Annotated in this window: 37 protein-coding genes, 1 tRNA gene, 1 other RNA gene and 1 riboswitch (1 of these 40 cut by a window edge); of the genes, 25 read left to right on the forward strand and 14 right to left on the reverse strand. The window is 69.9% G+C overall.

Annotated elements, in window-relative coordinates; translation table 11 throughout:
• Both coaE and AAEX60_RS10525 read left to right on the forward strand, forming a co-directional pair.
• Positions 1 to 2328: the 3' portion of a dephospho-CoA kinase gene (coaE, locus tag AAEX60_RS10520; protein ID WP_342103324.1), read on the forward strand. The gene continues 39 nt to the left of window position 1, outside the view; 2328 of the gene's 2367 nt are visible here — the last part of the coding sequence; its start codon lies off the left edge, out of view; the stop codon is at positions 2326 to 2328.
• A 30-nt stretch (positions 2329 to 2358) separates the two neighbouring features.
• Positions 2359 to 3438 (forward strand): AbrB family transcriptional regulator, encoded by a 1080-nt coding sequence (locus AAEX60_RS10525; protein ID WP_342103325.1) that lies wholly within the window; start codon positions 2359 to 2361, stop codon positions 3436 to 3438.
• Positions 3439 to 3491: 53 nt separating this feature from the next.
• Here AAEX60_RS10525 and AAEX60_RS10530 read toward each other — a convergent pair whose 3' ends face one another.
• The 6 genes from AAEX60_RS10530 to AAEX60_RS10555 all read right to left on the reverse strand — a co-directional run bounded on the left by AAEX60_RS10530 (position 3492) and on the right by AAEX60_RS10555 (position 10092).
• Entirely contained in the window at positions 3492 to 4325 is an 834-nt protein-coding gene (locus AAEX60_RS10530; RefSeq protein ID WP_342103327.1) for a Cof-type HAD-IIB family hydrolase, read from the reverse strand.
• An 85-nt stretch (positions 4326 to 4410) separates the two neighbouring features.
• Positions 4411 to 4656 carry a hypothetical protein gene (locus AAEX60_RS10535; protein ID WP_342103329.1) on the reverse strand — a complete coding sequence of 82 codons (246 nt, stop codon included), beginning with the start codon at positions 4654 to 4656 and terminating at the stop codon, positions 4411 to 4413.
• A gap of 82 nt (positions 4657 to 4738) precedes the next feature.
• Positions 4739 to 5359 (reverse strand): recombination mediator RecR, encoded by a 621-nt coding sequence (gene recR, locus AAEX60_RS10540; protein ID WP_342103330.1) that lies wholly within the window; start codon positions 5357 to 5359, stop codon positions 4739 to 4741.
• Positions 5360 to 5570: 211 nt separating this feature from the next.
• Entirely contained in the window at positions 5571 to 5888 is a 318-nt protein-coding gene (locus AAEX60_RS10545; RefSeq protein ID WP_342103331.1) for a YbaB/EbfC family nucleoid-associated protein, read from the reverse strand.
• 52 nt (positions 5889 to 5940) lie between these two features.
• Positions 5941 to 7104 (reverse strand): glycerate kinase, encoded by a 1164-nt coding sequence (locus tag AAEX60_RS10550; RefSeq protein WP_342103332.1) that lies wholly within the window; start codon positions 7102 to 7104, stop codon positions 5941 to 5943.
• 78 nt (positions 7105 to 7182) lie between these two features.
• Positions 7183 to 10092 (reverse strand): DNA polymerase III subunit gamma and tau, encoded by a 2910-nt coding sequence (locus AAEX60_RS10555; protein ID WP_342103333.1) that lies wholly within the window; start codon positions 10090 to 10092, stop codon positions 7183 to 7185.
• 74 nt (positions 10093 to 10166) lie between these two features.
• Here AAEX60_RS10555 and AAEX60_RS10560 point away from each other — a divergent pair, with 74 nt between their 5' ends.
• Both AAEX60_RS10560 and AAEX60_RS10565 read left to right on the forward strand, forming a co-directional pair.
• On the forward strand, positions 10167 to 11324 hold the full coding sequence (locus tag AAEX60_RS10560; protein ID WP_342103334.1) for a CopD family protein: 1158 nt from the start codon (positions 10167 to 10169) through the stop codon (positions 11322 to 11324).
• 87 nt (positions 11325 to 11411) lie between these two features.
• Complete coding sequence (locus AAEX60_RS10565; protein WP_342103336.1) at positions 11412 to 11987, forward strand: DUF5655 domain-containing protein; 576 nt, start codon at positions 11412 to 11414, stop codon at positions 11985 to 11987.
• Positions 11988 to 12065: 78 nt separating this feature from the next.
• Here AAEX60_RS10565 and AAEX60_RS10570 read toward each other — a convergent pair whose 3' ends face one another.
• Positions 12066 to 12647, reverse strand: a complete 582-nt coding sequence (locus AAEX60_RS10570; protein WP_342103338.1) for a TetR/AcrR family transcriptional regulator — start codon at positions 12645 to 12647, stop codon at positions 12066 to 12068.
• A 79-nt stretch (positions 12648 to 12726) separates the two neighbouring features.
• Here AAEX60_RS10570 and AAEX60_RS10575 point away from each other — a divergent pair, with 79 nt between their 5' ends.
• A complete protein-coding gene (locus AAEX60_RS10575; protein WP_342103340.1) occupies positions 12727 to 13647 on the forward strand; it encodes an ATP-binding cassette domain-containing protein in 921 nt (306 codons plus the stop codon).
• On the forward strand, positions 13644 to 15215 hold the full coding sequence (locus tag AAEX60_RS10580; RefSeq protein WP_342103342.1) for an ABC transporter permease: 1572 nt from the start codon (positions 13644 to 13646) through the stop codon (positions 15213 to 15215). The genes AAEX60_RS10575 and AAEX60_RS10580 overlap by 4 nt, the downstream gene beginning before the upstream one ends.
• Before the next feature lie 40 nt (positions 15216 to 15255).
• On the opposite strand, the gene ffs is transcribed toward AAEX60_RS10580, so the two are convergent.
• Positions 15256 to 15352: signal recognition particle sRNA small type (ffs, locus tag AAEX60_RS10585), an RNA gene on the reverse strand.
• A gap of 172 nt (positions 15353 to 15524) precedes the next feature.
• On the opposite strand from ffs, the gene AAEX60_RS10590 reads away from it, so the two are divergent.
• The 4 genes from AAEX60_RS10590 (at position 15525) to AAEX60_RS10605 (ending at position 18317) form a co-directional block, all read left to right on the forward strand.
• Positions 15525 to 16958, forward strand: coding sequence for an amino acid permease (locus AAEX60_RS10590; protein WP_342103344.1), 1434 nt, complete (start codon positions 15525 to 15527; stop codon positions 16956 to 16958).
• 121 nt (positions 16959 to 17079) lie between these two features.
• A complete protein-coding gene (locus tag AAEX60_RS10595; protein WP_342103346.1) occupies positions 17080 to 17442 on the forward strand; it encodes a PaaI family thioesterase in 363 nt (120 codons plus the stop codon).
• 57 nt (positions 17443 to 17499) lie between these two features.
• Positions 17500 to 17587 (forward strand) — tRNA-Ser (locus tag AAEX60_RS10600).
• 115 nt (positions 17588 to 17702) lie between these two features.
• Complete coding sequence (locus tag AAEX60_RS10605) at positions 17703 to 18317, forward strand: DJ-1/PfpI family protein (protein ID WP_342103348.1); 615 nt, start codon at positions 17703 to 17705, stop codon at positions 18315 to 18317.
• Here the strand turns inward: AAEX60_RS10605 and AAEX60_RS10610 are convergent.
• On the reverse strand, positions 18302 to 18586 hold the full coding sequence (locus AAEX60_RS10610) for a hypothetical protein (RefSeq protein ID WP_342103349.1): 285 nt from the start codon (positions 18584 to 18586) through the stop codon (positions 18302 to 18304). The genes AAEX60_RS10605 and AAEX60_RS10610 overlap by 16 nt on opposite strands.
• A gap of 89 nt (positions 18587 to 18675) precedes the next feature.
• On the opposite strand from AAEX60_RS10610, the gene AAEX60_RS10615 reads away from it, so the two are divergent.
• The 5 genes from AAEX60_RS10615 (at position 18676) to AAEX60_RS10635 (ending at position 22411) form a co-directional block, all read left to right on the forward strand.
• The gene (locus tag AAEX60_RS10615; RefSeq protein WP_342103351.1) at positions 18676 to 19638 is read left to right on the forward strand and encodes a transglutaminase-like domain-containing protein; all 963 of its coding nucleotides are present in this window, start codon (positions 18676 to 18678) and stop codon (positions 19636 to 19638) included.
• 98 nt (positions 19639 to 19736) lie between these two features.
• The gene (locus AAEX60_RS10620; RefSeq protein WP_342103352.1) at positions 19737 to 20564 is read left to right on the forward strand and encodes a MerR family transcriptional regulator; all 828 of its coding nucleotides are present in this window, start codon (positions 19737 to 19739) and stop codon (positions 20562 to 20564) included.
• A 148-nt stretch (positions 20565 to 20712) separates the two neighbouring features.
• On the forward strand, positions 20713 to 21270 hold the full coding sequence (locus AAEX60_RS10625) for a hypothetical protein (protein ID WP_342103353.1): 558 nt from the start codon (positions 20713 to 20715) through the stop codon (positions 21268 to 21270).
• Positions 21271 to 21293: 23 nt separating this feature from the next.
• Positions 21294 to 21863 carry a hypothetical protein gene (locus tag AAEX60_RS10630; protein WP_342103354.1) on the forward strand — a complete coding sequence of 190 codons (570 nt, stop codon included), beginning with the start codon at positions 21294 to 21296 and terminating at the stop codon, positions 21861 to 21863.
• Entirely contained in the window at positions 21860 to 22411 is a 552-nt protein-coding gene (locus tag AAEX60_RS10635; protein WP_342103355.1) for a hypothetical protein, read from the forward strand. Before AAEX60_RS10630 ends, AAEX60_RS10635 begins: the two co-directional genes overlap by 4 nt.
• A gap of 5 nt (positions 22412 to 22416) precedes the next feature.
• Here AAEX60_RS10635 and AAEX60_RS10640 read toward each other — a convergent pair whose 3' ends face one another.
• The 4 genes from AAEX60_RS10640 to thiM form a co-directional block, all read right to left on the reverse strand.
• Positions 22417 to 23061 (reverse strand): TenA family protein, encoded by a 645-nt coding sequence (locus tag AAEX60_RS10640; RefSeq protein WP_342103356.1) that lies wholly within the window; start codon positions 23059 to 23061, stop codon positions 22417 to 22419.
• 1 nt (position 23062) lies between these two features.
• Positions 23063 to 23872 (reverse strand): bifunctional hydroxymethylpyrimidine kinase/phosphomethylpyrimidine kinase, encoded by an 810-nt coding sequence (thiD, locus tag AAEX60_RS10645; RefSeq protein ID WP_342103357.1) that lies wholly within the window; start codon positions 23870 to 23872, stop codon positions 23063 to 23065.
• Complete coding sequence (locus AAEX60_RS10650) at positions 23869 to 24609, reverse strand: thiamine phosphate synthase (protein WP_342103359.1); 741 nt, start codon at positions 24607 to 24609, stop codon at positions 23869 to 23871. The genes thiD and AAEX60_RS10650 overlap by 4 nt, the downstream gene beginning before the upstream one ends.
• The gene (gene thiM, locus AAEX60_RS10655; RefSeq protein WP_342103361.1) at positions 24606 to 25430 is read right to left on the reverse strand and encodes a hydroxyethylthiazole kinase; all 825 of its coding nucleotides are present in this window, start codon (positions 25428 to 25430) and stop codon (positions 24606 to 24608) included. Before thiM ends, AAEX60_RS10650 begins: the two co-directional genes overlap by 4 nt.
• Positions 25425 to 25530, reverse strand: a riboswitch (TPP riboswitch). It overlaps the preceding gene by 6 nt.
• A 200-nt stretch (positions 25531 to 25730) precedes the next feature.
• On the opposite strand from thiM, the gene AAEX60_RS10660 reads away from it, so the two are divergent.
• From AAEX60_RS10660 to AAEX60_RS10680, 5 genes are all read left to right on the forward strand, one after another.
• Positions 25731 to 26552: a PhzF family phenazine biosynthesis protein gene (locus tag AAEX60_RS10660; RefSeq protein WP_342103364.1), complete on the forward strand. Its 822-nt coding sequence runs from the start codon at positions 25731 to 25733 to the stop codon at positions 26550 to 26552.
• Between the two features lie 77 nt (positions 26553 to 26629).
• The gene (locus AAEX60_RS10665; RefSeq protein ID WP_342103365.1) at positions 26630 to 27688 is read left to right on the forward strand and encodes an ATP-binding cassette domain-containing protein; all 1059 of its coding nucleotides are present in this window, start codon (positions 26630 to 26632) and stop codon (positions 27686 to 27688) included.
• Positions 27688 to 29811 carry a YhgE/Pip domain-containing protein gene (locus tag AAEX60_RS10670; protein ID WP_342103367.1) on the forward strand — a complete coding sequence of 708 codons (2124 nt, stop codon included), beginning with the start codon at positions 27688 to 27690 and terminating at the stop codon, positions 29809 to 29811. The genes AAEX60_RS10665 and AAEX60_RS10670 overlap by 1 nt, the downstream gene beginning before the upstream one ends.
• Before the next feature lie 102 nt (positions 29812 to 29913).
• Complete coding sequence (locus AAEX60_RS10675) at positions 29914 to 30414, forward strand: DoxX family protein (protein ID WP_342103368.1); 501 nt, start codon at positions 29914 to 29916, stop codon at positions 30412 to 30414.
• Between the two features lie 288 nt (positions 30415 to 30702).
• On the forward strand, positions 30703 to 32934 hold the full coding sequence (locus AAEX60_RS10680; protein WP_342103369.1) for a sensor histidine kinase: 2232 nt from the start codon (positions 30703 to 30705) through the stop codon (positions 32932 to 32934).
• 187 nt (positions 32935 to 33121) lie between these two features.
• Here the strand turns inward: AAEX60_RS10680 and AAEX60_RS10685 are convergent, their stop codons facing one another.
• Positions 33122 to 34390 carry a hypothetical protein gene (locus tag AAEX60_RS10685; RefSeq protein WP_342103370.1) on the reverse strand — a complete coding sequence of 423 codons (1269 nt, stop codon included), beginning with the start codon at positions 34388 to 34390 and terminating at the stop codon, positions 33122 to 33124.
• 337 nt (positions 34391 to 34727) lie between these two features.
• On the opposite strand from AAEX60_RS10685, the gene AAEX60_RS10690 reads away from it, so the two are divergent.
• From AAEX60_RS10690 to AAEX60_RS10710, 5 genes are all read left to right on the forward strand, one after another.
• A complete protein-coding gene (locus AAEX60_RS10690) occupies positions 34728 to 36950 on the forward strand; it encodes a sensor histidine kinase (protein ID WP_342103372.1) in 2223 nt (740 codons plus the stop codon).
• Positions 36951 to 37110: 160 nt separating this feature from the next.
• Positions 37111 to 38763: an NERD domain-containing protein gene (locus AAEX60_RS10695; protein ID WP_342103374.1), complete on the forward strand. Its 1653-nt coding sequence runs from the start codon at positions 37111 to 37113 to the stop codon at positions 38761 to 38763.
• Positions 38764 to 39547: 784 nt separating this feature from the next.
• Entirely contained in the window at positions 39548 to 40507 is a 960-nt protein-coding gene (locus AAEX60_RS10700; RefSeq protein ID WP_342103376.1) for an acyl-CoA thioesterase, read from the forward strand.
• A gap of 374 nt (positions 40508 to 40881) precedes the next feature.
• Positions 40882 to 41604 (forward strand): membrane protein YczE, encoded by a 723-nt coding sequence (gene yczE, locus AAEX60_RS10705; RefSeq protein WP_342103378.1) that lies wholly within the window; start codon positions 40882 to 40884, stop codon positions 41602 to 41604.
• Positions 41601 to 42008, forward strand: coding sequence for an HTH domain-containing protein (locus tag AAEX60_RS10710; RefSeq protein ID WP_342103379.1), 408 nt, complete (start codon positions 41601 to 41603; stop codon positions 42006 to 42008). The genes yczE and AAEX60_RS10710 overlap by 4 nt, the downstream gene beginning before the upstream one ends.
• The last annotated feature ends 262 nt before the right edge of the window (positions 42009 to 42270 follow it).

Consider the following 42270-nt stretch of genomic DNA (forward strand, 5'->3'; position numbering starts at 1 on the left):
CTGCGCACCTCGCCGTCGATCTTCTTCGGATCGGCCCTGCTGGTGGTGTTGTTCACCGTGACGATGAGCGTCTTCCCCACCACGGTCAAGGGACTGTTCGGTGGGGCCGCCACCTTCCTGAGATACCAGATGGGCTGGTTCTTCACCCTGTCCGTGACCCTGCTGGTGGTCTTCGCCGTGACGCTGGCCCTGTCCCGGTACGGACAGATCAAGATCGGCGACGACGACGCCACCCCCGACTATTCGGGCATCGCCTGGTTCGGCATGCTCTTTGCCGCCGGGGTGGGGGCCGTCCTGATGTTCTGGGGCATCGCCGAACCCATGAACCACTACGCCAAGCCGCCGCTGGACGGCACGGCTCCGTTCAGTGACCGGGCCGCCGACCAGGCCCTGGCCATCGCCAATTTCCACTTCGCCCTGCACATGTGGGCCATCCTGGTGGTGCCCGGGCTGGGCTTCGGCTACTTCACGTACAAGCGCAAGCTGCCGCCACGCGTGTCCTCGGCCTTCCAACCCCTGCTGGGCGACGGGATCCACGGCCCCATCGGCAAGGTGATCGACGTGGTGGCCATCGTCTCCACCGTCTTCGGCCTGTCCATCTCCACCGGGCTGGGCGCGATGCAGATCAACTCCGGCGCCAACTACGTCTTCGGGCTGGAGATCGCGCCCTGGGTGCAGGCCGCCATCCTGGCCCTGATCACCGGCATCGCACTGGGATCGGTCCTGGCCGGCATGGACAAGGGGGTCAAGCGCCTGTCCTACGCAAACATCGTGGTGGTCAGCATCCTGCTGGTCTTCATCCTGGTCACCGGATCCAGCACCGGCACCCTGCGCGCCATCGTCGAGTCCGTCGGCGGGTACGCGGCCAACCTGCCGGTGCTGTCCTTCTTCAATGACCTGCACCACGACGGCCAGTGGTCGGGCGACTGGACGGTCTTCTACTGGGCCTGGACCGTGACCTGGGCGCCCTTCGTCGGCATGTTCGTGGCCAAGATCTCCCGTGGCCGCACCATCCGGGAGTTCGTGCTGGGCACCCTCGGCGCACCGTCGCTGTTCGTGATCATCTGGATGGCCATCTACGGTTACAACGGCATCCAGCAGGACCGGGCCACCGCCCCGGCTCCCGGCCGGGGTGGCGAATTGAGCGAGACGATCGTCACCGAGGGCAATGTCCAGGCCGCCCTGTTCCAGTTCCTGGGTGCCCTGCCCCTGTACCAGGTCACCGCCGTGGTGGCGTTGGTGGCCATCGTGCTGTTCTTCATCACCTCCATCGATTCCGGCGCGTTGGTGATGGACGCCATGGCCAATGGCCACGAGGATCCGGCGCCGCGACGCCAGGGCGTCTTCTGGGCCCTCTCCGTCGGGGCGGTCTGCGCGTCGATCATCCTGACCTCCGGCGAGAACGGTCTGACGGCCCTGCAGGAGGTGATCATCGTGATCGGCTTCCCGATGATGGTGATCAACTTCCTCCAGATGCTGATGGTGATCCAGGCCCTCCGGGAGGATGCCGGCGCGGCACAGCCCATCCGCACCCGGCAGTGGAAGCAGGTGCTGCCGGCCGAGGAGTACGTGCGTCGGGTGCAGGAGGAGGGCGTCGCCGTCGACGAGTACGTGATCCGCCCCGAGTTCGAACCGGGCACCGAGCCCGACTTCGAAACCCATGTTCCCAACACCTTCGCCGTCCGGATGGAGCAGACCGGCAAACCGTTGCTGCTGGTGGCGATCACCGGCGGGGCCGCCTCGGGGACGTCGATCGTCGCCGAGGAACTGGGCCGGCTGGGCGCCGTCGTGATCGACGCCGACCTGATCAACAGCACCTTGCTGGACACCGACCCCGCGGTTCAGGAAGAGATCCGGACGGTCTTCGGCGACGACATCGTCGCCGCCGATGGCACCGTCGACCGCCGGGCCCTGGGCCGGCTGACCTTCTCCTCCCGTGATGCCCGACTACGGTTGGAGGCCATCATGCACCCGCGGATCATCACCCGGATCGAACAGCTGGCCCGCGACGCCGGCCCGGACGCGGTCGTGGTGGTGGACGCTCCGTTGCTGGCCGAGGCGGGCCAGAGCCAGCGCTTCGACGAGGTGCTGGCCGTCTCCAGCCAGGTCGAGCATCGCGTCGAGCGGCTGATGAAGGAGAAGGACATCCCCCGCGAGGCCGCCTGGGAACGGCTCGAGGCCCGGGTCACGGACGACGAACGAGCCCAGATCGCCACCCACGTCGTCACCAATGACGCCGACATCGACGGCCTGCGCGCCCAGGCCCGCGGCTTCTGGGAGGCCACGGTCCAGCCGGTCCTCGACGAGCACCAGACGGCCGTTCCGTAAGTCGGCCGGGCCCCGTCGTAGAGTTCCCGGGTGACCAGACCGAGCCGCCCCAGCGTGCACGCCTGGCTGATCGTCCTTGCCGCCACCGTGGCTGCCAGCCTCGCCTTCGACGCGCTGCGGCTCCCGTCGCCACAACTGTTCGGCGCATTGTTCGCCGCCATGGTCTACGCGGTGTGCGGCCGCGGGCCCGGCATCCGGCTGCCGGGCTGGGGTTCGGTGAGCGGCCAGGCCCTGATCGGCGTCTCGATGGGCGCGCTGCTCAACCTTGGCACCCTGCAGGAACTGGGCGGCAATGCCCTGCCCATCGCGGCGGTCAATGTGGCGACGCTGGTGCTGAGCCTGGTGCTGGGGCGGCTCTTCGCCCGGATTGGCCGGATCGGTTCGGCCACCGGCACCTTCGCCATGATCGCCGGCGGCGCGTCCGGGATCACCGCCGTGGCACGGGAACTCGGCGCCGATGACCGGATCACCTCGGTGGTGCAGTACCTGCGGGTGGTGCTGATCCTGGTCGGTATGCCGATTGTCACCGCGGCCGTCTTCCAGCCGAGCCCGGTGGAGGCCGTCGCCCCCGTGGCAGCGACGTCGCTGGCGACCGACCTGGCGTTCACGCTGGTCTCGGGGGTCGTCGGGGTGGGCGTTGCGCGCTTCATCCGGTTCCCGTCCGGCAGCCTGCTCTTCCCGCTCTTCGTGGCGGCCGGGCTCAGCGTCGGCGGCTGGCTGGGCCCCGCGCAGGTGCCGGACGCCTTGGTGGGCGTCGGCTATGCGCTGGTGGGTCTGCAGGTTGGCCTGCGGTTCACCCGCGCCAGCCTGCAGCAGGTCGGGCGACTGTTGCCGCTGGCGGTGCTCTTCATCGGGATCATCGTGCTGGGCTGCGCCGGCCTGGGCGCCGCGCTGGCGTGGGCCATCGACGTGCCGATGCTGGACGCCTACCTGGCCACCACGCCCGGCGGCCTGTACGCGGTGCTGGCCACCGCGGCCTCCAGCGGGGCGGATGTGACCTTTGTCCTGGCCGTGCAGGTCATCCGGCTCATCCTGGTGCTGGCCTCGGCGCCGCTGTTGGCCAGTTGGTTCCGCGGCCACCCCGGGCGCTGGGAGGCCGAGGACGACTGAGGCGCCGCGCACACCAGCTGCCCGGCGACGGATTCCCACGGCCGAAACTCTGATCAGAGTTGGCCGCGACGCATCAGGTCCATCAGGGCGCGGGCCACCCCGTCGTCGTCATTGCTGCCCGCGCGGCCGGTGGCGACGGCCAGCAGTTCGGGCGTCGCGGCCTCCATCGCGTAGGAATGCCCCGCCCAGGCGAGCATCTCCCTGTCATTGGGGGCATCGCCGAAGGCCACCACCTCGTCGCGCTGCACGCCCAGGGCGGCGGCGAGTTCGGCCAGAGCCGTCGCCTTGGTGACGCCACCAGCCGCCATCTCGACGAAGTCCGCGCCGGAGGTGGTGGCGTGCACCCCCTGGATCCCCAGGGCGGTGATCCGGCCCGCCAGCTCCAGGGCCGGGATCTCGGGATGGCGGGCCAGCAGCTTGAGGGCCGGCTGGGACGTGATCTCGTCGAGCGGCATCGTGGCGGCATCCAGGATGGCGGGCTGGTGGTCATCCGGCCCGGTCAACGCCCGGTAGGCCGCCTGCAGGCCGAAGGTGGCGCCGCGATCCCGCACGGTGGCGAAGACGGTCCCCGGGATCTGCTCGGCCGCCTCCTGTGTCAGGCGGGCGAGGGCCCGGGTGGTGATCAGGTGCTCGAAGGCCACCTCCCCGGTGGTCAGGTGCTGGGCCAGGGCGCCGTTGACGCAGATCGCCCAGCCCGTCAGGCCGCACCCGTCGGCGATCGGGGTCAGGCCGCGCGGCTGCCGGGCGGTCACCGGCACGACGGGTACCCCGCGCTCCTGCACGGCGTCCAGCACGCTGCGGGTCCAGGCATTGACGGTCTTGTCGGTGCGCAGCAGCGTCCCGTCCAGGTCCGTCGCCACCAGCCTGATTGACCCGGATCCGGTCACGGCACATCCCCCTCCTCACGGCCCAGCACCGGTGCAGGCTCGATCTGCCTTGCGCCGGTGCTGTCACCGTGCACTTCCTGTTCGGTCAGAAGTTGGCGTTCTGGCATCCATACTTGCCCAACAGCCTGGCCACGTGGATCTGGGCGTACCTGTTGGCGTCGGCCTTCTCCCAACCGGGGGTCGGCTGATTGCGCAGGTAGTGGGCACGTGCCTGGAGCTCGCGGCACTTCGCGGACGTGGCAGAGGCCGTTGGAGCCGAGGACACCATTCCGGACCCGGCCAGCACCGTGGCGGCGATGGCGGCTCCCAGAGTGCGACGGATGCTCGTCATGATTCATCTCCTTGCTGGTCACAGGGGCATTGAGTCCCCGACGCTAACAAGTCGACGGGTTCAGCACGGTGACTGGGATTTCTCAGGCCCGCGGGGCCGGGCGGGTGCCGTCCAGGTAGCGACGGCCCTCGAAGGCGCGGCCCAGGGTCACCTCGTCGGCGTACTCCAGGTCACCACCCACCGGCAGCCCGGAGGCCAGTCGGCTGATCCGCAGCCCCATGTCCTTGAGCAGCCGGGAGAGGTAGGTGGCGGTGGCCTCGCCCTCGGTGTTCGGGTCGGTGGCCAGGATGATCTCGGTCACCGTGCCGTCGGCCAGCCGGCTGAGCAGTTCCCGGATGTGCAGATCGGCCGGGCCCTTTCCGTCGATCGGGCTGATCGCGCCGCCGAGCACATGGTACAGCCCGCGGAATTCCCGGGTGCGCTCAATGGCGACGACGTCCTTGCTCTCCTCCACCACGCAGATCACGGACTGGTCGCGACGGCCGTCGCGGCAGATCCGGCAGGTCTCCTCCTGGGAGACGTTGAAGCAGACCTGGCAGAAACGGGCGCGGGCCTTCACCTCGCTGACCACCTGCGCGAACCGCTGGATGTCCTCGGCCGGCTGGTCGAGCATCCAGAAGGCAATCCGCTGGGCGCTCTTGGGACCGACGCCGGGCAGCCGCCCCAACTCGTCGATCAAGTCCTGAACCGGACCTTCGTACATCGTTGCCTTTCAGAAGTGCCCCTCGACAGGCTCGGGAGCATGGTGAGAATCCCGCCTCATGGACCGTGGTGAAGGTTGGCAGCCAACTCAACCACGATGGCCGAGCCTGTCGAGGCCCGACTCACCGTCACCCCACCCCATGCCGCTCGCGAAGATCGGGGACCGTGGCGACCTTGCCGCCTCGGGGAGCGTGCTTGGCTGGTGCGCCAGCTCAGAAGCCGAGGCTGCCCATGTCCGGCATGGCGGGCATGATCGAGGCGGCCTTGGCCTGCACCTGGCCCGAGGCGTCGCGCACCGCGGCCAGCACCAGGTCGGCCAGCCCCTCGGCATCCTCGGGGTCGATCGCCTCGGGCTTGATCACCAGTCCGGTCAGTTCGCCGGCGCCGGTCATGGTGGCCTCCACCAGGTCCCCACCGGCGCTGCCGGTGAAGGTGGAATTGGCCAGCTCATCCTGCGCCTGCTGCAACTGGGCCTGCATCGCCTGGGCCTGGGCCAGCAGCCCGTTCATGTCCATTCCCTCACCGAACATGGCGTTCCTCTCGTCATGGGCCTTCCGGGTGGTCCGAAAGGTCGGGGCCAGCCTACGCGCTCGTCGGAGCGGGGCACGGGTTGCCGAGCGCCAGCAGCGCCCCGATGTTCCGGCCGGCGCGGGTCAGGTTGGCGGCACCGTCGGCCAGCACCTCGTCCAAGGAACCCAGCCGGTCCAGGATCGGGATGATGGCGGCGAAGCCCTCGTCGTAGAGCACGTCGGCACCATCCCCCAGCGATCCGGTCACGGCGACGACGGGCACCCCGGCCGCCGCGGCCACGTCGGCCACCCCCTTGGGGGTCTTGCCGAACCGGGTCTGGGAATCCATCCGGCCCTCGCCGGTGATCACCAGACTGGCCCCGCGGACCTTGTCGGGCAGCCCGGAGTGTTGGACGACGATCTCGATCCCCCGCTTGAGTTCCGCCGACGTGAAGGCCAACAGGCCGGCCCCCAGCCCGCCTGCCGCCCCGGCCCCGGGCACCGAGGCCACCTCGCGGCCCAGGTCACGCTGCACCACCCGGGCAAAGTGGGCCAGCGCAGCATCCAGTTCCTCGACACAGGCTGGGTCTGCCCCCTTCTGCGGACCGTAGACCGCGCTCGCGCCGTCCGGGCCGCACAATGGGTTGGTCACGTCACAGGCCACCTCCAGGGTGAGCTCGCCGAGCCGGGGATCCAGCGCGGCGACGTCGATCCGGTCCAACCGGGCCAGGGCGGCACCACCGGGTTCCAGCTCATTGCCCGGGCCATCCAGCAGCCGGGCACCCAGGGCCTGGGCCAGCCCGGCTCCGGCGTCATTGGTGGCGCTGCCGCCGATCCCCAGCACGATGTGCCGAGCTCCGGCGTCCAGGGCGGCCAACAACAACTGGCCGGTGCCGCGAGTCGAGGCCCGGCGCACATCGCGTCGCTCCCGGGCAACCAGGGCAAGTCCACTGGCCTCCGCCATTTCGATCACCGCGGTGCGGCCGTCACCCAGCATCCCCCACGTGGCCTGGACTGGATCCCCCAGCGGGCCGTCGACGGTGGTGGTGCGCAGTTCACCGCCGGTGGCGTCCACCAGGGAGTGCACGGTGCCCTCCCCGCCGTCGGCCATCGGGACGTGGACGCAGCGGGCCTCGGGAAGACTCAGAAGCAGCCCGGCTTCCAAGGCCTGACAAGCCTCTTTGGCGGTGAGCGATTCCTTGAAGGAGTCGGGCGCCAATACGATGGTGTGGATCATCATTGACCTCTCGGGTGAAGCGGAATGTCGACCCCTCGACCGGCTCGGGGTGCGGGGTGGCGGCTCGGGGCCGTGGGGTCAGACGCTGGCCTCCTCCTCCGCGATCACCACACCACCCAGAGCCCGGGTGATCAGTTCCGCGGCGGACTCGCCCGACTCGTCCAGCGACTCGTCGTCGTCACTGACCAGCTGGGACTCGTCCACCTCCGGTTCGGGCGCGCTGGGGCCCGAGGCCGTGGGCCGGATGTTCTGCCGGGCCTGCTGGGTCCAGCGCGACGAGTCGACGTGGTCCGGCGGCGGCTCCGGGGCGCTGGGCGGGGTCTGCGGCCCCGGGTCCCCGTCACCCCGAAAAGGGGAGGCCGGTTCGCTGGGCAGCTCCTGACCGTCCGATTCCTGCGACGGCCGCTCCGGCCCCTGACCGGGCTGGTGTTGCCAGTCGGTGCGCGGGGGTTGGGCCGACGACTGGCCGCCCGGCATGCCCTGGTCACCGCCCTGCGGCCCCCGAGGCTGGCCGCCACCCGGCTGACCACCCGAGGGACCACCAGCAGGACGGCCCCCGCCGGGGGAACCACCGGTATGCCCGCCGTCGATGATGGCCTCCACCCGCAGGTCGGCGCCCATCACCTCCACCATGCAGTCGCGCAGCACGTCCTGGCTGCCGCCGGAGGCAAACCGGTCCCGGGCACCGGGATTGCTGAAGCCCAGCACCAGCACACCGTCGCGCACGTCCACCACCTGCGCGTTCTGGCTGAGCAGGATCCAGGCAAACCGACGCCGGGTCTTGACCTCCTCCAACACCTGCGGCCACAGACGACGCACGTCGGAGACCCCGATGCTGCCCGATGCACCCGCCTGGCTTGATGCCGGGGGCTGTCCCGCCGGCTGCTGACCGTGCCCAGGCTGGTTGGGCTGACTCGGCTGGATGGGCTGTCCGGGCTGGTTGGGTTGCCCGGGGGCGGGCGCCGGGCGCTGCCCCAGCATGGGCGCCCCTGCGGGGCGCTGACCCTGAGATGCTGCGGGACGCTGACCCTGCACCGCGGGCCGCTGGCCCTGCTGTGCGGCGGGTCGCTGCCCCTGCCCGACACCCGGCTGGGCGGGGCGCTGCCCGCCCGGCGACGCGGGCGGCTGCGAGGCCGGCGCCTGCGGGTCGGGCTGGGCCGCAGGCCGCTGCTGCGCGGGCGGGGCCGGCGGGGCGTCGTCGAAGTGCTCCGGCTGGGTGTGCAGCGGGCGGGAGTCGTGCGCCACCGAGGCATCCTGCGCCGGCTGCGGAGCCGCACCGCGCTGCGCCGGATCCTGATCCATCGGGCCCTGGGCGACGGCATGGGGCGCCGCCCCTCCCAGATCCGACGGGCTCCACTGCCCGGCGCCGGGATCGGCGGGAGCGGGGGCACCGGGCATCCCGACCCGCCGCTCCAGCCGATCCAACCGGGCATGGATGCCCCGGCCGTCGACGTCCGCACCCGGCAGCAACACCCGGGAACACATCAGCTCCAGGTGCAGCCGGGGCGCGGTGGTGCCGCGCATGTCGGTCAGGCCGGTGGCCATCACCTCGGCGGCCCGGGTCAATTCCCCGGCGCCCATCCCATTGGCCTGGGTCTCCAGGCGTTCGGCCTGGTCACCCGCGACGTCGATCAGCCCGCTGGAGACCGCATCCGGGACGGCCGCCACGATCACTAGGTCACGCAGCCGACGCAGCAGGTCCTCGGCGAAGCGACGCGGATCCTGCCCCACCTCAATCACCTTGTCGATGGTGGCGAAGACCCCGGCGGCGTCCCCCGCGGCAAAGGCATCCATGATCTCGTCCAGCAGGGCATCTGGGGTGTAGCCCAGCAGACCGGCTGCCTGCTCATAGCTGACCCCATCCGCCGCGGCGCCACCAAGCAGCTGGTCCAGCACGCTCAAGGAGTCACGAACCGAGCCGGCGCCCGCCCGAACCACCAGCGGCAACACCGAGTGGTCCACGTTGACCCCCTCGGCCTCGCACAGGGTGGCCAGGTAGTTCTGCAACACCTTCGGCGGCACCAGCCGGAAGGGGTAGTGGTGGGTGCGCGACCGGATGGTGCCAATCACCTTCTCCGGCTCCGTGGTGGCGAAGATGAACTTCACGTGCGGGGGCGGCTCCTCCACCAGCTTCAGCATGGCGTTGAAGCCCTGCGCCGTCACCATGTGCGCCTCGTCGATGATGTAGATCTTGTAGCGCGAATGGACGGGCGCGAAGAAGGCACGTTCCCGCAGGTCCCGGGCGTCGTCGACGCCGCCGTGGCTGGCCGCGTCGATCTCGATCACGTCGATGGAACCATTGCCACCGCGCGCCAGGTCCCGGCAGCTCTGGCACTGGCCGCAGGGGGTGGGCGTGGGCCCCTGCTCACAGTTCAGGCAACGGGCCAGGATCCGGGCACTGGTGGTCTTGCCGCAGCCACGCGGGCCGCTGAACAGGTAGGCGTGGTTCACCTTGTTGTTGGTCAGCGCACGCTGCAGTGGATCGGTGACGTGCTCCTGCCCGATCACCTCGGCGAAGGTCTCCGGCCGGTAGCGACGATAGAGAGCCAGCGGTGCCGCCGGGGCATCGTCCACCGCGCGCGTCTGGTGTGTGGATGCCGGCGCGGCGAGTTCGGTAGGGACGGCCGGGCCATCGACAGGCTGGGCCATCGAGGTCGACTCGGCGATCAGGGCCTCGCCGGATTCGGGCGGCATGGCGTCGTCGCCCACCGCGGCCTCGGCCGGCTCGGCGAGCAGGGTGTCGGCTCCGCCCAGCAGCAGCTCGTCCTCCGGGTCATCCTCCAGCCCGTCGTCGGGCTCCTGGGTGACTGCGGGGCGGGCATCGGCCACCGGCGGCTCCCCACCGAACAGCCCGGGGCCATCCTGCTCGAAGAAGTCGTCGTCGCTCTCGAGACCCAGCTCGTTCTCGTAGTCGTCGTCCACGTCCTGAACCCTAGTTGACACCTCCGACAGTTTTCGACGGGCCGGAAACCTCACCCATCCAAGCATTTACGCAAGGGGACCGTGATCTTATTTAGGTTAGCGTTACCTAAATGTTCTCGATTGTCTTCACACCATTGGAAGTGACCCCTTATGCAGTGCCGCCGCTGTGGCGCCTGCTCACCAAGTTCCTCTACTTTGTCGCCCTGGCCGGGGCCATCGGCGCACCCCTCACCCACGCGCTGGCCCTGCGACCGTCGCTCCGCCTGGCGCCCAAGGCGGCCATCCCCGTGCGCCATCGCGCCACGACCGCCCTGGGGATCGGCGGGATCATCCTGGTGGTCGGCGGCTACCTGCAACTGGCCGGGCGCGTGGCCCGCGCCAAGAACGGCCCCACCTACAGTCAGGCATTGACCCCTGGCGCCATCGTCGACTTCCTGCGCAAGCCCGCCGAGGAAGGCGAATGGGTTTCGACGGGGATCATGATCGGCCTGCAGAACCTGTGCTTCCTGGCCTGCGCCATCCTTCTGCTGGTGAGCTGGCGTCGACGCGATGACCGGCCGGCCCTGCCCGCGGGGCTGATCGCCGCAACCGGCAGCCTGATCGGATCCATCCCCCGCAAGGCCCTCGACGCCGATCACCTGACCAGCGCCATCGCCGTCCAAGCCCACATCATCGGCGGCAGCGTCTGGCTGGGTGGGCTCGGGCTGCTGGCCGCCATCTCCCTGACCCGCCGCGAGGGTGACGCCGAGGAGCATGCCGCCTGGGCCCAGGCATGGAGCCGCTTCGGCACCGTCGCGCTCTGGTCCGTGGGCGCCGCGATCGCCTCCGGGCTGTGGCTGACCCGACGCGAAGTGGGCAGCATCGAGCAGCTGTGGACCACCATCTTCGGCCGAGTACTGCTGGCCAAGCTGCTGCTGGTGGCCGGGCTGTTGGCAGCCGGCGCCTGGAACCAGCTAGTGCTGATGCCGGCGATCGCCCGCGAGCAGCGCCGCAATCACCAGCAGCGCGTCGGCGAGCTGGTGCTGACGCGGTTCCCGCGCGTCGTGGCGACGGAGACGGTACTGGGGGTGGGTGTGCTGGCCTGCGTGAGCTTCCTGGTTGGTTCCGCGCGTGGCGAGTCGGGGCAGCCCGAGGCGGGGCCGATCGCCCTGCCGCTGCTGGGGATCGGCCTGGCCCTGATCGCCGTGATGGCCGCCTCCTTCTGGGCGACGACGCGCGCGTCCGCCGCCCTTGCCCGATTGGAGGCCCCGGCCGAGACCCCGCATCACACCGTCGAGGCCGCCGGCGCCCCCAGCTGACCACTCACCACCCAGCCACCACTCCGCGGCGTCCGATTGGGCGCCGGGGAGTTCCTGTGCGCCCTCGGCGTCGGGAACAATGTGACCATGGCATCCCCCGAGGACATGGCCGCCGCGGTGGCCGATTCCCTGCGTGCACGCACCGGCCACAGCCTGGATGAGTGGGTCCGGATCGTCCAGCAGAACTCCGGGCTGGATCCGCTGAACCAACTGGCCGTGCGCCGCTGGCTACGGGATGTGCATGGGATCGCACAGAACAGCCAGTGGACGATCGCCTTCGAGGTGGCCGGCCGCGCGGGCTGGACGATGCCCACGCCCCAGCAGTTCGCAGACCAGATGTACGCCGGGAAGAAGCAGCCGCTGCGCCCCCTCCATGACGCCCTGGTGGCCGCCGCCGAGGCCTGCGGATTGGAAGCGCATGTCGAGGGCCGGGCCAGTTATACGCCCATCGTCCGGGCACGGCAGTTCGCCGCCGTCGGGCCCGGGCCGCGGCTGACCGTCCGGCTGGGGCTGCGCTTCCGGGAGGCACCTGCCGGGATCGAACCGGCCAAGGGATTCGCGCAGGCGACGCACTGGCTGCACTTCGGCGCCGACGTCGCGCCCGATGAGGCGGTGGCGCAGGCGCGGGACTTCCTGGAGCTCGCCTACGCGCAGAACGGCTGAGGAGCAGACCTCGCCAAGGTCGGCCACCGAGCTTGCGCCCCTGCCCCACGACGAACCCGAGCCCCACCGAGGGCTCGCTCAGGCGTCGGCCAACAACCGCGCCAGGGCAGCCAGGCCTTCCTGGACATAGTCGGCGGCGGGCCGCACCGCGCCCTCGACATACCAACTCTGGATCGCCGCGATGAAGCCGTTGATGGTGGCCGCGGCAATGAAGCGCGCCTCGGCCTTGGATCCCTGCCCGGCCCCCGCCAGCAGTTCGGCCACCTGCTCGGTCACCTCGTTGAGGTAGACCGCGGCCGCCGCCTGCACTCCGCGGTGCCCCAGCCACAGCTCCATCCGGTACATCGTCTCATCACGCTCGTCCACGAAGTGACCTTGGCCAATGGCCTCCAAGGCTTCGGAAACCGCCCGCAGGAAGGACGATCCGGCCTGCAACCGCTCCTGCAGGACGTCCAGGATCACGGCGTCGTACTCGTCGTGCAGAACCAGCCCCTCCTTGGTCCCGAAATAGCGATAGACGGTCGACGGGGAGACCTCGGAGGCCTCGGCCACCTGATCGACGGTGACCTGGTCGAAGCCGTGTTCCCGGAAGAGGGCGACGGCCTGCCGCTGGATGTTCCGCATTGCCGCGGCCTTCTTGCGCTGCCTCAAACCCGCCATGCCCACCTCCGCAGTGATCGAACCCTGACAGTATGCCCCAAAACCTGACAGTGACTCCCAGTTCGTCTACCCTGAACTCATGAGACAGTCACTTTCAGTTGAGAGTTCCTCTCCGATTCTGGCGGAGGGGATCACGAAGAGTTTCGGCACCGTCCGGGCGCTTGCCGGGCTCGACCTGACGGTCCACCGGGGGGAGGTACACGGTTTCCTCGGCCCCAACGGGGCGGGCAAGTCCACCACCATCCGCGCCATCCTCGGTCAGCTGCGGCTGGACGCGGGGAGCCTCCGGTTGTTCGGGGAGGACCCCTGGCGGCACGGCCCCCGGCTGCACGAACGAATGGCCTACGTCCCCGGCGACACCGCCCTGTGGCCGAGCCTCAGCGGTGGCGAGTGCATTGACCTGATCGGGCGCCTGCAGGGTAGCCAGGACACCCGTCGCCGCGACGACCTGATCCAGCGCTTCGAGCTGGACCCGCGCCGCAAGGCCGGCACCTATTCCAAGGGCAACCGGCAGAAGGTGGCACTGGTGGCGGCGCTGTCCACCCGCGCCGACCTGCTGCTGCTCGACGAGCCCACGTCGGGCCTGGACCCCGTCATGGAGGAGCGCTTCATCGAGACCGTTCGGGAGCTCGCCGACGAGGGACGCACCGTCCTGCTGAGCAGCCACATCATGGCCGAGGTGGAGCGGCTGTGCGACCGGGTGACCATCATCCGTGCTGGCCAGACCGTCATCACCGACACCCTGGATGCCCTGCGCGCCGGGGCCATGGTGCGGGTCGAGGCCGGCCTGGCCACGCCACTGCCCCACCACCTGGACCTGCCGGGCACCACCGAGCGGCAGACCAGTCACGACGGGCACCACGTCCGCCTCACCGTGCACCCGGATGGGGTGCTGGAGGTGGTGCGGACACTGACCGACCTTGCCCCCACGACGCTGACCGTCACCCCGGCCAGCCTCGACGAGCTGTTCTGGCAGCACTACGGCAAGGAGGAGAAGTGACCACCGGACTGTGGCAGCTGGTGCGCCTGCAGTGGCGCACCTCACGGGGGATGCTGCTGGTGGCGCCGGCGCTGCTGGCCGCACTGGTGACGGCGGTGGCGGGGAGTATCGCGTCGCTCTACCCCCAGCAGGAGCAACGCGACGTCTATCGCCAGACCATGGGTGCTTCGCCCGCCGCGGCCGCCTTCAACGGCCGCGGCCATGACCTGGAGCACCTGGGTGGGATCGTGGCCTATGAGGTGGGCTTCATGGGCCAGCTCGCCCTGCCCATCATCGGATTGGTGATGGCCGTCCGGTTGACCCGACGGCTGGAGGATGCGGGCATTCTGGAGCTGGTCACCTCCGGGCGGGTGGCGCGCACCGCGGTGCCACTGGCGGCTGCGTTGAGCAGCACCGGAGCCTGGCTCCTGTTCTGGGTGCTGAGCGCCGTGGGTCTTGTGGTGCAGGACTTCCCGACGTCGGGCAGTCTGCGCTACGCGACGGTGATGGCCCTGTTCGGGTTGGCCTTCAGCGCGGCGGGGCTGCTGTTGGGGCAGGCCGCTGCGACGGCGCGCAGCGCGACGGCGGCGGGGATGGCGCTCATCCTGACCGCCTTCCTGGTGCGGGCGGTGGTGGACGGCCGCAACACGTCGTGGACCTGGGCCTCCCCGATGGGCTGGGTGGCCGAGGCACACCCCTGGGGCGCGTGGCGTTGGTGGCCGGTGCTGGCCTTTGCCGCCCTGACCTTGGCCCTGGCATCTGGTGCCGTCGGGCTGGCTGCGCGACGTGACCTCGGCGCCGGCCTGTTGGCTCCGCGGCCGGGCCGGCCGACGGCCGGTGGGCGGTTGGCCACACCGCTGGGTCTCGCCTGGCGGCTGGGAGCCGCCGGGCTGCTCGGCTGGGGCCTGGGAGCGGTGGCGTGGGCGGCGGCGATCGGCAGCATGTCGCAGGAGTTCGTCGACGTCGTCGAGGCCAATCCGAGCCTGGCCGAGGCCTTCGGCGGTGACGCGAACCGGTTGTCCGTCGTGCTCGCCCTGTTGTTGACCCAGGTGATGGCGATGGCGGCCGGTCTTGGGCTGGTGCTGCGGCTGGGCGCCGAGGAGATTTCCGGCCGGATGGGCCTGCTGCATGCCGGCCGACTCCCTCGCCTGCGCTGGTGGCTCGCCTTCACCGGCCTGGCCCTGACAGGAAGCACGGCAGCCTCCGTGGCCTCGTCGGCGACGCTGGGACTGGTGCAGGCCCGGGTGATGGACCGCCCCGAGGTGGCCGACGACCCGCTGCGGGCCGCCGCCTGGTTGCTGGCGCCAACCCTGCTGGTGGTCGCCTTCGGCGCGCTGCTGGTGGCCGTCGCCCCGCGGTGGCGGGCGCTGGCCTGGCTGCCGGTGGCGTGGGTGGCGGTGGTGGGCATCGTGGGCGAGCCGCTGCGCCTGCCCGAGTGGGCCCGGGACCTGCCCCCGCTACACCTGGTGGGTCAGGTGCCGATGGAGGCCGCGTCGCGTCCGGCCACGACGGCCCTGGCCACGGCGGTGCTGGCGGCGTTGGCGGTTGGCCTGTGGGGGTCCGAGCGACGAGACCTGGCCCGCGGCTGAGGGCGCCCGGAAGACCCTGGACGCACAGAAGACCCTGTACGCAAAGGGGTCCCCGCGCACCTGGAAGAGCTCACTTACCCTTGCTGTCTTTCGACCCTGGGGGAGTTGGGCGAGGTACCACCGCGCGGGGACCTTGGGTCTACTTTAGCCCCGCGGCAGCCCCTGGACCAATCGCCGCACAGCGAGACGATCCGCCCGGGGAGGCAGACAACCCCGCTCATTTCGTGATATGGGGTCCGCGGCCGGGGTCTGGCCACTAGCGTTTCCCCGCCGGGCCGAGGGGCCCTGGCCTCTTGGAAGGAGCCGCCCATGAGCGAGCCAACACAGCATGAAGGGCACCTGCAACGTAGCCTCAGCAACCGTCACATCCAGTTGATCGCCATCGGTGGCGCGATTGGAACGGGCCTGTTCATGGGCTCCGGCAAGACCGTCCACGCCGCCGGGCCGTCGCTGGTACTGGTCTACCTGATCATCGGCATCATGCTCTTCTTCGTGATGCGCGCCATGGGCGAACTGCTGCTGTTCAACCTGAAGTACAAGTCCTTCCAGGACTTCAGCGCCGACATGCTCGGCCCCTGGGCCGGCTTCTTCTCCGGCTGGACCTACTGGCTGTGCTGGGTGGTCACCGGCATGGCGGACCTGGTGGCCATCAGCGGCTACTGGGACTACTGGGTGCACAACAAGTCGCTGTCCGTCGGGCTGGCGTGCGCCGTGATGCTCGCCCTGCTGGGGCTCAACCTGCTGACGGTCAAGCTCTTCGGCGAGCTGGAGTTCTGGTTCGCACTGATCAAGGTGATCGCCATCCTGGTGCTGATCGTCGCCGCCCTCTACATGGTCGTCACGCACTTCAAGGCGCCCAACGGACAGGTGGCCGCGGTCAGCAACCTGTGGAGCCACGGCGGCTTCTTCCCGACGGGATTCAAGGGCTTCTTCGCGGCCTTCCAGATTGCCGTCTTCGCCTTCGTCGGCATCGAATTGGTGGGTACGACGTCGGCTGAGACCAAGGACCCGGAGAAGACGCTGCCCAAGGCCATCAACTCCATCCCCGTGCGCGTCATCTTCTTCTACGTCTTCGCGCTGCTGGCCATCATGATGGTGACCCCGTGGGATGAGGTGAACCCCGCCGTCAGCCCGTTTGTGAACCTGTTCGGCCTGATCGGCCTGAGTGCCGCCGCGTCGGTGATGAACTTCGTGGTGCTGACCTCCGCGTCGAGCTCCTGCAATTCCGGCATCTACTCCACCTCGCGGATGCTCTACGGCCTGGCGCACCGTGGGATGAGCCCAAAGCGCTTCGGCCGGCTGTCCGGCAATGGCGTGCCCGTCGCGGGCCTGGTGATGAGCGTCTCCCTGATCCTCACCGCCGTGCTGCTGATGCTCAGCGATTCCATCATGGGCGCTTTCACCGTGGTCACGACCATCTCCGCGGTGCTCTTCATCTTCGTCTGGGGCCTGATCCTGCTGAGCTACATGAAGTACCTCAAGCGCTTCCCCGAGGCGCATGCCAGAAGCATCTTCCCGATGCCCGGCGCCAGGTTCATGCCCCAGGTGGTGCTGGTCTTCTTCGCCTTCATCCTGGTGATCCTCACGCAGGAGAAGGACACCCTGCAGGCCCTGATGGTCACGCCGCTGTGGTTCATCCTGCTGGGGGTGGCATGGTTCTTCGGCCGCAAGCACGCGGCCCCGGATGCCGACGATCTCACCCCCGCCGAACTCTACGACGAGATCATCAACCACAAGCACTGAGCTGTCCTGGTTGTGGTCTGGGCCCCGTTCGCGCCTTGCGCGGGCGGGGCCTTGGCATGCCTCCCACAATCACCCATTCGAGGGGATGCGCTCCCCCACCGCGAGGCTCTAACGTCCTCCCATGGGATTCCTGGAGAACAACAAGGTTCACGTGGGCGATGGCCCGCACGCACGGGTGAGCACGGCCGACTGGGCCGCCAACGCGAACGGCGGGGTCCATGGCGGCCTGATTGCCACTCTGGTGGACTCCACCATGGGCGAGGCGGTGCGCGAGGCGGTTGACGATGACGCGACGGTGGTGACAGTGCAGATGACCGTCACCTACCTCAATGGTGCGGAGCCAGGCGACGAGCTTGAGGCCCGGGCCGAGGTACTGAAGACCTCGAAGGCCTTGGCTCTGGTATCCGCCGAGGTGACCCGCGTCGCCGACGGCCGGGACATCGCCCAGGCACAGGCCACCTTCGCAATCAGCCACAAGGACTGACCCCGGCTCCGCGGCCCGATTGGCGACAAGGTGAACCGAACGTGTACGCTCTCCCACGGAGGATTCGCCTAGAGGCCTATGGCGCTCGCTTGGAAAGCGGGTTGGGTTCACGCCCTCACGGGTTCAAATCCCGTATCCTCCGCCATCCCTGACAAGGGGAAACGCCCCCGGCGAGCTTCTGGCTCCCGGGGGCGTTTCGCTCGGTCACACGTGGATGGCAGGCCCCCACCGAGCCCGAGGATCCGTCCTAGATTGACTGCATGACCTCCCCGCGACGAATCTCCGTGGTCCTGTTCGAGCGGTTCGAAGTGCTCGACGTCTTAGGGCCGGTGGAGCTGTTCAGCAAGGTCCCCGGGCTCCAGGTCGAGCACGTCGGCCCCGGCACCGGTCCGGTCCGCAGCGCCCAGGGCGTCCAGGTGATCGCGGAAACCTCCTACCAGGAGCTGCAAGAACCCGACATCCTGCTGGTTCCCGGCGGCGCCGGCACCCGTCCGCTCGCCGCCGATCCGGACTTCCTGGGCTGGCTTGGCCGGACCGCCAAGAACTCACGTCTGGTGACCTCGGTCTGCACCGGCTCGGCCCTACTGGCAGCCGCGGGCGCGCTGGACGGCTACTGCGCCACCAGCAACAAACTCGCCTTCGGTTGGGTCACCGGTTGCGGACCCGACGTCGACTGGCAGCCGCAGGCCCGCTGGGTGGCGGATCGGAACCGATGGACCTCGTCGGGCGTGGCCGCCGGGATGGACATGGCCCACGCCCTGATCCAGCATCTCCACGGCGCTGAGGCAGCGGACAACGCGGCCCGGATCGCCGAGTATGAACCCCACCGGGATTCGACGTGGGACCCCTTCGCCCAGATCTACGGGCTGTCCTGACGGCAGGGACCGTGGGCCATGCTCCACACTCGCTGCGCCAACTCCCGGTACTGGCCCGGCTGCCCCACGTCGGCAGGCCCGAAGAACTGCACCATCACCTGGTGCATCAGGTCCTGAACGGCCCGCACCGACGTCGCCGCCGGTAGGCGACGGGCAATCTCCGTCGCCTCAATCTGGTACTCGTCGGGCGGCGCACCCGGACCGACCCCGGCCGGATCCAGCTCCCTCAGCCCGGCCGTCAGCAGCGCCCGAACCTCATCCACGCTCATGCCGGAAAACTACCCGAGCAAGACATCGCAATGCGTTGCTGGCAGGAAAATGCCTGGCCAGGCCGGTGAAGCTCTCGTACCGTGGAGCCATGACCAGCCCCGAAGCCGCCCTACGACAACTCGACGTGACCCTCGGGCCAGTGCTCCAGGGTGTCGGCTTCCAGCCCGCCCAGATCGGCGCCGACGATCACACGGCCACCACCACCTACTGTGCCCCGCTGACCACCATCCGCACCAACTTCCCCGACCTGCCCGACGGTAGCGGCTATGAGGATGTGGACTTCCTCTGCTACGACGTGATTGTGGAGGTCCAGCAGGGCCGGCTGCGGGAGGTGCGCTGTGAGGGCATCGGCCTGGACGAGATGCTGATCGCCATCGGCCGTGACGACGCCGCGGACCGCTATCAGGCCCAATTGGGCCAGCCGGCGAGTGAGGGCCGCGACGAGCTCACCGAGATGCTGCGCGCCGTGTTCAGCCACCGGAGTCCCGACCCGGACCCGCCGGCCAGCCGTCGCTTCCTGGCCTGGTCCTGGGTGATGGCCCACCACAACCAGGACGTGGCCGCGCTGCATGATCGGCTCACCGCCGACAGCCCGGACCAGCTGACCGCCGCCAAGAGGATCTATGAGTATGTGCGCGACGAGATCCGGCACTCCCTGGACCACGGGGACACCGCCGTGACGCTCACCGCCTATCAGGTGCTGGAGCAGGGCACTGGGCTCTGCTATGCCAAGTCGCACCTGGCCGCGGCGCTCTTTCGTCGCTCCGGGATCCCCGCGGGGCTGGCCTACCAGCTGATCGACGGCGACGACGGACCCGTCCTGCACGGGCTGGTCGCCATCCACGTCGACGGCGCGTGGCACCGGCTGGATGTCCGCGGCAACAAGCCGGGCGTCGACGCCCAGTTCGACCTTGAGCGGGAGCGGCTGGCCTTCACCGGCGAGGGTGTGGCGGATCTGCCCGGCATCCACGCCGAACCCACGCTGAGCGTCGTGAACGCCCTGGTGGACGCCACCGATCTGCGCGAGGTCCGGCTGCCGTCGTCACTCTGAGGAGCCCTCGACAGGCTCGGGCACCGTGGTTGGGTGAGCTTGGTCGCTCTGAATCAGACTCTTGACCCTGCCACCGTGTCAGACGCCACAGTGGAGCCATGGCCGAGACCACGAAGCTCATGACGATCGGCGAGTTCAGTTCGCTGACCCGCCTGTCCGTCCGCATGCTGCGCCACTACGACGCCCACGGTGTCCTGGTGCCCGCCGCCATCGACCCGTGGACGGGCTACCGCCGCTACTCCCCGGAGCAACTGCGCGATGCCGCGGACATTCGCAACCTGCGCGACGTCGGCTTCGGCGTCTCCGCCATCTCAGCCCTCCTCGCCGCCCGCAGGACGCCGGCCTGGGCCAGCGCGCTGGAACTGCAGCGCCAGACCCTCGTCGACGAACAGCGCGCGGCCCAGAACCGGCTGGCCCTGATCACCACACTTCTCAGCCAAGGAGAGCCCAGCATGTCCATCACCGTCGATCGCACCACCGTCCCCGCCCAGACCGTCGTCGCCCTGCACGGCGTCGTACCCACCTATTCCGACGAGGGCCAGCTGTGGCAGCAGTTCTTCCCGCTGCTGCAGGCCCAGGGCATCACCCCGATCGGCCCGTGCGGTGTCATCGAGCACTGCGAGGAGTACACCGAACACGACGTCGAGCTGTCGGTCTTCTTCCCCGTCGCGCCCGGCACCACGGCCGAGGCCCCGCTGCAGGTCCTGGAACTGCCCGAACGAGACTGCCTTGTCGCGCATGTCGCCGGGTCCTATGACCAGATCACCACCGCACACGATCTGATCAACAGCCGGCTGGCCACTGACGGCCTCACATTGCGCAGCGACGGCAGCCTGGCGGCCAAACCCTTCAACCACTATCTGGTGACACCGGACCAGGCGGCCCCGGAAGACCTCGTCACCGACGTTTTCCAGCCGGTCTGCTGAGAATGGCCCGTCCGGTGCGAGCGGAACCCCCCGCTCGCACCGGGGCCCCTCGACAGGCTCGGGGATCGTGGGGACCAATCCAGCTCGGAGACCGCGGGGAGACGACTGGCCCGGGGGCTGCGAACCCGGCTCCCACTACGGTGATCCCATGTCCACCCTTGACGAGCTGATGATCGCCACCGAGCAGGGCCAGAGTGTCGACCTGCCGGGCAGGACCTCGTCGCTGGTGTGGCGCACCATTGCCCCCGCCGTGCTCACGTTCACCTCGGCCGCGGTGGCGCTGGGTGGTTCCAGCAACGTCATCCGGCTCGTGGCCGCGGCCTTCGGCCTCGCCATGGCCGTCACAACGCTGGCCGGCTTCGCCAGCCTCACCCGAGTGCGGCACATCTACCGGATCCTGCCCGAAGGACTGTGCGTCGACGGCTCCCCCGTCATCGCGTGGCCGCTGATCGGCGGCGCCTTCCGCCACACGGACCCGCACACGGACCGCGGCGCCACGGAATTCCCCGTCCTGTCCCTCACCGACGACGGCCTGGCCTGGTTGCGCCAGCACGGCACGGCCCGGATGAAGCTCGCGCACCGCAAGGACCTGCGCGGAATGCAGGTCCCCTTGGCGAAGGGCTGCAATCCGGACCAGACCGCCAAGCTGCTGTCCGCCGCCATCCGCGCTCATCGCTCGCGCCTGGGCCTGCCACCCGTCGCCTGACCGCCCGAGCCCAAGGAGAGGCCATGAACTCCGTCGAGGAATACCAGACCGCCATCCAGACCTCCACGGCTGTGGACCTGCCCGCCAGCACGTGGAGGGAGTGGGTCAAGCTCGTCTTCCTCATCGCGATATTGGTCGTCGCCTCCCTCCAAGCCCTCTCCCACCCGTCACCCGATGTCCGGGCGGCTCTGGGCCTGGTTGTCCTGCTTCTCCTGATCGGCATCACCCTCACCCTCAAGACACTCACCCGTCGTCGTCCGGCCATCCGGATCAGTCCGGAGGGCATGGCCGTGCGCGACGGAACAGTGGTGCCCTGGGAGGCGATGGCCGGTGCCGTCGCCGGCAAGAACACCGGCGGCGAGCATCACACCAAACGCGTGCTGGTCACCCTGACTGCCAGCGGTGAACAGTGGGCAGAGAGCGCGGGATGGCCCAGGCTGTGGATCAACTCCCCCACCCGTACCGAAGGCCTGCTCTTCCCCGTCGTCCGGGGGTGCAGCCACGAGCAGACGGCCGAACTCCTGTTCACCGCGATCCGCGCCCACCGCCAGCGTCTTGGACTTCCCACCGCAAATCCGGGAGGGAGCGCATGAGCCAGATGCAGAGGCAACTCGACACCATCCACCGCAGCAATCACGTGGACCTGCCGGGCAGTGCGGTACGAGAGGGCAGGTACTTCCTCCTGACGCTCGGGCTGCTGGCCTTCGTGACCATCAGCCTGTTCACCGAGGAGTCCCGCTTCAGGCAGGGCGGACTCGTCCTGTTGGGCCTGCTGGTCCTTCTGCTCGTCTACGCCGCCGTCTGGAACCTCGCCACCGTGCGTCACGCCATCCGGATCAGGCCCGACGGGATCGCGGAACGTGACCAACCAGTCATCCCGTGGCGCATGCTGGCGGAGGCGGAGGCCGGCAGGGACACCGACGAGGCCTGGGACATGCGGGTCCTGCTCATCCTGACCAGCGAGGGCCGCGACTGGGCCCGCGCCCATGACGTCCTGCTCAAGGATGTCCACAAGCCGCTTCGCGCTCGGGGCATCGAGATGCCGGTGCTGCGCGGATGCAACCACCAGGAGACGGCCGACGTGCTCACGGTCGCGATCCGGTTGAACAGACTGCGTTCGGGGCTACCGCCCGTCGCCTGAGGAAGTCAGACGGGCCAGGCCTCCTGGCGCCAAGCGGCATCCCAGAACATCCACTCATAGCGCGACGCCTGCAGGAAGGCCTCCCGCATCCGCTCGCGGACCTCGTCGGAGGCGGCGTCGGCCAGCCGATCGGTGATCTCCCGCGCCCGGGCCGTGGACTCCGCGAAGGCCGGGTCCCCGTACATCCCGATCCAGTCCCCATAGGGGTGCCCGGACAGGTCACCGGCGGACTCCAGCAGCTTCTCCCCCACCCACTGGTAGATCCAGAAGCAGGGCAGGATGGCCGCAACCCCCACCTCGTAGGGGGCGGCGGCGGCCGTCGCCAGCAGGTAGCTGGTGTAGGCCCGGCAGGTGGGCGACATCACACCGGCCCCCACCTCCACATGCGCGGCGTGCAGCTCGCGCTCCGCGACGATCGCCCCCTGCACCCCAATGCCCCAGAAGGTGATCTCGTCGGCGTGCGACGCGCGACCAGCCAGCATGCCCATCGCCCGGGCGTAGTCGGCCAGGTAGAGCGCGTCCTGCGTCAGGTAGCCCTCGAAGATGTCGTGGGGCAGGCTGCCGTCGCCCAGCCCGGTCACGAAGGGGTGCCGTTCGATGGCGGTCAGGATGGGGCAGGCCTGCTCCCAGAGTTCGTCGGTGAAGCCCATGTCAGTCCTTCCAGAGATTCCAGAAATGGTGTACGGGCCCGTGCCCGTGCCCGATCTGCAATTCGTCGGCGCGTTCCAGGGCGTGGGTCAGCCATGCCTTTGCATCGGCGACGGCCTCCAACCAGGTGCCACGCTGCGGCCGCAGGGTCGCGATCGCCGAGGACAGGGTGCAACCCGTGCCGTGCGTGTTCCGGGTCTCGACGCGGGCCGCGCTGAGCTCGGTGATTGCCTCAGCGTCGGCGTAGATGTCCACGGCTTCCGGCCCGGTCAGGTGCCCGGCCTTCAACATCACCCGCTGCGCCCCCAGCTCCAGCAGGGCCGTGGCCTGGGCCGCCATCGCAGCACCGTCACGCACCTCGTCGACGCCCAGCAGGACGGCCGCCTCCGGCAGGTTGGGGGTGATCAAGGACGCCTTGCCGATCAATCCGCGGACGGCCTGTTCGGCCTCGACGTCCAGCAGTCGGTCCCCGCTGGTGGCCACCATCACCGGGTCCAGCACGACGTGTTCTCCGCCGCGAGCCCGGTAGTCGTCGATGATCCGGCCTGCGACGGCCGCCACCTGCGGGGTGCCCAGCATCCCGATCTTGATCGCGTCGGGCAGGATGTCGTCGGCCAAGGTCTGCCACTGCCGCCAGACGAAGTCCGGTTCCACCCCGGCGACGCCGGTCACACCCCGCGTCGACTGGGCGGTCAGCGCGCAGACCACGCCCATTCCGTAGCCGCCCAGGGCGCTGAAGGTCTTGAGGTCGGCGAAGATCCCGGCGCCGCCGCTGGGGTCGACGCCGGCGATGGACAGGACCTTGGGGATCATGGGCGCACCTCGTTCTCCAGCCCCTCGACGGGCTCGGGGATCGTGGTCGGGTTGGGCACCCCGGGGATCGTGCTTGCGGTACCTGCTTGCTGCCACTCCCGCAGGATGGCGGCGGTGGCCGCGCCCGGATCATCGGCACCACAGATGGCACTGACAATCGCCATGCCGGCGCCCGACGGCTTGACCGGCGCAACCCGCCCGGGTCCGCCGACCCCGCCGATCGCCACCGAGGGCAGCAGGTTCAGCCGGGCCAGCTCCGCCAGCCCGTCGGGCCCGATCGGCGGGGCGGCATTCGGCTTGGTCTGCTGCGCCCAGACCGGCCCGATTCCCAGGTAGTCCAAGGTCCCCGCTGGCAGTCGGTTGGCTGCCTCCACGTGCGAACGCTGCTCGACGGACAGGCCCAGAATCGCATCCGGCCCCAGCACTGCCCGGGCCTCGACGGGAGGCAGGTCCCCCTGGCCGATGTGCGCGCCGTCGGCTCCCGCCGGGCCCACCAGGTGCACCCGATCGTTGAGCACCACGGGCACCCGGCCGGCGACGGCCCGCACCACCGCCCGGGAGAGCTCCAGGAAGCCGTCGTCAGGCAGGTCCGGGTCCCGCACCTGCACAAAGGTGGCGCCATTCTGGACGGCGGCCAGCACGGTGCGGACCACGGCCTCGGGGCCACCGCAGATGCCGGTGTCGGTGACCAGGTAGCAGGTCATGGCTTCGACCAGCTCAGCCGATGTGGGCCTCATGAGAGCTTCACCTTCTGTTCCAGTTCCTCGGGGGTGACCAGGGCCAGCTGGTCCAGCAGGGCGACGGCGAAACTCCCCGGCCCCTGCGTCGTCGCGACGGCATTGTCCGCGGCCACGCACATCAGGGCCGTCGCGGCCGAGGCCGCCAGCAGCGGCTCCGCGACACCCGCGAAGCCCGCCATCAGCGCGCCCAGGCTGCAACCCACCCCGGTGACCCGGGTCATGATCGGGTCACCGTTGTGGATCCGGACCACCTGTTCCCCGTCGGTGATGTGGTCCACCGCCCCGGAGACCGCCACCACGCAACCGACGCTGCGTGCCAGCCCCTGGGCCAGGCCCAGCACCTCCTCCGGCGCGACGGTGGTGTCCGCACCACGGCCACCCGCCCCGCCGGACAACCCCGAGATCTCCGAGGCATTGCCCCGGATGATGGTGGGCTGGTTGTCCAGCACCTCCAGGGCGAAGGCTGTGCGCACCGGCAATCCCCCGGCGGCAACCGGGTCCAGCACCCAGGGAGTGCCGGCCTCGTGCGCGGAATGCGAAGCCACCCGCATGGCCTGGTAGGTCTCCCGGTAGGGGGTCCCGGTGTTCACCAGCACCCCGGAGGCGACCCCGGCAAAGAGCCCTGCCTCCTCCGGATTGTCCACCATGGCCGGCGCCCCGCCCGCGGCCAGCACCACATTGGCGGTCCACTGGGCCACCACGATGTTGGTCAGGCATTGCACCAGCGGCGTCCTCTCCCGCAGCAGGCGCAGCGCTTCGGCCAGGCCGGCCGGGGTCACGACGGTGGAATGAATGGCTGGGTCTTTGGATGTGCTCATGAAAAGCAACGTCCCTTCGCTAGTCCGAACTAGATCAGGTTCGACGGGTGTGTTCTCAGCCACCATCACTCCCAGAGGGGTGGCACCCCGCGTCACTGTCGGCCACGTTATCGCATGGCGTCTGCTCGGACCGGCTCGGGCGGCCGGATCCGCCCGCCCCATCCGCTTGGACGGACGACCCGTTGTCCCGGTAGAGCGAATGCCGCAGCCAATTGCCGTAGTGGCACTGGACCCTCGTATTCGCTCCATCGGGACAACGGGCCCCCCGACCCACTGTGTGGTTCGCGGGAAGATGGGAGGATGCGCCACCCCTTCTTTGAGATCGACGTCTTTGCCACCGGCCCGTTCAGCGGCAATCCCCTCGCGGTGATCGCCGAGGCTGACGGCCTGAGCACGGAGCAGATGCAACGGATCGCGGCCTGGACCAACTTTTCCGAGACCACCTTCCTGCTCCGCCCCACCACGCCGGAGGCGGACTACCGGGTGCGGATCTTCACCACCAGCCAGGAGTTCCCCTTCGCCGGCCATCCCACGTTGGGCACCGCCCGGGCCTGGCTGGAGCTGGGCGGCCGCCCGCACCGGCCAGGCACCGTGGTGCAGGAATGTGGTGCCGGGCTGGTACCGGTGCGGATCGATGGGGATGACCTGGCCTTCGCCACCCCGCCGTGCATCCGCACCGGCCCGCTGGACGACGAGGACCTGACCAAGGCCGTGCGGGTGCTCAACCTGACACCAGCGGACGTCGTGGCCCATGCCTGGGGTGTGAACGGCCCGCCGTGGCAGCTCCTGCAATTGCGCGATGCCGACGCCGTGCGGGCCGTCCGCCCGCATACCGACCGGCCCGGCGTCCACATCGGCCTGGTGGGGCTGGAGGACGCCGGCTCCCCTGTCGCCTACGAGGTGCGCGCCATCGCCGAGGACCGCGAGGATCCGGTGACCGGCTCCCTGAACGGGGCCCTGGCCCAGTGGCTGCGCGGGCGGGGTCTGGTACCGGCGCAGTACGTGGCCACGCAGGGCGGTCAGGTGGGGCGCGCCGGCCGGGTGACGGTACGCGACGACGGCTCCGAAATCTGGATCGGCGGCGAGGCGACCGTCCGGGTCCATGGCGAGCTGAGCAACTGAGAGATCGCCAAGAGCCACAGCTTTTCTAGACCAGCTAGTCCGAATATATTTTTCGGGTACGTCCCGAAAGGAAGCCCATGCCTGAGATCCAGCCTCACGAGGCGCCCGTCCTCCCGCGCAGGGACGACGTGGAGAGCCCCCGTGACGGGGACCTGCCCCACGTGGCCGCGACAGGCTCGGCCCACGTGGAGGCCCCGCGGCACTCGGCCGTCGAGCCCCGGAATGACGCCGACCCGGCACCGGTCGAGGCACCGCGACACTCGGCCCCCGCCATCCAGGACGAGCCCGTCTCCGCCGGCCTCGACATCATCAGCCCGGCACCTGTCGCTACCGAGAACCCGGCACTGCTCACAGCCGAGGCCCCGGCACCCGCTGCGCCCGAAAGCCCGACACCCATCACCGGGGACGACGAGATTCTGCGCGCCCGCCGGCTCCAGCTGCGCGGCCGCGAGTCCAAGGTCTTCGGGCCGGTGGACCTCACCCTGACCAGGGGCGGGATCACCGTCGTGACCGGACAGCAGGGCGCCGGGCGGTCCGCGCTGCTGCTGGCGCTGTCCGGCCGGCTGAAGGGGGTTCAGGGGGAGCTGCAGTCCGCCGAGATCGACGGCATCGCCCACCCCCGCAAGCTGCGGCGGCAGGTCTCCGTCGCGCGAATCAGTGACCTGGCGGATCTGGAGCCCAACCTGACCATTGCCGAGTCCCGCGACGAACGGGCCATCGCCGACGGGATCGGGGTACGCCGCGGCCGGGAGCGCTTCGCCGAGTTGGAAACCCTGCTCAACCACCAGTTCGACAAGGAGCAATGGGTCGGCCGGATGCCGGCCGTCGAGCGCACCCTGTTGACCATCGTGCTGGGCTGCCTGGCCCCGGCCAGCTTCGTCGTACTGGATGATGTCGACGACTCCCTGACCGAGCGCCAACTGACCTGGATCCACGACGGCCTGGGCCTGCTGACAGAGCAGGGCCACAGCTTCGTGCTGAGTTCGCTGGAACAGAGTCCGGTGCCGCCCCGAGCCCAGGTGGTCCACCTGAGCCCGCCGCCCACCCGCACCGAACCGAACTTCGAGCTGCACCGGCTGCGCCGTCGGCTGGCCCAGCCCACCTCCACGAATCCCACCACCGAGGAACTCGACTGATGTTGCTCTCCCGCTTCGAACTGCGTCGCTTCCGCGGCCTGCTGCCCAAGCTGGCGTTGATCTTCGCCACCCTGGTGCCGGTGATCTACGGCTCCATCTACCTGGCCGCCAACTGGGACCCCTATGGCCGGCTGCAGGACCTGCCGGTGGCGGTGGTGAACGAGGACCAGCCGGTCACCTACAACAAGCAGCAGGTGCACGCGGGCCAGGACTTCACCGACAATGTGGTCTCCGGCAAGGATTTCGACTGGCATGTCACCGATGCCGCGGACGCCGAGGAGGGCCTGCGGGAGGGCCGCTACTACCTGACGGTTCGGGTGCCGAAGGACTTCTCCGCCAACCTGGTCAGCGCCTCGAGCGCCACCCCCAAGCGGGCCGAGATCACCATGCATCGCAATGATGCCAATGGCTTCGTGATCGGCTCGGTCACCGGCCAGGCCCAGAACAAGATCGAGCAGGCGGTCAACGAGACGGCCGTCGAGGCCTATTTCGAGGCCGTCTTCGCCAATCTGGACAAGATCCGGCAGGGGATGATCGACGCCCGGGACGGCTCGGCCAAGCTGACCAAGGGACTCACCGATGCCAAGAGTGGCTCGGCCCAGCTGGCCACCGGCACGACGGAGGCCCACAGCGCCACCACCAAGCTGGCCACCGGCGCCAACACCCTTGACCAGGCCTTCCCCAAGCTGGAGAAGGGCGCCGGTGATCTGCAGTCCGGCCTGGGCGAGCTGGGGACCGGCTCCCTCAAGCTCTACAACGGCGCCAGCCAGGTGGCGGGCGGAACCCAGCAACTGGAGGACACCGTCGTGCCAGTGCTGGACAGGGCCGCAAAGCTGCAGGGCCAGGTGAAACAGGATTCGGCCACCATCAACACCGACATCCAGGCCATCAGCTCCGACGTCACCGGCACCACCGATTCCGTCGGCAACAAGCTGGACCAGGCGGAGGAAGCCCTGGCCACCGTCGGCCAGCTGCCCGAGGTGGCTGACACGGAGGCCTACAAGAAGGCGCAGACCAGACTGGACGAGGCCCAGGCCCGCAATGCCAAGGTGGCCACCGCCGCCACCCGGGCGTCCACCCGCTCCGCCGCGCTCAACCAGCGGGTGCAGGACGCCAATGCCGCCAAGGACCTGGGCAATGCCTCGGCCAAGCTGAAGCAGCTCAACAGCGGCGCCCAGCAGGTCGCCACCGGCGCCAGCAGCCTTCACAAGGGCATTGACCAGGCCACCGAGGGGGCCGGCACCCTGAGCGCGGGAATCACCAAGGCCGGTGGCGGCGTCAGCCAGCTGAACACCGGCCTGGGCCAGCTCGACGGGGGCATGGCCAAGCTGGACACCAACATGACCAAGCTGGACCAGGGCCTGGGCCAGCTGAAGTCCGGCTCCGAGCAGCTCACCAAGGGCCTGACCGACGGGGTGAAGCAGATCCCGGCGCTGAGCAAGAGCCAGGCCCAGGGCGCGGCGCAGGTGCTCTCCGCCCCGGCCGACGTGCACACCCTGGTGGAGAACCCGGCCCACGTCTACGGCCGGGGCCTGGCGCCGCTGTTCCTGTCCATCGCCATGTGGGTCTTCGGCATCTCCGGCTTCCTGGTGATGCGGCCCATCTCCGGCCGGCTGCTGTCCGGGCGGATGAATCCGGCCCACCTCACCCTGAGCGCCTATCTCCCCTTCGGGACGGTGGCCGCAGCCGGCGCGTTCATCATGCTGGCGACGGTGTGGATCGCGCTCGGCCTCGATCCTCTGCACGGGATCGCGGCCGTGGGGCTCACCCTGCTGGTGGCGGTGGTCTTCTCCATGATCGCGCACTTGCTGCGGATGGCCCTGGGGCTGCCCGGCTCGGCGCTGCTGTTGGTCTGGCTGATCCTGCAGTTGGCCTCGACGGGTGGCACCTACCCGGCCGCGGTACTGCCGCCCTTCTTCCGCTGGATCAGCCCGTTCATGCCCATCACCTACTCCATCGACGCCTTCCGCGTGGTGATCTCGGGCGGGTTGTGGAGTCACTTCACGCGGGACGTGATCGTGCTGGCGGTGATCGGGGGGACCACCTTCCTGCTGGATGTGGTGGCCGTCGGCGCCCGGCAGCGGTTCACCATGAGTGACCTGCATCCGCCGCTGCGGCACTGAGCGGGGAAGCGCGGAACCCTGTCTTGCATTGTTGACGATTCAACTATATCGTGGTGGGCGCCTCGCAGAAGCCGGGGCTTGCCCACGCACGAAGGAACTCCCATGCGCCACCTGCTCACCCCGCCCCACCTCGTCCGTGACCTGGCCCTGTTGGTCACCCGCCTGCTGCTGGGCGTCATCCTGATGGCCCACGGCTGGCAGAAGTTCTCCACCTGGGGCCTGTCCGGCACCGCCGGCACCTTCAAGCAGATGGGGGTTCCCGCTCCCCAGCTGTCCGCGGCCTTCGCCGCCGTCGTCGAGCTGGTGGGTGGCGCCGCCCTGATCCTGGGCATCGCCACGCCCGTCGTCGCCCTGCTGGCCGCGCTCAACATGTTCGGCGCCTACTTGTTTGCCCACACCGGCTCCGGGATCTTCGTCAAGGAGGGCGGCTGGGAGCTGGTGGGCGCCATCGGCGCCGCGGCCCTGACCCTGGTGGGTGCCGGCGCCGGCCGGTTCAGCATCGACGGCCTGCTGGGCCGCGGGCGGACCGCCACCAACGACGCTCGCCAGCCCGCGGCGGCGCACGGTGCCACCGCCCGAGACGAGGACCTGGTCACCCGCTGACCCACCCATCACTCGCGGCCCGTCACCCGCGGCCGCCACACCCGGCCCCGTCGGCATACCTCGCCGGCGGGGCTGGGCATTTGTTCGTGTCGATCACCGCCTTCGGGGTGATGTCCGACGCGGAACCGACACGTAGCGTTGGCCAGACAGGCATCGGGCGAGGGTTGGATCCTGAACGTCCCCGGAGGGAAGAACGGCTACTGGCCACCACCGCCCGAACTGGCCCCTTCGGCTGGAAGACTCGCGCCGATACGGGTTCCAACCCACCATCCCCTCCAAGTAGGTCTCGTGTCCCGCTCTCCCGTCTTCACCGTGGCAACCCGCACCTCGTCGGGCGCTTCGTCGATGCGTGAGGCAGTGGTGCAGGGGCTGCGGTTCACCGGGCTGCTCTCCTGGCTGGTGGTCACCTTCGTGGCCCTGGTGCCCACTTTCGACGACGTGCCAATGCGGGAATTCCTGCCCGGCCTAGTATTGCTGGGGATCAGCAATACCCTCACCCTGCTCGGCCTGCTGCTGGACGTGCGTCGTCCCCTGCTGGTCCGCACCGCCGGCTTCAGCCTGCTGGGGGCCGGACTGCTGCTGGCCCCCGAGCGGCACCTGTTCAGCCCCGCCAACCAGTGGGCACCCGGCTTCTGGGCCCTGCCGATGCTGGCCTGGGCGCTGATGGTCCTGCACCGGTGCAGCTACCTGCGAATCGCCGTCGTCTGGGCCCCGCTGCTGACCGTGGTGGACGTCGCGATCCAACTCTTCAATGACCAGCCGATCACCCGGCTGGCCCTGAGCCCCGCGGTCTGGATCGCGCCGCCGCTGCTCGCCGTCGCCCTGTTCGGTGACGCCCTGCTCCGGCTGGCCGAGCGCGCCGACCACCTGACCGGCCAGCGACGCGAGGCGCAACGGGAGCAGGACCAGGAGAGTCTGCGGCGCGAGCTCACCGTCGAGAACGACCGGATGATGCATGACCACGTGTTGCACGCGCTGCACGCGCTGGGCCGCGGCGCGGGCCAGGTCTCGCCCAACCTGCTGGTCTCCGAGTGCCAGACCGCGGTGCAGGCCATCGGCCAGGACGGCGACGACCCCATGCTGGACCTGGGGCGCCTGCTCCGCTCCGACCCGGCGCTGGCGGCGGCGGGCGGCCACGTCTTCGGGTCGGCGGAGCTGGCTCCCCGGCACGTGGCCCTGGCCATGCAGGCCGCCACCCACGAGGCACTGGACAATGTGGCGCGGCACGCCCGCGCCACCCGGTGTGATGTCCGGCTGGGCCAGACCGACGGGCGCTGGGTGATCCGGGTCCGCGACGACGGGATTGGCTTCGTTCCCGGCCAGCGCCCCACCGGCACGGGCCTGCAGTGGGCCGTGTCCGAGCGCATGGACCGGGTTGGTGGGGCCGCCGAGATCGACTCCCAGCCGGGACGGGGGACGCAGGTCACCCTCACTTGGCCACGGGCCGCGACGGCCGGGGAGGAGGCCCTGGCCGACACCGCCCGCGAGGACGTCCGCCGTTTGCTCTCTCTCACCGCATGGCCGGGACTGGCGACCGGCTTCCTGATGACGGCGCTGATGGCGCCCGCACTGAGCCGCCCGTTGTTGGCCACCTGGGTCTGTCTGGGCGTCCTGATGGCCGGTTTCGGCGCCGCCTCCTGGCTGCGCCGCCACCCGCTGTCCCGCCCAGCCGGACTGCTCCTGCTGCTGGCGGCGGTGGCGGGCTGGCTGGTGAACCTCTGGCTGGCCCCCGACGCACTGCCCAGCACAGACCTGCTGTGGATGGCCTGGGCTTGTTCGGCCCTGCTGCACCTGGTGGTGCTCCAGGTGCCGGCCGGGCAGGGCCTCATGATCGCGCTCGGCTGGCTGGGCGTCCAGCTGGGCGGCGCGCTGTGGCGCTTCGGGCTGCACGGCCCCTGGTCGATGCTGCTGCCCGCGGTGCTCACCGGCTCCGGCCAGGTATTCCTGGTGCTGGTGGGGCTGTCGGTGGCGCGGCGGCTGGCCCGCGACCACGCCTTCCAGGCCTCCCGAACCGAACAGACCCGGATTGCCACTGCCCAGCTCCAGCTGGCCCACCACCGTGAGCAGTTCTGGTCCCGCCGCGCCACCGACGAAGCCCTTCCCCTGTTGGAGGACGTGGCGAGCGGCCGGGTGCGGCCGGATGATCCCCAGGTGATCCAGCGGGCGCAGCGGCTGACCGTCGAGCTGCGTGAGGACCTCCTGCTGGGGCCCGAGGAGCGGGAGCTGACCGCCGCACTGGCCTCGGCCCGGGATCTGGGGTGGACGGTGACCTCCACCCTGAAAAAGGAGTCCGGGCGGTCCCTGCGCCATGCGGTGCTGCTGCTGGAGGCCCTGGGGAAGCCCGCCCGGCAGGGTCAGGCGGTGACGGTGAGCGCCAGGCACGGGCAGGCGGTGGCCGTCGTGCTGGATCCGACGCCCGAGCAGCAGCGGCGGTGGGCCACGACCATGACCGGCCCGCGGCTGGGCGTTGACAACGACCCGGAGTTCAGCCGGCTGCGGGTGACGTCACTGGCCGAGTGAGCCACGCCGAGTGAGTCACGCCAAGTGGGCCAGGCACCGGACAGCGGTTGGCGGCAGGCGGCCCGGCCGACGCAACGTCGGGCCGGTCGGGCCTGGACCCACCCTAGGCGCACGAACCAGCTGACCGCCCACTGCCCACCAGGCGAGCAGGGCCGTCCAGATGGCGGCCGGGGCCCCTCGACTACGGTCAGGCCTGGGACGAACCCGTGAACCGGTAGACCACCGGCTGGAAGTCCTCCTCGTGGCAGTCCAGCGTGACGACGGTCAGGATGCCGTGCGAACCCTCCGCGATGCTGCCCTGCTCGAACTCGACGTCGCTGAGCACCCCCAGGACGCAGTCCCCCTGGTGCTCCCGGATGAAGTCCACCTCCTCGGCGCGCAGCAGCACCGGCCGACCGACCGTCTCCGTGCCCTTGGCGAAGAGGTAGCTCTGCTCATCACCCTTGAAGGCGACGGCGAAGAAGGGCCGGTCCTCATTGGCCCGGGCCACCTCCCAGCCGTCCTCCTCGAAACTGGCGGCCAGCTGCTCCTTGGCCTCGGAATTCAGCACCCGGCGACGGGCATCGTCCAGGTCCCAGCCGGCCTCGCGCGGCGCGGCGGCCGGCTTCTCATTGCCGGTGTGCCGGCCCCAGAGCCGATCCATCTCCTCGGCCATGGGCTGGTGCAGCTCGACGCCGCTCTTCTGCGGATTCCAGCCGTAGCCGGGCACGTCGCGCCGCAGCACCTCCGGGCCGATTGCCTCGTCGGCGTCCAGCACCAGATCCCAGTCGATGTCCACATAGTTGGCGGTGCGCGCCGGGTCATCCCAGTGTTCGCCCGAATAGATCCGGCTGGAGACCACACCGGCCCCACGCACGCCGCGGGGCTCGCCCTCGCAGCGTTCCAACAGGTAGACCCGGTCACCCGGCTCGATTCCCTGCCGACGGCCACCGCAGCTCCAGCACTCCCGGACCGTGGCCCCCGCGGCGGTTCGGTTGATCAGCTCCCGCTCGTCGTCGGGCGTCCAGAACCACTGCTTGGTGTCATGCGTGATGAGGAAGGTGCGCCGGGTGCGTTCCTGCGGGGCATAACGCTCCGCAGCGATCATCGCGTCCTGCTCGGCAGTGTCCAGCAGGCTGACGCCCGCTGCGCCGACCTCCACGGCCCGCCCCACCAGCGCATCCCGCACCGGGTCCCCGCGGTGCAGCAGCCGGCCCAGCAGCGCCTGGACCACGCGCCCGTCCTGCTCGACGTTCTCGACGCCCTCCAGCTCCGCCACCAGACGAATGGTGCCGTCGTGGCTGAAGGTGGCGAACTGTTCCTGCGCGGCCTGCTCCGGCAACGGCCAAGCGCCCCGATTGGCATTCCACAACTGCTCGTCGCTGACCTTGGGATCAAAGCCGACGAAACTCCGCGGGATGGGCTGGTTGTACGGGTCAACATCCTGGCGAGGGCCGAGGTTGATGTTGATGGCCACTGAATTCTCCTCCTGCGGTTGGTTGTGTCAGCGGGGGCTCACCCGCCGCCATGCTGGGGAGGGTACCCCTTGGGGTGGGGCCGACAACAGGAAACGGGACCGCGTACGCCAACAGCAGAAGCGGCCTGCGCCCGGCCCCGAATGGTCCATGCGCTGAGACATGCCGATGAGTCGTCGACGGGGGGACAGGGCGCAGGTCCCACCCCTCAGCTGACCGAGGGCCAACCCGGCCTCGTTCTGGCTGCGGCTTTGCTGCAGGAGGCGAGCCGCCAGCACTCCCGGGGCGCGGGCGCTGTCACAATTGGACAGCCCCACTGGCCTGACAGGAATCCACCCCGTGCCCCTCACGCAGTATCTTGCGGAAGACCCCGGCGTCAGCAAGACGTCGAGCAGTGCGCTGCGCGCGCTCGGGTTAACCCAGCTGCTGCTGGTGCTGAGCACGGAGACCCTTTCCTTCGTCATCGACGGGTGGAGCGCGGCGCCCGGCGCCCGCTTCGGCCTGGCCTGCCTGCTGCTCAGCCAGGTACTGGCCGGTCTGGCCCTGCTGCTGCGTCGGGAGAAGATGTGGCACGCCTGGCTGCTCTACGCCCTGCTGGCCGTGGGAATCGGCGACGCCCTGACCCACCCGGGCGAGTACGACGTGGTCGGCCTGATGATCCCCGGCTTCTGGCTGGTGCCGCTGGTGGTGGTGGCGCTGCGCACCCACCGGCGTCGCAAGTACCTGACCTTCGCCGGCATCACCACCGGGTCGATGCTGATCCTGATGGTCCTGCTGACCGGATTCCAGAGCTTCACGGCGATGACCGGGTACCTGTGGTTGGTCCTTCCGGTGGCCCAGACCCTGCTCTTCGGGGAGGCGATCATCCAGATCGCCGAGTCACGCGATGCCGCCGTCGCCCGCCAGGTGCGCACCGAGCTGCAGCACCAGCAGGAGACAGCGCAGATTGCCGCCCGACGGGAGGCGGCCCGGTTGCTCCATGACCATGTCCTGCACGCCTTGCATGCCCTGTCCCGCCCGCCGGCGGGGACGCCGGTCGAGCTGGTGCGCGACGAATGCCGCACCGCCTACCGCACCCTGACCGAGCAGACCCCGGCGGGGGACGTGGCCCGGGTGGAGGACCTGCTGAGGGCCGACCCGCTGGTGGCGGAGGCGGGGGCCGTGCTGAGCGGCAACAGTGAGCCGGTGCCCACCGCCGCAGCGCAGGCGATGGCCGCGGCCGCCCACGAGGCGCTGCGCAATGTGCAGCGCCATGCCCGGGCCACGCGGGTGGGGATCCGGGTGGCCTCCCTGGCCGGGGTGGTCCGGATGGCGATTGTCGACGACGGCCGAGGTTTCGACCCGGCACGGCGTGCGGTTGACCGGATGGGGGTCGGTCGCTCCATCCTGCAGCGGCTGGACGACGTCGGCGGCCGCGCGGAGATCACCTCCCAGGAAGGCTCCGGCACCAGGGTGACTCTGGAGTGGCCCCGTCAGGGCGACGCCGCCGACAGCTCCCTGTGGTACCACGCGCCCAGCCGCGCCATGCGCCGCCACCTCACCCGCGCGGCCTGGCCGGGGCTCGCATTCTCCGCCGCCCTGTCCCCCTTCGCGGCGACGCGATCCAGTCATCCCACGCCGCTGCTGTTGCTGTCCGCCTTGGGTCTGGCGCTGGGTTGTGCGGCGGCCGTCGTCCTGTCCCGCCGGCAGCTGCGCCCCCTGGGCGTACCGCTCCTGCTGATGTCCGCCTGGGGGCTGTGGGCGGTCAACCTGTGGGCCCTTCCCATCCCGCCCGAATACGACTACCCGCTGTGGATGGCCTGGCTGGGCTCATCGCTGGTGCACCTGGTGGTGCTCTCCTCCCGGCTCAGCGTCGGCGCCGTGGTCACGGCCCTGTGGGCCGGCTTCCAGGCGGGCGGCATGTGGCTGCGTTTCCAGAACCCCTGGGCCATCTGGGACCACTCCTTCGTGCTGATCACCGGGGCGGGAGATGTCCTGCTCACCCTGTTCGTGCTGGCGGTGACGCAGCACGTCGCCGCGCAGGAGGCACAGGCGGCCGAGCAGGCCTCCCACCGGATGGCGGCCATCGCCCAGATGCAGACCCAGAGCCAGTTGGACCAGTTCTGGAGCCAGCGGGTCACCCAGGAAGCGCTGCCCCTGCTGCAGTCCGTCGGTCAGGGCGCGATCGATCCGCAGGAGGTGATCGTGCGCCAGACCTCCACCCTGTTGGAGGCCCAGCTGCGCGACGAGCTGGTGCTGGGCCCCAGGTACCCCACCCTGGTGGCGGCCCTGGCACGGGCCCGTGGCGACGGGTGGAAGGTGGTCTCCACCCTGTCCCAGGACGACTCGCCCGAATCCCTGCAGCGGGCCGAGGAGATGGTGCGCCTGCTGGGCGCCCCCGCCGAACCGGACCAGGCCATCACGATCAGCGCCAACCAGACCCACAGCCTGGCCGTGATCCTGGACGCGTCGGAGCAACAGGGCAACTCCTGGAGCCGACGACTGTCCGCCCGGGGCGGCCAGCTGGAGCGGGACCCGGACTTCTTCCGGCTCAGCCTCCCGGTGGAGCCCGCGGAACACTGAGCCCGGGCTGTGATTGCGGACCGTTCTCGGAGTCGCCACCAGGCCCGCACTCCGCGCCAGCCACGTTGGACTTCTGACCCAGTTTGCGCGGCGCCGCGGACCGGTTAATCTCAGAGCACACGGGTCGGGGCCGTGCCATCCACGGCATTTGGAGCCCACCATGACCGCCCGCATCCAACCCGGCCAGCCCGCCTTCACCACCCCCTCGGAACGCGAGGTCTTCGAGCGCGTCGTCGCGCAACTGGACGAGGACTGCCTGGTGCTGGCCAACCTCGGAGTGAGCGACTCCGCCAAGGACCACGAGATCGACCTGCTGGTGCTGATGCCCGGCTCCGGGATCGTCGTGGTGGAGGTCAAGGGCAGCCACGTCTGGCACGACATGCACAACTGGCGGATCCAGCGGCAGGGCGGCGACGAGGTGATCCACCCCGTCGACCAGGCCCGGGACGCCTGCTATGCCCTGCGTCACTTCGTCGAGTCCGATCCGCGCTGGGGCAGCCGACGCCGGGTGCGGTGGAGCCACCACGTGGTGCTGGCCCGCACCGACCTTGCCGACGGCTTTGCCACGCCGGACTGCCCGCGCTGGCAGGTCAGTGGCCGGGGCGACCTGCCCGAGCTGGGTGAGCGGATCTGGCGAACCACCTGGCAGCACCGCCGCGACGCCGTGGCCCCCAGCCTGGACGACGTCGAGGCCATCGAAAGGATCCTCGTCGGCCGGGGCCTGCCGCCGCGTGACGTGGGAGAGTTGGCCGCCGAGCGGGCCGAACGCGCCCAGCGCCTCACCCAGGAACAGGCCGCCCTGCTGAGGGCCACCCGGCTGCTGAACCGGGTGGAGGTGCGCGGCGGTGCCGGCTCCGGCAAGACCGTGCTGGCGGTGCAGCAGGCCAAGGACTTGGCGGCGGGCCGGCTCACCGAGCGGCGCGAACGGGTCGCGGTGGTCTGCTATTCCTACGGCCTGGCGCACTTCCTGCGACGCGAGCTGTGTACCGGCTCGCGGGGCAAGCAGCCGGCCTTCGTCGGCACCTTCGAGGAACTGGGCCGTCGCTGGGGGCTGGAGATGGCCGGCCGGGATGACTCGGCCTTCTGGGAACACATCCTGCCCGGGCAGATGGCCGAGCGGGCCGCCGGCCTGGACCCCTCGGAACGCTTCGACGCGATCGTGGTGGACGAGGCGCAGGATTTTGCCGAGACCTGGTGGACTCCCCTGCTGACCAGCCTGCGCGACGAGGAGACCGGCGCCCTGTACGTGTACACCGACGAGCGGCAGCGGATCTTCCCCCGCTTCGGCCGGCCCCCGGTGGCGCTGGTGCCGCTGGTGCTGGACCACAATCTGCGCAACACCCGCCAGATCGCCCAGACCTTTGCCCCGCTGGCGCCGCGGATGGACCTGCGGGGTGAGTCCGGGCCCGAGGTGAGCTTTGTGCCCAGCTCCGTCGACGGGGCGGTGGCGGCCGCCGACGAGCAGGTGGAGGCCCTCTTCGACGAGGGGTGGTGCGAGCAAGACATCGCGCTGATCACGATGGGGCGGCGGCATCCGGTGCAGGTGGAGCGTCAGCAGGTGCTGGGATACGACGGCTACTGGGCCGAGTACTGGGAGGGCACCGACGTCTTCTACTCCCACGTGCTGGGCTTCAAGGGACTGGAGCGCCGCGCGGTGGTGCTCTGCGTGAACCTGGAAGCCGGCCGGGAGCGCGCCGCCGAGATGCTCTACGTCGGGCTCTCCCGGGCCACCGACCGGCTCGTCGTGGTGGGGGATCCGGAGCAGGTCCGCGCCATCGGTGGCGACGAGGTGGCCCGGCGCCTCGGCCTCTGAGCGGCAGGCCCCCTCGACCTCAGCGAGCAGCTCCCTCGGCCCCTGAGCGGCCAGCCGAGGCTCGACAGCGTCGACCACCGCGGCTTCTCCGAGACCCGATCCCGCGCCTGCCCGCTTCCGGGCCCAAGGCTGACCTCAGCTGATCCCGGCCCGTCGTCCCTTCTTGCCCCCGGCCTGTCCTCCTCCGCTGGCCCGAGGGCTCCCCTACCGGCCCCGAGGCTGTCCCCTACTGGCCCCCAAGCCCGTCGAGGGGCCCGCCGTGTCCCCCAATCGGGTGACATGAATCTGCTTGTCAGGGGCAGCATGACGCGGTTTCAGGGGACAATTCCGGGGCGCATTCTGTATGAACTCTGAACCGCTGGACCGATTGGTCGAATTAACTTGTGATCACTTCCGGCATGGGGGAATGTTGAGTCATCGCCGGGAGGGATCGGGGGATCCACCGGCGGGCGGCCTCTTCGGGGGAATGGGTCGCCGCCACGTCTGCGATATCGGGGGATGCCGCAGACACCGCTCGTCGATTCGGGGGATGACAACGAGCGGCCGGCTGGATCGGGGGATCCGGCCAGAGCAGGACCTGCTGGACCAGATCGGGGGATCACGGTTCGGCACGAACCCACGGGCCCGCCGGCATCAGCTGGCGGGCCCGAATTCGTTCCAAGGCCGGACCGGTGCGACGTCCCGCCGACGAGTGGGACAGAGCGGCCCCAGCCCTTGCCTTGATCCCGGCTTCGCGAGAGAGTGTGAACTGGATCACAAGAGCGAGACGCGAACGGACGAAACGATGTCGGGCACCCAACGAGAGACCACCCTGCGCTTCCTGGCCGCCCCGATGGAGGGCAATGAGAAGGGCCATGTGGAGGGCGGCACCGTGCTGGCCTGGATCGACAAGGCCGGCTACGCCGAGGCGGTGGCCTGGAGCGGTTCCTACTGCGTGACCGCCTACGTCGGCAATGTGCGCTTCAGCAGGCCCGTGCTGGTCGGTGAGCTGGTGGAGGTCCAGGCCCGCATCGTGCACACTGGCCGCAGCTCCATGCACATCGTCTGCACCGTCAGCTCCGGCAACCCGCGAACCGGCGAGTTGGCGGTCACCTGCCAGTGCCTGATCATCTTCGTCGCCACCGATGGCAAGGGGAAGTCCGTCGAGGTGCCGCCCTTCAACCCCGAATCCGACTGGGAGAGGGAGCAGCAGGAGATCGCCATCCGCCGGGTCGAGGGGCGCAAGGAGATCGAGGAGGACATGGCCCGGCAGGTCTACACGGACCAGACGGAAGCCCTGCGGCGCACGCTGCGCTTCCTGGCCAAGCCCACCGACGTCAACTGGGGCGGCAAGGTGCACGGCGGCATCGCGATGGAGTGGATTGACGAGGCCGCCAACCTGGTGGCCGAGACCTGGCACCAGGGCCCGGCGATTCCCGTCTTTGCGGGTGGTGTGCGCTTCTATCGCCCGATCCACATCGGCCACCTGGTGGAGGTGGAGGCGCGGCTGATCCACACCGGCCACAGCTCCATGCACGTCAGCGTGCACGTCCGCTCCGGCGACCCGATGAAGAATGAGCTGGAGACCACCACGCACTGCCTGATGGTTCTGGTGGCGCTGGACGAGACCGGCACCCGCAAGCGCCACGTCCGCTCCTGGAATCCCAAGCTGCCCGAGGATCTGGAGTTGCAGGAGCATGCCAAGCGGCTGATCGACATCCGTCAGGGTCTGGCCCGACGCGCCCCGCGCGAGGTTCCGCACTAGTTCGCTCCCGCTCGTCGCGTCCCGGGCCGCGAGCCGGCCCATCCACGGCTCCCAAGCCCGTCGGGCAGCCCACCCCCTGACCCACACCCGACCACGGTTGCCCGAGCCCCAACTACGTTGTCGCCCCAATCACGCTGTCCGAGCCTGTCGAGGGCCGGGGTCAGGCCATCGACGAGCCGTTGCTGCGTACCCAGCCGTTCAGGCCCACGTCGCGCCACGTGCCGCTCCCAATGCCATCCCATGCTCCCTACGCCCTGCACACCGGCGCGGGGAGCACGGGCTGGCGCAACGTGGACCTTCTGGACACCTGAGCCCACGGCCACGAGGACTGAGACAAACATTCCAATCCCCGACGGACCAGCGAGCATGGAGCCATGGAGGCCTCCCCAACCCTGCTGAACCTGACCCCGCGCCAGCAACTGCGGGCGGGACGGATGCCGCGTCGCCTGATCCAGTTGGCGGTGGGGCTGTGGATCTTCGGCGCGTCGATCGCGCTGGTGCTGCGCAGTGGACTGGGGCTCTCCCCGTGGGATGTGCTGCACGTCGGCATCGCCCGGCACGTCCCCCTGAGCATCGGGACGGTCTCCATCCTGGTGGGGACGGTGGTGCTGTTGCTCTGGATCCCGTTGAGGCAGTGGCCCGGCCTGGGTACGGCGCTCAACATCGTCGTGGTTGGGATCGCCATCGACGCGACCCTGGCCCTGCTGCCTCCGGTGGGCACCGACGGCCCGCCCGGCTGGGCCCTGCGCGGCGGTCTGCTGGCCGCCGGCGTGGTGCTGAATGGCCTTGCCGGAGCCATGTACATCGGCAGCCAACTGGGCCCCGGGCCACGCGACGGGCTGATGACCTCCCTCAGCGAGAGGACCGGCTGGCAGATCGGTCCGGTGCGGATTGCCATCGAGGTGACCGTGCTGGCGATCGGCTGGATGCTGGGCGGTCCCGTCGGGCTGGGCACCGTCGCCTATGCCCTGGCGATCGGTCCGCTGGTTCAGGTGATGCTGCCGCGATGCCTGGTTCGGCTGGACGTGCCGCGGGCCAGATCCGTCGTCGCCAACCCTTCCACAGCCGGCGCCGGACGGGAGAGGATGGACCGGTGAGCCGCTCCGCACGACGCCTGACCCCCAAGCCCCGCCCCACCGACCCGCGCACCGCCAGCCGGCAGATCGCCCGTCAGCAAGAGGTCCTGCAGGTGCTGCTGGACCAGCGCGGCGAACCGCTGGCGGTCGACGCGCTGGCCGAACGGCTCGGGGTCTCGGAGCGCACCGTCGAACGGGATCTGGAGCGGTTGCGTTCCGCCCGGCTACCGCTGCGAGGCCGCGGAGGCCAGGGTGGCGGTGTCTGGCTGGACGTCACGCGCAGCCGGGGCGCCCTGCGGCTGGACGACGACCAGGTGATGGCACTCGTGCTGGCGCTGGACTTCCTGGATGCCGACCTGCCGGAGCGGCTCCTGCAAACCCGGGACCAGCTGCGACGACACCTCGCCGACCCGAGCCTGTTCTGACCCGAGCCCTTCTGACCCGAGCCCTTCTGACCCGAGCCCTTCTGACCCGCACCGCCCCGGAAACCCCACTGCCCTGGGGAAGCCACTGCCCCTGGAAGCCACCCTGGGAGCCCCACTGCCCCGGGTAGCCCAGTGCCCGTTACCTTGCTGGTGACCCCGTAGGGCGGGGTTACGGTCGCCGGGCCCGGCATGACTCTGTGCCCCTGTCGTACGCATGATCCGGGGGGTGTTGTCACCGGGCCTGGTGGCGCCAGCCGACCGC

This window comes from Luteococcus sp. H101 (genome assembly GCF_038433155.1).
Taxonomy (GTDB): domain Bacteria; phylum Actinomycetota; class Actinomycetes; order Propionibacteriales; family Propionibacteriaceae; genus Luteococcus.

Bases quoted from the DNA above. Each gene is read 5' to 3' on its own strand.
- AAEX60_RS10535 (WP_342103329.1), bottom strand. From the start codon at position 4,656: ATGACGAGCATCCGTCGCACTCTGGGAGCCGCCATCGCCGCCACGGTG.
- recR (WP_342103330.1), bottom strand. From the start codon at position 5,359: ATGTACGAAGGTCCGGTTCAGGACTTGATCGACGAGTTGGGGCGGCTG.
- AAEX60_RS10545 (WP_342103331.1), bottom strand. From the start codon at position 5,888: ATGTTCGGTGAGGGAATGGACATGAACGGGCTGCTGGCCCAGGCCCAG.
- AAEX60_RS10550 (WP_342103332.1), bottom strand. From the start codon at position 7,104: ATGATCCACACCATCGTATTGGCGCCCGACTCCTTCAAGGAATCGCTC.
- AAEX60_RS10555 (WP_342103333.1), bottom strand. From the start codon at position 10,092: ATGCTTGGATGGGTGAGGTTTCCGGCCCGTCGAAAACTGTCGGAGGTG.
- AAEX60_RS10565 (WP_342103336.1), top strand. From the start codon at position 11,412: ATGGCATCCCCCGAGGACATGGCCGCCGCGGTGGCCGATTCCCTGCGT.
- AAEX60_RS10570 (WP_342103338.1), bottom strand. From the start codon at position 12,647: ATGGCGGGTTTGAGGCAGCGCAAGAAGGCCGCGGCAATGCGGAACATC.
- AAEX60_RS10575 (WP_342103340.1), top strand. From the start codon at position 12,727: ATGAGACAGTCACTTTCAGTTGAGAGTTCCTCTCCGATTCTGGCGGAG.
- AAEX60_RS10590 (WP_342103344.1), top strand. From the start codon at position 15,525: ATGAGCGAGCCAACACAGCATGAAGGGCACCTGCAACGTAGCCTCAGC.
- AAEX60_RS10595 (WP_342103346.1), top strand. From the start codon at position 17,080: ATGGGATTCCTGGAGAACAACAAGGTTCACGTGGGCGATGGCCCGCAC.
- AAEX60_RS10605 (WP_342103348.1), top strand. From the start codon at position 17,703: ATGACCTCCCCGCGACGAATCTCCGTGGTCCTGTTCGAGCGGTTCGAA.
- AAEX60_RS10610 (WP_342103349.1), bottom strand. From the start codon at position 18,586: ATGAGCGTGGATGAGGTTCGGGCGCTGCTGACGGCCGGGCTGAGGGAG.
- AAEX60_RS10615 (WP_342103351.1), top strand. From the start codon at position 18,676: ATGACCAGCCCCGAAGCCGCCCTACGACAACTCGACGTGACCCTCGGG.
- AAEX60_RS10620 (WP_342103352.1), top strand. From the start codon at position 19,737: ATGGCCGAGACCACGAAGCTCATGACGATCGGCGAGTTCAGTTCGCTG.
- AAEX60_RS10625 (WP_342103353.1), top strand. From the start codon at position 20,713: ATGTCCACCCTTGACGAGCTGATGATCGCCACCGAGCAGGGCCAGAGT.
- AAEX60_RS10630 (WP_342103354.1), top strand. From the start codon at position 21,294: ATGAACTCCGTCGAGGAATACCAGACCGCCATCCAGACCTCCACGGCT.
- AAEX60_RS10635 (WP_342103355.1), top strand. From the start codon at position 21,860: ATGAGCCAGATGCAGAGGCAACTCGACACCATCCACCGCAGCAATCAC.
- AAEX60_RS10640 (WP_342103356.1), bottom strand. From the start codon at position 23,061: ATGGGCTTCACCGACGAACTCTGGGAGCAGGCCTGCCCCATCCTGACC.
- thiD (WP_342103357.1), bottom strand. From the start codon at position 23,872: ATGATCCCCAAGGTCCTGTCCATCGCCGGCGTCGACCCCAGCGGCGGC.
- AAEX60_RS10650 (WP_342103359.1), bottom strand. From the start codon at position 24,609: ATGAGGCCCACATCGGCTGAGCTGGTCGAAGCCATGACCTGCTACCTG.
- thiM (WP_342103361.1), bottom strand. From the start codon at position 25,430: ATGAGCACATCCAAAGACCCAGCCATTCATTCCACCGTCGTGACCCCG.
- AAEX60_RS10660 (WP_342103364.1), top strand. From the start codon at position 25,731: ATGCGCCACCCCTTCTTTGAGATCGACGTCTTTGCCACCGGCCCGTTC.
- AAEX60_RS10665 (WP_342103365.1), top strand. From the start codon at position 26,630: ATGCCTGAGATCCAGCCTCACGAGGCGCCCGTCCTCCCGCGCAGGGAC.
- AAEX60_RS10670 (WP_342103367.1), top strand. From the start codon at position 27,688: ATGTTGCTCTCCCGCTTCGAACTGCGTCGCTTCCGCGGCCTGCTGCCC.
- AAEX60_RS10675 (WP_342103368.1), top strand. From the start codon at position 29,914: ATGCGCCACCTGCTCACCCCGCCCCACCTCGTCCGTGACCTGGCCCTG.
- AAEX60_RS10695 (WP_342103374.1), top strand. From the start codon at position 37,111: ATGACCGCCCGCATCCAACCCGGCCAGCCCGCCTTCACCACCCCCTCG.
- AAEX60_RS10700 (WP_342103376.1), top strand. From the start codon at position 39,548: ATGTCGGGCACCCAACGAGAGACCACCCTGCGCTTCCTGGCCGCCCCG.
- yczE (WP_342103378.1), top strand. From the start codon at position 40,882: ATGGAGGCCTCCCCAACCCTGCTGAACCTGACCCCGCGCCAGCAACTG.